The 56404-nt window shown below is 66.7% G+C and carries 53 protein-coding genes (2 of these 53 only partly in view); 31 read left to right on the top strand and 22 right to left on the bottom strand.

From position 1 onward, the window contains the following. Window positions 1–1303 carry the 3' portion of a dihydrolipoyl dehydrogenase gene (gene lpdA, locus LZ586_RS14155; protein WP_235076924.1) on the top strand. 92 nt of this gene lie to the left of the window's left edge, so only the last 1303 of its 1395 coding nucleotides appear in the window; its start codon lies beyond the left edge, outside the window; it ends in the stop codon at window positions 1301–1303. Between the two features lie 129 nt (window positions 1304–1432). On the opposite strand, the gene LZ586_RS14150 is transcribed toward lpdA, so the two are convergent. Continuing rightward, window positions 1433–2077, bottom strand: coding sequence for a YoaK family protein (locus LZ586_RS14150; protein WP_235076923.1), 645 nt, complete (start codon window positions 2075–2077; stop codon window positions 1433–1435). A 103-nt stretch (window positions 2078–2180) separates the two neighbouring features. On the opposite strand from LZ586_RS14150, the gene LZ586_RS14145 reads away from it, so the two are divergent. From LZ586_RS14145 to LZ586_RS14135, 3 genes are all read left to right on the top strand, one after another. Continuing rightward, complete coding sequence (locus LZ586_RS14145) at window positions 2181–2813, top strand: trimeric intracellular cation channel family protein (RefSeq protein WP_235076922.1); 633 nt, start codon at window positions 2181–2183, stop codon at window positions 2811–2813. 158 nt (window positions 2814–2971) lie between these two features. Beyond that, on the top strand, window positions 2972–3964 hold the full coding sequence (locus LZ586_RS14140) for a sigma factor-like helix-turn-helix DNA-binding protein (RefSeq protein ID WP_235076921.1): 993 nt from the start codon (window positions 2972–2974) through the stop codon (window positions 3962–3964). A gap of 146 nt (window positions 3965–4110) precedes the next feature. Beyond that, the gene (locus LZ586_RS14135) at window positions 4111–4305 is read left to right on the top strand and encodes a hypothetical protein (protein WP_235076920.1); all 195 of its coding nucleotides are present in this window, start codon (window positions 4111–4113) and stop codon (window positions 4303–4305) included. 435 nt (window positions 4306–4740) lie between these two features. On the opposite strand, the gene LZ586_RS14130 is transcribed toward LZ586_RS14135, so the two are convergent. Both LZ586_RS14130 and sppA read right to left on the bottom strand, forming a co-directional pair. Beyond that, a complete protein-coding gene (locus tag LZ586_RS14130) occupies window positions 4741–5301 on the bottom strand; it encodes a GNAT family N-acetyltransferase (protein WP_235076919.1) in 561 nt (186 codons plus the stop codon). Beyond that, window positions 5298–7187, bottom strand: coding sequence for a signal peptide peptidase SppA (gene sppA / locus LZ586_RS14125; RefSeq protein WP_235076918.1), 1890 nt, complete (start codon window positions 7185–7187; stop codon window positions 5298–5300). The genes LZ586_RS14130 and sppA overlap by 4 nt, the downstream gene beginning before the upstream one ends. Window positions 7188–7395: 208 nt before the next feature. Here sppA and groES point away from each other — a divergent pair, with 208 nt between their 5' ends. The 3 genes from groES (at window position 7396) to pepF (ending at window position 11426) form a co-directional block, all read left to right on the top strand. Next, on the top strand, window positions 7396–7683 hold the full coding sequence (gene groES / locus LZ586_RS14120; protein WP_235076917.1) for a co-chaperone GroES: 288 nt from the start codon (window positions 7396–7398) through the stop codon (window positions 7681–7683). Window positions 7684–7762: 79 nt separating this feature from the next. Then, on the top strand, window positions 7763–9400 hold the full coding sequence (gene groL, locus LZ586_RS14115) for a chaperonin GroEL (RefSeq protein ID WP_235076916.1): 1638 nt from the start codon (window positions 7763–7765) through the stop codon (window positions 9398–9400). A gap of 163 nt (window positions 9401–9563) precedes the next feature. Beyond that, window positions 9564–11426 (top strand): oligoendopeptidase F, encoded by a 1863-nt coding sequence (pepF, locus tag LZ586_RS14110; RefSeq protein ID WP_235076915.1) that lies wholly within the window; start codon window positions 9564–9566, stop codon window positions 11424–11426. A gap of 8 nt (window positions 11427–11434) precedes the next feature. Here pepF and LZ586_RS14105 read toward each other — a convergent pair whose 3' ends face one another. Together LZ586_RS14105 and LZ586_RS14100 are read right to left on the bottom strand one after the other, a co-directional pair. After that, a complete protein-coding gene (locus tag LZ586_RS14105) occupies window positions 11435–11728 on the bottom strand; it encodes an HNH endonuclease (RefSeq protein WP_235076914.1) in 294 nt (97 codons plus the stop codon). Window positions 11729–11769: 41 nt separating this feature from the next. Further along, window positions 11770–12828 (bottom strand): mannose-1-phosphate guanylyltransferase/mannose-6-phosphate isomerase, encoded by a 1059-nt coding sequence (locus LZ586_RS14100; RefSeq protein ID WP_261346006.1) that lies wholly within the window; start codon window positions 12826–12828, stop codon window positions 11770–11772. A gap of 149 nt (window positions 12829–12977) precedes the next feature. Here LZ586_RS14100 and LZ586_RS14095 point away from each other — a divergent pair, with 149 nt between their 5' ends. The 6 genes from LZ586_RS14095 to LZ586_RS14070 all read left to right on the top strand — a co-directional run bounded on the left by LZ586_RS14095 (window position 12978) and on the right by LZ586_RS14070 (window position 21779). Further along, window positions 12978–14366 carry a TIGR03013 family XrtA/PEP-CTERM system glycosyltransferase gene (locus tag LZ586_RS14095; protein ID WP_235076913.1) on the top strand — a complete coding sequence of 463 codons (1389 nt, stop codon included), beginning with the start codon at window positions 12978–12980 and terminating at the stop codon, window positions 14364–14366. Beyond that, window positions 14366–16417 carry an XrtA/PEP-CTERM system histidine kinase PrsK gene (gene prsK / locus LZ586_RS14090; RefSeq protein WP_235076912.1) on the top strand — a complete coding sequence of 684 codons (2052 nt, stop codon included), beginning with the start codon at window positions 14366–14368 and terminating at the stop codon, window positions 16415–16417. Before LZ586_RS14095 ends, prsK begins: the two co-directional genes overlap by 1 nt. Continuing rightward, entirely contained in the window at window positions 16414–17763 is a 1350-nt protein-coding gene (gene prsR, locus LZ586_RS14085) for a PEP-CTERM-box response regulator transcription factor (protein WP_235076911.1), read from the top strand. Before prsK ends, prsR begins: the two co-directional genes overlap by 4 nt. A 16-nt stretch (window positions 17764–17779) precedes the next feature. Next, entirely contained in the window at window positions 17780–19825 is a 2046-nt protein-coding gene (locus LZ586_RS14080) for a tetratricopeptide repeat protein (RefSeq protein ID WP_235076910.1), read from the top strand. Between the two features lie 46 nt (window positions 19826–19871). Continuing rightward, the gene (locus tag LZ586_RS14075; protein WP_235076909.1) at window positions 19872–20684 is read left to right on the top strand and encodes a DUF815 domain-containing protein; all 813 of its coding nucleotides are present in this window, start codon (window positions 19872–19874) and stop codon (window positions 20682–20684) included. 78 nt (window positions 20685–20762) lie between these two features. Further along, window positions 20763–21779 carry a sensor histidine kinase gene (locus LZ586_RS14070; RefSeq protein WP_235076908.1) on the top strand — a complete coding sequence of 339 codons (1017 nt, stop codon included), beginning with the start codon at window positions 20763–20765 and terminating at the stop codon, window positions 21777–21779. Window positions 21780–21942: 163 nt separating this feature from the next. Here the strand turns inward: LZ586_RS14070 and LZ586_RS14065 are convergent, their stop codons facing one another. Further along, window positions 21943–23724 carry an ABC-F family ATP-binding cassette domain-containing protein gene (locus tag LZ586_RS14065; RefSeq protein ID WP_235076907.1) on the bottom strand — a complete coding sequence of 594 codons (1782 nt, stop codon included), beginning with the start codon at window positions 23722–23724 and terminating at the stop codon, window positions 21943–21945. 149 nt (window positions 23725–23873) lie between these two features. After that, window positions 23874–24413, bottom strand: a complete 540-nt coding sequence (locus tag LZ586_RS14060) for a hypothetical protein (protein ID WP_235076906.1) — start codon at window positions 24411–24413, stop codon at window positions 23874–23876. A gap of 251 nt (window positions 24414–24664) precedes the next feature. Here LZ586_RS14060 and LZ586_RS14055 point away from each other — a divergent pair, with 251 nt between their 5' ends. Beyond that, entirely contained in the window at window positions 24665–25186 is a 522-nt protein-coding gene (locus LZ586_RS14055) for a general stress protein (RefSeq protein WP_235076905.1), read from the top strand. A 49-nt stretch (window positions 25187–25235) separates the two neighbouring features. On the opposite strand, the gene LZ586_RS14050 is transcribed toward LZ586_RS14055, so the two are convergent. Continuing rightward, entirely contained in the window at window positions 25236–25409 is a 174-nt protein-coding gene (locus LZ586_RS14050; protein WP_235076904.1) for a hypothetical protein, read from the bottom strand. 132 nt (window positions 25410–25541) lie between these two features. Then, window positions 25542–25907 (bottom strand): nuclear transport factor 2 family protein, encoded by a 366-nt coding sequence (locus tag LZ586_RS14045; protein WP_235076903.1) that lies wholly within the window; start codon window positions 25905–25907, stop codon window positions 25542–25544. A 186-nt stretch (window positions 25908–26093) separates the two neighbouring features. On the opposite strand from LZ586_RS14045, the gene LZ586_RS14040 reads away from it, so the two are divergent. From LZ586_RS14040 to LZ586_RS14030, 3 genes are all read left to right on the top strand, one after another. Beyond that, entirely contained in the window at window positions 26094–26438 is a 345-nt protein-coding gene (locus LZ586_RS14040; RefSeq protein WP_235076902.1) for a hypothetical protein, read from the top strand. A 30-nt stretch (window positions 26439–26468) separates the two neighbouring features. After that, complete coding sequence (locus LZ586_RS14035) at window positions 26469–27131, top strand: response regulator transcription factor (protein WP_231029348.1); 663 nt, start codon at window positions 26469–26471, stop codon at window positions 27129–27131. A gap of 121 nt (window positions 27132–27252) precedes the next feature. Further along, on the top strand, window positions 27253–28563 hold the full coding sequence (locus LZ586_RS14030) for a sensor histidine kinase (protein WP_235079818.1): 1311 nt from the start codon (window positions 27253–27255) through the stop codon (window positions 28561–28563). Here the strand turns inward: LZ586_RS14030 and LZ586_RS14025 are convergent. Next, window positions 28560–29546, bottom strand: a complete 987-nt coding sequence (locus LZ586_RS14025) for an LLM class flavin-dependent oxidoreductase (protein ID WP_235076901.1) — start codon at window positions 29544–29546, stop codon at window positions 28560–28562. The genes LZ586_RS14030 and LZ586_RS14025 overlap by 4 nt on opposite strands. Window positions 29547–29686: 140 nt before the next feature. Here LZ586_RS14025 and LZ586_RS14020 point away from each other — a divergent pair, with 140 nt between their 5' ends. Genes LZ586_RS14020 through LZ586_RS14000 form a run of 5 tightly spaced genes read left to right on the top strand, consistent with a single transcriptional unit; the run spans window position 29687 to window position 33782 of the window. Beyond that, window positions 29687–30349, top strand: a complete 663-nt coding sequence (locus LZ586_RS14020; protein ID WP_235076900.1) for a pyrimidine 5'-nucleotidase — start codon at window positions 29687–29689, stop codon at window positions 30347–30349. A 1-nt stretch (window position 30350) separates the two neighbouring features. After that, window positions 30351–31157 (top strand): 2,3,4,5-tetrahydropyridine-2,6-dicarboxylate N-succinyltransferase, encoded by an 807-nt coding sequence (dapD, locus tag LZ586_RS14015; RefSeq protein ID WP_235076899.1) that lies wholly within the window; start codon window positions 30351–30353, stop codon window positions 31155–31157. Between the two features lie 28 nt (window positions 31158–31185). After that, window positions 31186–31863: a DUF6891 domain-containing protein gene (locus tag LZ586_RS14010; RefSeq protein ID WP_235076898.1), complete on the top strand. Its 678-nt coding sequence runs from the start codon at window positions 31186–31188 to the stop codon at window positions 31861–31863. Between the two features lie 42 nt (window positions 31864–31905). Beyond that, window positions 31906–32670, top strand: coding sequence for a tryptophan 2,3-dioxygenase (locus LZ586_RS14005; protein ID WP_235076897.1), 765 nt, complete (start codon window positions 31906–31908; stop codon window positions 32668–32670). Beyond that, the gene (locus LZ586_RS14000) at window positions 32667–33782 is read left to right on the top strand and encodes an aminotransferase class V-fold PLP-dependent enzyme (RefSeq protein ID WP_235076896.1); all 1116 of its coding nucleotides are present in this window, start codon (window positions 32667–32669) and stop codon (window positions 33780–33782) included. Before LZ586_RS14005 ends, LZ586_RS14000 begins: the two co-directional genes overlap by 4 nt. 105 nt (window positions 33783–33887) lie before the next feature. Here LZ586_RS14000 and LZ586_RS13995 read toward each other — a convergent pair whose 3' ends face one another. The 3 genes from LZ586_RS13995 to LZ586_RS13985 all read right to left on the bottom strand — a co-directional run bounded on the left by LZ586_RS13995 (window position 33888) and on the right by LZ586_RS13985 (window position 35737). Continuing rightward, window positions 33888–34181, bottom strand: a complete 294-nt coding sequence (locus tag LZ586_RS13995; RefSeq protein WP_235076895.1) for a GIY-YIG nuclease family protein — start codon at window positions 34179–34181, stop codon at window positions 33888–33890. Between the two features lie 154 nt (window positions 34182–34335). Then, window positions 34336–34767, bottom strand: coding sequence for a CoA-binding protein (locus LZ586_RS13990; RefSeq protein ID WP_235076894.1), 432 nt, complete (start codon window positions 34765–34767; stop codon window positions 34336–34338). A gap of 13 nt (window positions 34768–34780) precedes the next feature. Next, window positions 34781–35737 carry an Mrp/NBP35 family ATP-binding protein gene (locus tag LZ586_RS13985; RefSeq protein ID WP_235076893.1) on the bottom strand — a complete coding sequence of 319 codons (957 nt, stop codon included), beginning with the start codon at window positions 35735–35737 and terminating at the stop codon, window positions 34781–34783. A gap of 71 nt (window positions 35738–35808) precedes the next feature. Between LZ586_RS13985 and hflK the strand changes: the two genes are divergently transcribed. From hflK to LZ586_RS13960, 5 genes are all read left to right on the top strand, one after another. Beyond that, window positions 35809–36933, top strand: coding sequence for a protease modulator HflK (gene hflK, locus LZ586_RS13980; protein ID WP_235076892.1), 1125 nt, complete (start codon window positions 35809–35811; stop codon window positions 36931–36933). Window positions 36934–36944: 11 nt separating this feature from the next. Further along, window positions 36945–37787 carry a protease modulator HflC gene (gene hflC, locus LZ586_RS13975; protein ID WP_413777344.1) on the top strand — a complete coding sequence of 281 codons (843 nt, stop codon included), beginning with the start codon at window positions 36945–36947 and terminating at the stop codon, window positions 37785–37787. A gap of 94 nt (window positions 37788–37881) precedes the next feature. Further along, on the top strand, window positions 37882–39411 hold the full coding sequence (locus LZ586_RS13970; protein ID WP_235076890.1) for a Do family serine endopeptidase: 1530 nt from the start codon (window positions 37882–37884) through the stop codon (window positions 39409–39411). A gap of 74 nt (window positions 39412–39485) precedes the next feature. Further along, window positions 39486–41084: a helicase HerA-like domain-containing protein gene (locus LZ586_RS13965; RefSeq protein WP_235076889.1), complete on the top strand. Its 1599-nt coding sequence runs from the start codon at window positions 39486–39488 to the stop codon at window positions 41082–41084. Window positions 41085–41126: 42 nt separating this feature from the next. Continuing rightward, a complete protein-coding gene (locus tag LZ586_RS13960; protein WP_413777293.1) occupies window positions 41127–43079 on the top strand; it encodes an OPT family oligopeptide transporter in 1953 nt (650 codons plus the stop codon). Window positions 43080–43082: 3 nt separating this feature from the next. Here the strand turns inward: LZ586_RS13960 and LZ586_RS13955 are convergent, their stop codons facing one another. The 6 genes from LZ586_RS13955 to queF form a co-directional block, all read right to left on the bottom strand. After that, window positions 43083–43529, bottom strand: a complete 447-nt coding sequence (locus LZ586_RS13955; protein WP_235076887.1) for a hypothetical protein — start codon at window positions 43527–43529, stop codon at window positions 43083–43085. Window positions 43530–43607: 78 nt separating this feature from the next. Continuing rightward, window positions 43608–43781, bottom strand: a complete 174-nt coding sequence (locus LZ586_RS13950; RefSeq protein WP_235076886.1) for a DUF465 domain-containing protein — start codon at window positions 43779–43781, stop codon at window positions 43608–43610. A 226-nt stretch (window positions 43782–44007) separates the two neighbouring features. Then, window positions 44008–44823, bottom strand: a complete 816-nt coding sequence (locus tag LZ586_RS13945) for an APH(3') family aminoglycoside O-phosphotransferase (protein ID WP_235076885.1) — start codon at window positions 44821–44823, stop codon at window positions 44008–44010. Then, a complete protein-coding gene (locus LZ586_RS13940; RefSeq protein WP_235076884.1) occupies window positions 44823–46109 on the bottom strand; it encodes a glycoside hydrolase family 130 protein in 1287 nt (428 codons plus the stop codon). Before LZ586_RS13940 ends, LZ586_RS13945 begins: the two co-directional genes overlap by 1 nt. Window positions 46110–46156: 47 nt before the next feature. Then, window positions 46157–48430: a glycosyltransferase family 4 protein gene (locus LZ586_RS13935; RefSeq protein ID WP_235076883.1), complete on the bottom strand. Its 2274-nt coding sequence runs from the start codon at window positions 48428–48430 to the stop codon at window positions 46157–46159. Between the two features lie 112 nt (window positions 48431–48542). Next, entirely contained in the window at window positions 48543–48989 is a 447-nt protein-coding gene (gene queF / locus LZ586_RS13930; RefSeq protein WP_235076882.1) for a preQ(1) synthase, read from the bottom strand. Window positions 48990–49042: 53 nt separating this feature from the next. Between queF and LZ586_RS13925 the strand changes: the two genes are divergently transcribed. The 3 genes from LZ586_RS13925 to LZ586_RS13915 are packed head-to-tail and all read left to right on the top strand — an operon-like array spanning window position 49043 to window position 52334. Then, the gene (locus LZ586_RS13925; RefSeq protein ID WP_235076881.1) at window positions 49043–49888 is read left to right on the top strand and encodes a sulfurtransferase; all 846 of its coding nucleotides are present in this window, start codon (window positions 49043–49045) and stop codon (window positions 49886–49888) included. After that, window positions 49885–51063: a cystathionine beta-lyase gene (gene metC, locus LZ586_RS13920; RefSeq protein ID WP_235076880.1), complete on the top strand. Its 1179-nt coding sequence runs from the start codon at window positions 49885–49887 to the stop codon at window positions 51061–51063. Before LZ586_RS13925 ends, metC begins: the two co-directional genes overlap by 4 nt. Beyond that, the gene (locus LZ586_RS13915) at window positions 51063–52334 is read left to right on the top strand and encodes a mechanosensitive ion channel family protein (protein WP_235076879.1); all 1272 of its coding nucleotides are present in this window, start codon (window positions 51063–51065) and stop codon (window positions 52332–52334) included. Before metC ends, LZ586_RS13915 begins: the two co-directional genes overlap by 1 nt. A gap of 15 nt (window positions 52335–52349) precedes the next feature. On the opposite strand, the gene LZ586_RS13910 is transcribed toward LZ586_RS13915, so the two are convergent. Continuing rightward, on the bottom strand, window positions 52350–53840 hold the full coding sequence (locus tag LZ586_RS13910) for an ABC transporter permease (RefSeq protein WP_235076878.1): 1491 nt from the start codon (window positions 53838–53840) through the stop codon (window positions 52350–52352). Further along, window positions 53837–54754 (bottom strand): ABC transporter ATP-binding protein, encoded by a 918-nt coding sequence (locus tag LZ586_RS13905; RefSeq protein ID WP_235076877.1) that lies wholly within the window; start codon window positions 54752–54754, stop codon window positions 53837–53839. The genes LZ586_RS13910 and LZ586_RS13905 overlap by 4 nt, the downstream gene beginning before the upstream one ends. A 109-nt stretch (window positions 54755–54863) precedes the next feature. Between LZ586_RS13905 and LZ586_RS13900 the strand changes: the two genes are divergently transcribed. Continuing rightward, window positions 54864–56003 (top strand): GNAT family N-acetyltransferase, encoded by a 1140-nt coding sequence (locus LZ586_RS13900; RefSeq protein WP_235076876.1) that lies wholly within the window; start codon window positions 54864–54866, stop codon window positions 56001–56003. On the opposite strand, the gene LZ586_RS13895 is transcribed toward LZ586_RS13900, so the two are convergent. Then, a protein-coding gene (locus tag LZ586_RS13895; protein WP_235076875.1) for a hypothetical protein crosses the window boundary here: on the bottom strand, window positions 56000–56404 show its end. Its footprint extends 1260 nt past the window's final position; only the last 405 of its 1665 coding nucleotides appear in the window; its start codon lies off the right edge, out of view; the stop codon is at window positions 56000–56002. The genes LZ586_RS13900 and LZ586_RS13895 overlap by 4 nt on opposite strands.

The following is a 56404-nucleotide window of genomic DNA, read 5'->3' as shown; positions in this document are numbered from 1 at the left end:
CGCCTGCGCCGAATCGCGCGAAACGTTGGGCGGCACCTGCCTCAATGTCGGCTGCATCCCGTCCAAGGCGCTGCTGCACGCTTCCGAGCTGTTCGAGGAAGCGCATGACGGCACGCTCGCCAAATGGGGCGTCAAGACCCAGGGGGTCGAGCTCGACCTCGAGGCGATGCACGGCGGCCGCCGCGAAGCGGTCAGGGGCCTGACGGGCGGCATCGAGTTCCTGTTCAAGAAGAACAAGGTCGAATGGCTCAAGGGCCGCGCGAGCTTCCAGGACGCGCACAGCGTCGTGGTCGGCGAGCGCGCCGTCACCGCCAAGAACATCGTCATCGCCACCGGCTCGTCGGTCACGCCGCTGCCCGGCGTCACCGTCGACCAGCAGCGCATCGTCGATTCGACCGGCGCGCTCGAGCTGAGCGAAGTCCCCAGCCACCTCGTCGTCATCGGCGGCGGCGTGATCGGCCTCGAGCTCGGCTCGGTGTGGAAGCGCCTCGGCGCCAGGGTCACCGTGGTCGAATATCTCGACCAGATCCTGCCCGGCATGGACGGCGAGATCCGCAAGGACGCCCAGCGCATCTTCAAGAAGCAGGGCTTCGAGTTCAAGCTCGGCACCAAGGTGACCGGCGCGCAGGCGACCGCCACCGGCGTCACCCTGACCGTCGAGCCCGCCGCCGGCGGCGCGGCCGAGACGATCGAGGCGAGCCACGTCCTGGTCTCGATCGGCCGCCGTCCCAACACCGAAGGGCTGGGCCTCGACAAGATCGGCCTGCAGCTCAACCAGCGCCACCAGATCGAAACCGACCATGACTTCCGCACCGCGGTCGACGGCGTCTGGGCGATCGGCGACGTGATCCCCGGCCCGATGCTCGCGCACAAGGCCGAGGATGAGGGCATCGCGGTCGCCGAGAACATCGCCGGCCTGACCGGCATCGTGAACCACGACGTCATTCCCAGCGTCGTCTACACCATGCCGGAGATGTCGGGCGTCGGCCTCACCGAGGAGCAGGCGCGCGAACAGGGCGAGGTCAAGGTCGGCAAGTTCCCGATGGCCGGCAACAGCCGTGCCAAGACCAACCGCGAGGCCGATGGCTGGGTCAAGGTCATCGCCGATGCGAAGACCGACCGCGTGCTCGGCGTGTGGATGATCAACGCCGTCGCCGGCACCATGATCGCCCAGGCCGCGCAGGCAATGGAATTCGGCGCCACCTCCGAAGACATCGCCTACACCTGCCACGCCCATCCGACGCATTCGGAAGCGCTCAAGGAAGCCGCGATGGGCGTGCTGGGCAAGCCGATCCACGTCTGAGCCCGCTCAAACCGTTCCTCTGTCACCCCGGCCTTGAGCCGGGGTCCCGCTACCTGGATCCGGGAGAAGAAGCGGGATCCCGGCTCAAGGCCGGGATGACATGGTGTAACTGGCCGCGAAGACCCCCCGCTACGCCCGCCGCTCGAGCCGCACCAGCACGATGGTGATTGCCGCCGCCAGCAGAACGGCGAGCCACAAGGCATCCCATTCCCAGCGCCACTGGCTCGCAGCGCCCGAGACCGCTCCGGCCACGAAGCCGATCCACAGCGTCAGATAGGGCACCCAGCCCCAACGGTCGGCATCGCCCATCAGCGCGCCGCCCAGCTTCTGCCCCATCCGCACCAGCGATCCGGTCATGTAGGTCAGCCCGATCGACACCTCGCCGTCGCGCGTGAACACGCCGTTTTCCACGCCCATCGCGCAGGCGAGCAGCAACAGCACCGCCGGGCCGGGGATCACCGCCGCCACGATGGCCGCCGCCAACAGCAGCAGCGTCACCGCCGCCATCACCGCGCCGCGCGCCCGCGCGCCGGTTGCCCGCGCGATCACGCTCGCCGCGATCACGCCGCTCACGAAGCTCAGGATCAGCCCGCCCGCCATCTTCGCGGCATAGGCATCGCCGCTGCCCAAACCGATGCCGAGCCGAGTCGAATTGCCGCTCATGAACGACGCGAAGAACCCGCCCAGGCTGGTGAAGGCGATCGCGTCGACATAGCCGGCCAGCGCCGCCAGCAGCACGGCAACGACGATCAGCGGAGGTTCGGTGCGTTGCATAAGCACATAATGTCCAGTGAGTGGGCGGCTCCTAATGCCGCAGCGGCCCCGCCATCGCCAGTACCGGTTTGACCTGTCCGCGCGCACACGGGAAAAGCGGCGCATGCAAGTCGAAGTCACCACCCAGATCGGCCCCATCCTCCCCTGGCTCGACCTGTTCGGCATCGCCGTGTTCGCCGCCACCGGCGCCCTGTCGGCGACCCGGCGCGCGCAGACCTTCGTCACCGCCGCCTTTTTCGCGCTGATAACCGGCGTCGGCGGCGGCACGGTGCGCGATCTGTTGATCGGCGCGCCGGTATTCTGGGTGCATGATGCCAGCGTCGCGACGATCTGCCTGTCGGTCGCCGTGCTGATCTGGCTCACGCCGGAACATTGGTGGAGCGACCGCAGCTTCGCCTGGCTCGATGCCTTCGGGCTCGCCGCCTATGCCGCGTTCGGCGCGGCCAAGTCGCTCGGCTATGGCATTCCGCCCGTGCCCGCGGCGTTCATGGGGGTGGTCACCGCCTGTGTCGGCGGCATCATCCGCGACATACTGGTCGGCGAGCCGTCGATTTTGATGCGTCCGGAGCTGTACGTAACCGCCGCCGCGCTCACTTCCGCTCTATATGTAACTATGAGCCTGGCCGGGCTGCCGTCGCTTCCCGCCGGGCTGATCGCCGCAGCTGCGGGCTTCGGCCTGCGTGCCGCCGCGATCAAATGGAAGCTTGGCCTGCCTGCCTATCGCGGGCGGCGCTGAGGGCGAAAGCTTTAACGAAACCTTGCCGGGCCCATCCCGGGAATCCCCCGTAGGGAGAGTCCCCGTAAGGAGTTGCAGCGAATAGGCCGGCTCCCGGCGAGCGTTCATAGGTCCTCCATCAGCGCGGCTCGCCGCACGATGAAACAGGGGATCACATCATGTCGAAGACCACGATCGCGCTCGAGGCCGCTGTTGCCGTCGTTCTCGAGAACACGCCCAAGGATGCGCCGCGCACCAACCGCCAGCGCGTCACCGTCGACCGTGCCTTCGCCCAGATCCTCAAGCTGATCGCCCCGCGCATCCGCCACTTCGTCCGCCAGTACGGCCTGGTCGCGCATTTCGACGATGCCGAGCAGTGCTGCGCCATCGCCGTCCACCGCGCGATCGAAGCCTATGACCCCGCCAAGGCGCAGTTCACCACTTTCGTGAACTGGCAGATCCGCGGCGAGCTCCAGAGCCTGCGCTTCCGCCTGATGACCGATCAGCGACCTTCCGCCAAGAAGGTCGAGGCGACCACTGTGTCGCTCAGCGCGCTCGCCACCGGCCCCGACGGCGAGGAAATCTCGCCCGAATCGATGATCGCCGACGACTATGCCCTCGAGCGCACCGAAGCCGCCGCCTCGGACTATCTCGCCGACGGCGCCATCTCGTCGCTGATCGACGCCTATGTCGATCATCTGCGCAAGGTCGGCATCGAAGCGCTCGCCCGCCGTCCCCGTCCCAAGCGCCAGGAAGCCGCGCTGCGCCGCGAAGGCCCGCGCCTCAAGACCGCCACCCACGGCATCGACCCCGCCGAACTCGACAAGCTCGAAGCCAAGCTCGAGCGCGACCGCGAGATCGTCGCCCGCCGCGTGTTCCAGGCTTCCACCCTCGACGATCTGTCGCTGGAAACCGGCGTCACCAAGGAGCGCGTGCGCCAGATCACCAAGCGCGCCGCCAAGACCATCGCCGAGATCGCCGCCGCCGACCCCCGCTTTGCCGTGATGGCCGGGTCCAACCGTTCCGCCGCCAAGTCCCGGCCGGTGGCTGCCACGCTGCTCCCCAATGCCGACCTGCCGCACAACCGTATGGCTACCGTGCGCGCCGTTGAAGCAGCCCAGGCACCCGCAACCCGCATGGTCACCGTGCAGCCCAGCCTGACCCTCAACTAACCGACCCTCCCAAATCCTCCCCGGCACGGGGAGGGGGACCATGCGAAGCATGGTGGAGGGGTTTCACCACGGGCGATGTCCTTAGAGGCAAGCCCCCTCCACCACTCGCTCGCGCGAGCGGTCCCCCTCCCCGTTCCGGGGAGGATTTGCTGGGCCTCTGGCCGCGTTCAAACTGGCAAGCGCCGCGCCATGCCACCCACGGCATCAATCCCGCCGAGCTCGACAAGCTCGAAGCCAAGCTCGAGCGCGACCGCGAGACCGTCGCCCGCCGCGTGTTCCAGGCTTCCACCCTCGACGACCTGTCGCTGGAAACGCCGCCGCCGACCCGCGCTTCGCCGTGATGGCCGGGTCCAACCGTCCCGCCGCCAAGTCCCGGCCGGTGGCTGCCACGCTGCTCCCCAATGCCGACCTGCCGCATAACCGCATGGCTACCGTGCGCGCCGTCGAAGCAGCCCAGGCACCCGCAACCCGCATGGTCACCGTGCAAGCCCAGCCTGACCCTGAACTAACCCGACCCTCCCAAATCCTCCCCGGCACGGGGAAGGGGGACCATGCGAAGCATGGTGGAGGGGGATCACCACGAGCGATGTCGTTTGCGGCAAGCACCGCAGGCGGAAAAATCCTCCCCTGCAAGGGGAGGTGGCACGCGCAGCGTGACGGAGGGGTATCCCGCTACCGGAAAGGGGACACCCCTCCACCACCAGCTACGCTGGCGGTCCCCCTCCCCTTGCAGGGGAGGATTGAGGCAAGCATCGCCGATCAGCGCGGCATCGGAGTCAGCCCCGCACCACCCCCACATCGGCGAACCGCTTCGGCTCCACCGGCGGCACGCGCGGTTCGTTGAGCTCACACTGCCAGATCCCGACATCGATCCACTGGCCATGCTTGTACCCGACCTCGCGGTACACCCCGGCGCGCCTGAACCCGACCGCTTCGTGCAGCTTGATCGAATGGTCGTTGGGCAGCGCGATCGCGCCGATCGCCTGGACGAACCCTTGCGCCCGCAGCGTGTCGATCAACGCCTCGTACAGCAGCCGCCCCGCGCCCTGTCCGCGCGACGCATCGGTCATGTAGATCGAAGTCTCGACCACATAGTGATATGCCGGCCGGTCGCGAAAACGCGTGGCATAGGCATAGCCGATCACGCCGCCTTCCGGGTCGCCGTTGGTCACCACCAGCCAGGGATACAGCCCGTCGCTGGCCGCCATCCGCGCCCGCATCGCGCGCGCGTCGGGCGGATCGGTCTCGAACGACACGGTGCCGGTCAGCACATGCGGGGCGTAGATCGCGGCGATCGAGGCAGCATCCTGGGGCTGCGCGGGCCGGATCGCGATCACAGGCCGAACCGCGCCATGACCAGGTCGAACAGGTTCTGGTCGCCAGCCCGTCCGCCCGCGGGGCCGAAGCCTCCGCATTCCAGGCAGCGCGCCTGCACCGATCCGCCTGCGCTCAGCCGGCGTGCGTCGCCCAGCGCCTGGCCGACCAGCCCGCGCCGCTCCAGCGCGATGCGGGCGTACAGATCGGCGCCGGCGGGCTGCTCGGCCCAATCATCGTCCGAATCGTCCTCGGCGAATGCGTTGGCGAACGCGATCCAGCTGCTCGGTTCCTTCTCCAGATAGGTGGCATGCACCTTGGCCGGGTCCAGATTCGCCCGCTTGGCGGCTTCGTCGATCGCCGCCTGCAGCCCGCCGAACCGGTCGACCAGCCGCAGCTGGTGCGCCACGCCGCCGATCCACACCCGGCCTTGGCCGATCTCGTCCACTCGCTGCGGCGGCAGCTTGCGCGATTCCGACACGCGCTGGATGAAGCGCGCATAGCCGTTGGAGATCCCCGCCTGCAGCACGCGGTCGGTCACTTCGTTGGTGCCGCCGGTCACGTCGGGCTGCCCGGTCATCGGCGTGGTCTGTACCCCATCGGTGGTCACGCCGATCTTGGCGAGCGTGTTCTCGAAGGTCGGGATGATCCCGAAGATGCCGATCGACCCGGTAATGGTGTTCGGCTCGGCAAAGATCACATCGCCTGCGGTCGCCACCCAATAGCCGCCGCTCGCCGCCAGGCTGCCCATCGACACCACCACCGGCAGCCCTTGCGCCTTGGCCTGGAGGACCGCCTGGCGGATCTGCTCGGACGCGAGCGCGGAGCCGCCCGGCGAATCGATCCGCACCACCAGCGCCTTCAGCTTCTTCTCGGCCAGTCCCTTGAGCAGCAGCCCGCTCACGGTGTCGCCGCCCGCGCTTCCCGGGCCCGCCTCGCCATCGACGATCTCGCCGGCCACGGTGATCACGCCGATCGCCTCGCCGCCGGTCGGCAGCGGGTTCGCGGCGAGCCAGTTGCTCAGCTTGATCGCATTGAAATTGCCCGCAGGCTTGCCCGTGGGCTTGCCCGCGATCTCCGCCACGCGCTTGCCGAACGCCAAACGGTCGCCCAGCTTGTCGACCAGGCCGTAGTTCAGATTGGCGAGCGCGATGTCGCCGCCGGTGGTCGCCACCACCTGGTCGGGCTTGGTGAGATAGTCGGCGATCCGCGCCTTGGGACGCGCCGTCGCGACGTTTTGCTGCCACTGCGCCAGGATGCCGCCGTACAGCGCCTGATTGGCTTCGCGCGCCTCGGGCGACATGTCGGCGCGGATATAGGGCTCGACCGCCGACTTGAACTTGCCGACCTTGTAGACGTGCGCGGTAACGCCGAGCTTGTCGAGCAGCCCCTTATAATAAAGCTGGCGGCCGCCCGGGCCGGCGAACAGCGTGCCGCCCATCGGGTTGAGCCAGACCTCGCTGGCGTTGGCGGCGATCAGATAGCCGGCATCGGTATAGCCGGTGGCATAAGCGAGCACCGGCTTGCCGGTCGCGCGAACCCGCCGCACCGCTTCGCCGACTTCCGCGACCGCCGCGGGATAGCCGCCCATGAAGCTGTCCAGGTCGAGCACCACGGCCTTCACGCGCGCATCGCTCTTTGCGCTGTCGAGTGCGCGCAGCACGTCGCGCAGGCGAAGCTGCTTCAGCGCCCGCCGGCCGGTCACGCTCGCCAGCGGATCATTGTCCTCGGGCTGCTCGCTCAGCGTCCCGTTGAACGCGATCACCAGCGCGCCGTCGCGGAGCCCCGCCTTGTTGGGCCGGTGCGACAGCGCCGCGAACAACGCCGTGAAGAACAGCAGCATGAAGACCAGGACCAGGAAGTCCTTGATCCCGACGAGAATTTTCCACGCACCTCGAACGAGCTTCACTTGGCCGTGCTCCACTTGCAATTTCTCCGGTGCTACCGGAGGACACGGGCGGAGTAAACGGCTGTATTAGACAGCCAATACGCGTACGAGATTTTTGCGGGCTGGCCCTTGACGAAGCGACCCGTCGGCAGCATCTCCAGCAGCGTTAGCACTCGAGTAGCTTGAGTGCTAAAACCCTATCAGACCCTAGTTTAAGGATCGCAGCGCAATGAACTTCCGTCCGTTGCATGACCGCGTGCTCGTTCGCCGCGTCGAAGCCGAGGCAAAGACCGCCGGCGGCATCATCATCCCAGACACCGCCCAGGAAAAGCCGCAGGAAGGCGAAGTCGTCGCCGCCGGCGCTGGCGCCAAGGACGAGAACGGCAAGGTTTCGCCGCTCGACGTCAAGGCCGGCGACCGCATCCTGTTCGGCAAGTGGTCGGGCACCGAGGTGAAGGTCAACGGCGAAGACCTGTTGATCATGAAGGAAAGCGATATTCTCGGGATTGTTGGCTAACGCCAACTGGCTCGGGTTCATCGGCTGAACCTCGTTTCCGCACAACTTTCGCAAACTTCCAAACTGAAAGGGCAGTCACATGGCAGCCAAGGACGTAAAATTCGGCCGCGACGCGCGTGAGCGCATTCTCCGCGGCGTCGACATTCTCGCCGACACCGTCAAGGTGACCCTGGGGCCGAAGGGCCGCAACGTGGTCATCGAAAAGAGCTTCGGCGCGCCCCGCATCACCAAGGACGGTGTGTCGGTCGCCAAGGAAATCGAGCTCAAGGACAAGTACGAGAACATGGGCGCCCAGATGGTGCGCGAAGTGGCCTCGAAGACCAACGACATCGCCGGTGACGGCACCACCACGGCCACCGTGCTCGCTCAGGCGATCGTGCGCGAAGGCATGAAGTCGGTTGCCGCCGGCATGAACCCGATGGACCTCAAGCGCGGCATCGATCTCGCCGTCGCCAACGTCGTCGCGGACCTCAAGTCGCGCTCCAAGCCGGTTTCGGGCTCGCAGGAAGTCGCCCAGGTCGGCATCATCTCCGCGAACGGCGACAAGGAAGTCGGCGAGAAGATCGCGGAAGCGATGGAGAAGGTCGGCAAGGAAGGCGTGATCACCGTCGAGGAAGCCAAGGGTCTCGAGTTCGAGCTCGACGTCGTCGAAGGCATGCAGTTCGACCGCGGCTACCTGAGCCCGTACTTCATCACCAACCCGGAAAAGATGCAGGTCGAACTCGCCGATCCGTACATCCTGATCCACGAGAAGAAGCTGTCGTCGCTCCAGGCGATGCTGCCGATCCTCGAGGCGGTTGTGCAGTCGGGGCGTCCCCTGCTGATCATCGCCGAGGACATCGAAGGCGAAGCGCTGGCGACCCTGGTCGTCAACAAGCTGCGCGGCGGCCTGAAGGTCGCAGCCGTCAAGGCACCGGGCTTCGGCGATCGTCGCAAGGCGATGCTGGAAGACATCGCCGTCCTGACCAAGGGCGAAGTGATCTCGGAAGACCTCGGCATCAAGCTTGAGTCCGTCACGCTCGGCATGCTCGGCACCGCAAAGCGCGTCACGATCGACAAGGACAACACCATCATCGTCGATGGTGCCGGTGAAGCCGATGCGATCAAGGGCCGCACCGACGCGATCCGCCAGCAGATCGAAATCACCACCAGCGATTACGACCGTGAGAAGCTCCAGGAGCGTCTCGCCAAGCTCGCCGGCGGCGTTGCCGTGATCAAGGTCGGCGGTGCTTCGGAAGTCGAAGTCAAGGAGCGCAAGGACCGCGTCGACGACGCGCTGCACGCAACCCGCGCAGCTGTCGAAGAAGGCATCGTCCCCGGCGGCGGCACCGCGCTGCTGTACGCGACCAAGGCTCTCGAAGGCACCAAGGGCGCCAACGAAGACCAGACCCGCGGCATCGACATTGTTCGCAAGTCGCTGACCTCGCTGGTTCGCCAGATCGCACAGAATGCCGGCCATGACGGCGCGGTCGTCTCGGGCAAGCTGCTCGATCAGACCGACACGTCGTTCGGCTTCAACGCTGCGACCGACACCTATGAGAACCTGGTGACCGCCGGCGTGATCGACCCGACCAAGGTCGTCCGCACCGCGCTCCAGAACGCGGCCTCGGTCGCCGGCCTGCTCATCACCACGGAAGCAACCGTGGCCGAGCTGCCCGACGACAAGCCCGCAATGCCGGCAATGCCGGGCGGCGGCATGGGCGGCATGGACTTCTAAGTCCAAGCTGTTTGCTGAACCGGAAGGGCTGGGGAGAGATCCCCAGCCCTTTCTTTTTGGCTGCAACGAGGTGCTCTACCAGAACAAAGCACTTCCCTTGCCGGGGAACACGAGACACATTGGCTGCCAATACGCACCGCTTCGCGTGCGCCGCCGAGGAACCATGATGCCCGAACTCTCCCGCCGCGAAGCGTTGACCGCCGCCGCGCTCGCCACTCTCGCCTCCGCCGCGCCTGCCTGGGCGCAGTCCGGCGCAACGCCTGGGGCAGCCTGGGACCTGAGCGAGCTCTATCCCAGCGATGCAGCCTGGGATCAGGCGCGCAAGCAGGCGCTGGCGGCCCTGCCCGGCCTTGCCAAGTATAAAGGCCGTCTGAGCGAAAGCGCCGATACCCTAGCGCAGGCGCTCGTCCTGCAATCCGATCTCGGCCGCACGATCGCGCGGATATACACCTATGTCAGCCTGAAGGGCGACGAGGATGTCCGCGTCGCCGCCTATCAGGAGAAGCAGGCACAGGCGACGGATCTCTACACTGCATTCGGCGAGTCCACCGCCTGGTTCTCGCCCGAACTGCTCACCATCGGCAAGCCCAAGCTCGACGGCTTCATCGCCGCAAATCAGACGCTGAAGACACGCTTCGACTTCTATCTCGCCAACACCATCCGCCAGGCCGAACACACCCTGTCACCCGAGGGCGAGGCGATCCTCGCCAGTGCGGGCTCGGCGCTGCAGACGCCCGACGAAGTGTCAGGCCAGCTGCGCTCCTCGGATATCCCGTGGCCGACGATCACTCTGTCGACCGGGCAGGAAGTTCGTCTCGACAGCCAAGGTTACACCCTTAATCGCGATGCTCCGAACCGCGCCGACAGGAAGGCCGTGTTTGACGCATTCTGGGCCGCTCATGGCAAGTTCCAGAACTCCTTCGGCGCCACCTATAACGGCCAGATAAAGGGTGACATCTTCCACGCCAAAGCGCGAAAGTACCCGAGCGCGCTGGCGGCGGCGCTGTCAGGCAACAATGTGCCCGAGGGCGTATATCGGACGCTTGTAGCCGAGGCGAACAAGGGCCTGCCGCAGCTCCACCGCTATTTCGACTTGCGCCGGCGCATGCTCAAGCTTTCCGACCTCGGCTATTGGGACATCTATCCCCCGCTCGTGTCGCTCGACCGCCCGTTCACGCTGGATCAGATGCGCGCCACCACGCTTGAAGCGGTGAAGCCACTCGGCCCCGACTATCAGGCGCGCATCGCCAAAGCGACGGCGGCCAAATGGATGGATCCGTTCCCCCGCCCCGGCAAGCGCCCGGGCGCTTACATGAACCCCGGCGCGTTCGACGTGCACCCGTATCTTCTGCTCAATCTGTCGGAGAAATATGACGGGCTGAGCACCTATGCGCACGAATGGGGCCACGCGCTCCACTCGCTGCTCTCGAACACCGCGCAGCCGTTCGAAAAAGCCGACTACCCGATCTTCCTTGCCGAGATCGCCTCCACTCTCAATGAGCAGCTGCTGGTCGCCCATATGCTCAAGCAAGCCAAGAGCAAGGAAGAGAAACTCTTCTACCTCGGCCAGCAGATGGAGAATTTCCGCGGCACCTTCTTCCGCCAAACCATGTTCGCCGAATTCGAATTGAAAGCCCATGACATGGCCGAAGCCGGCGAAGGCCTGTCGGGCGCCAAGTTCACCAGCATCTATGGCGACCTCTTGAAGCGCTATCATGGGCCCGCCATGAAGTTCGAGCCGTCCTATGCCAACGAATGGGCGTTCATCCCGCACTTCTACAACGCGTTCTACGTCTTTCAATATGCCACCTGCATTTCGGCGGCGACCTACTTCGCGCAGGCGATCCTGAAGGGCGGCACGCGCGAGCGCGACAATTACCTGTCGGTGCTGAAGGCCGGCGGATCGGATTACCCGGTCGACATCCTCAAGCGCGCCGGTCTCAATATGACCAGCCCCGCGCCATATCAGGCACTGGTAGCCAGCTTCAAGGATACGCTCGACCAGGCGGAAGCGCTGCTCGCCTGAGGCCGGGATCAGCCCGACTTCCGCCGCGTCGGCGCGTGGAAATCGGGTGGCTTGTCATCAACCCAGCTGAGGAAGCGCCGGATATCCTCCCGCTCCAGCAGCGCCTCGATGGTCGGGTACACCCGCGCCAGGTCGACGTTCGAAACGGTCGCATGGATCGTGCGGTGACAGATCGGATGCACCGGAACGGTCGCGCGTCCGCCTTCACTCTTCGGCACGACGTGGTGCCATTCTACGCGCCGGCCAAGCATCCGCTGGCAAAGGGCACAGCGTTCCTCCGCCGGCGGAGGCGGAACATGCATGAGCGCCGCGAGCGCAGCCTTTCGCCGCACACGCCCGTGCATCAACTGTCCTTCATCGCCTCGATGAGCTTCTTCACTTCCTGGCTCCGCCCGCGCGGCAGCACCAGCACGTCGGCTCCCGACACCACGACGATGAGGTCCTTCACGCCTACCAAGGCGACGCGCTTGCCGGGTTCGCTCTGCACCAGGCAGTTATGCGCATCGATCGCGACCACATCGCCGCGCACTACGTTGCCGCCGGCGTCGGGGTTGCTGACCGCGTGCAGCGCGTCCCAGCTGCCGACATCGCTCCACCCCATCGACACCGGAACCACCGCAACGCGCGGCGCCTTTTCCATCACTGCATAGTCGATCGAGTCGGACGGGCACGCGGCAAAGGACTCGGCATCGGGCCAGATCCTCGGCCCTTCCCGCCTGGCGCGGTCCATGGACTGCTGCGCCGCGACCAGCATCTCCGGTGCGTACACGCTGAGTGCGCCCAGATACATGTCGGCCCGGAACAGGAAGATGCCGCCGTTCCAGGCGTGATCGCCCGAGGCCAGCATCGCCTCCGCCTTGTCGCGGGGCGGTTTCTCCACGAACCGCGCCACACGGTGCACGCCCTCTGCCAGCTTCTCGCCGACCTTGATCCACCCATAGCCCGTCTCCGGGGCATCCGGGGCGATGCCGAAGGTGACCAGCCATCCGTCGTTTACCAGTGGCAAGGCCGCCTGGATCGCAGCATGGAAGCTCTCGACATCGGCGATGACGTGGTCGGATGGCATGATCAGCACCGGATCGCTGCCACCACCCGCCGCAATCGCAGCCAGGGCGATGGCTGGCGCGGTATTGCGCCCGATGGGCTCGAGGATCAGCGCCTGTGCCGCCGATTCCACTTCGCCCAGCTGTTCTTCGACCAGGTCGGCATGAAAGGCATTGGCGACGACGATCGGCTTGGCGAACTGCTCGCCCGAAGCACGCTGCGCCGTCAGCTGGAGCATGGTCAATTCGTCGGTCAGCGAGAGCAACTGCTTCGGCTTCTCGGGCCGCGACATCGGCCACAGGCGCGTGCCCGATCCACCCGACAGAATGACGGGAATGATGGGCTTCGATTCCGGCATGACGCTAAGGCTCCTTTTCAGCCGTCGATATAGGCTGATCCGCGGATCAAACGATGCGGAAACGAAACGGTTGCTGAGGAGGCGACAGATTTCACCTGCTTTCGGTGATGTCGGTTTTGTTTACACTTCGCCGCTATCCCCAAGCTGTCATGATCCGCCTATTCAAGCATTACGTGCCCAATGCCGTGCTGCTGCTCGGCTTGATGGACCTTGTCCTTCTGCTGGCGGCGGGCGAAATCGGCTGGCTGATGCGCGCCCACCAGGCCGGCCTTGTTCCAGGACCGATGGTCGAGCGGCTCCCGCAACTCGTCGCCTTCGCGCTGTTCATCGAACTCGCGATGATCGCAGTCGGCGTTTATGGCGCCGAAAGCCTCCAGTCGATCCGCTATGCGACGGCGCGGCTGCTCGTAGCGGTTTCGCTCGGCGTGATCGGGTTGAGCGCGATTTACTTCGCGATCCCCCAGCTGAGCTTTTGGCGCTCCAACCTTCTCTACGCGATGGCAACCACGCTGGTGCTGTTGCTGCTCATCCGGTTGCTGCTCGGCAAGACGCTTGGTGGCCAAGTGTTCAAACGCAGGATCGTAGTCTTGGGTGCAGGTCCTCGCGCGGCACGGCTGAAGGCATTGTCCAAGCTTCCCGGAGCGGGCTTTGCGGTGGTCGGCTATGTCGCGATGAGCGAAGCCAATCGTGTGATCCCCGAGGCGATTGCCAGAGACGCGATCTACAATCTCGCGGACCATGTCGTGCTTCTCAACGCCAGCGAAGTCGTATTGGCGCTCGAGGAACGCCGCAATGCGCTGCCGCTCAAGGACTTGCTGCGGGTCAAGACAACCGGCGTTCACGTCAACGAGATTTCGACCTTCCTGGAGCGGGAGACTGGACGAGTCGATCTGGACAGCGTCAGTCCGAGCTGGCTGATCTTCTCGGACGGGTTCTCCTCGGGCCGGATGGTGTCGAGCGCTTTCAAGCGGCTCTTCGACATCGGCGCGAGCGTAATCCTTCTCGCAATCACGCTGCCGTTGATCCTGGTTACCGCCATCCTGGTAAAGCTCGAAAGCCGGGGCCCGGCCTTCTACCGGCAGCGCCGGGTAGGCCTTTACGGCCAGGGGTTCGACGTCGTGAAGCTCCGCTCCATGCGGCAGGACGCCGAAGTGCCGGGGATCGCTGTGTGGGCTGAAAAGGACGATCCGCGGGTCACTCGGATAGGGCGCCTCATCCGGAAGCTCCGCATCGACGAACTCCCGCAATGCTGGAGCGTGCTGAAGGGTGAGATGAGCTTCGTCGGGCCCCGTCCGGAGCGTCCCCAATTCGTCGACGACCTGGATCAAAGGCTGCCCTTTTATGCCGAACGTCACATGGTGAAGCCGGGGATCACCGGCTGGGCACAAATCAATTATCCCTATGGCGCTTCGATCGACGATGCGCGGCAGAAGCTTGAATACGACCTGTTCTATGCGAAGAACTACTCGCCTTTTCTCGACATTTTGATCCTGCTGCAGACGATCCGCGTGATCCTATTTCCCGAGGGCGCGCGCTGATGACACTGACCATCATCGTCTGGACGCACGCGCTCACTGCGCTGTTGTTCGGAGGTCTGGCCTTCTGGACCATACGCTCCAAGGAGCATGGGCTTCCTCGGGCTCCACTTGCCGCCGCCTTTGCGATCACTGCACTTTGGGCGCTGGCGGTTGCCGGGATCGGCAGCGGCGATTTCGTGACTCAGATGGTCGAAGCGTTGCGGAACCTGGCGTGGCTGTTCGCGATGCTGATCATTCACCGCCGCGACGGCAACGTCCGTCCGCCGGTAGCGCTCGGCACTGTCTACGGAGTCGTGGGATTGGTGATCCTGGCCAATCTGGGTGCCCGCGTCGCGAATGAGGTCGCCGGGGGCGTTGCCGACGGGAAGTTCGAGAACACCGCCATCCTGCTCCAGTTGCTTGCTGCGGTCGCTGCGCTCGTGCTTCTCAATGCATTGTTCGCCGCGCTGCTGCCCCGCGCCGGCAAGCGCATGATCGTTCTCGCGATCGGCGGGATTTGGGCGGCCGACACGATCCTGTTCGGCACCGCGTATCTTGGCGGCACCTGGCGGATGGAGCCGGTTGCGGTGCGGGGCGTCGCTATGATGGCGGTGGCAGCGGCTATGGGCACCGGGCTGCAGCGAAAGGGAGAATGGGGCGTGCAAGTGTCGCGCACCGTTGCCTATCAGTCGCTCTCATTGGTCGCCATCGGCGGATATCTGCTGTTCCTGGCGCTGGCGACGAGTGCGATCGCAACGGTAGGCGGAAGTCACGCGCGCATCCTTCAAACTGCATTCGTATTGGGCTCGACCGCCGCCATCCTGACGCTGGTATCGAACAGCTGGCTGCGTGCCTGGATCAAGGTGAAGCTGGCAAAGCACTTCTTCCGCCATCGTTATGATTATCGCAGCGAGTGGATGCGCTTTACCGACACGCTCGGCTCCTCCGAAGCCGCACCCCTTGAGGAACGCATCGTCAAGGCGCTGGCGGATCTGACCGATTCGCCGGCAGGGCTGCTTCTCGTTCCGGATGGCGGCACGCTTGTACCAGCGTCTTCGTGGAACTGGGATCAAGACGTGATCCCCGGGGACGACGACGGGACGCTTGTTCACCATCTCCAGCATACCGGTCGTATCGTGGATCTGGATGCGCTGCGGATCAGCGGCGAGGGCAGCGCAGATGCACAAGCCGTCCCGCATTGGCTGCTCGCTTCGGCCAATGCCTGGGTGCTCGTGCCCCTGCCGCACCTGGGGCAGCTCGCTGGCGCCATCCTTCTCGCCCGTCCGCCCCTTCCCCGCGCCTTGGACTGGGAAGACCTTGATCTGCTGAAAGTCGCGGGGCGCCAGGTAGCGAGCTATTTGGCTGAAGCACGTGCGCAGGAAGCGTTGGCAGAAGCGCAACGCTTCGACGAGTTCAATCGGCGATTCGCGTTCATCCTGCACGACATCAAGAATCTGGTCAGCCAGTTGACGCTAACCGCGCGCAACGCCGAGCGGCACGCCGACAAACCCGAGTTCCGCGCGGACATGATTGCGACGCTTCAGGAGTCGGCGGAGCGCATGAACGCTTTGCTGGCGCGGCTCTCCCAGCATCATCGCAGCAGGACGGAGCCGCCGCAGCCGGTGGACGTCGTGCCTCTGGTCGAGCGCGTAGCAAGCCGTCGCAAGGGCCAGCACCCCGTTGCGATCGTCGCGGCACCTGCTGCAGTGGCTATCGCGGACCCGATGAGCCTTGAACAGGTGCTGGCCCATTTGCTTCAGAATGCCATCGAAGCCAGCGCCCCGACCGATCCGGTGACGCTCGCCATCGGCACGGAGAGCGGCAGCGTCGTCATCGATGTCATCGATGAAGGCTGTGGAATGTCGCAAGGCTTCATTCGCGACCGGCTCTTCAAACCGTTCGTATCGTCGAAATCCGGCGGCTTCGGCATCGGCGCCTTCGAGGCTAGGCAACTTGCGGCGGCGATGGGGGCAACATTGGAAGTGACGTCGCGCGAGGGTGTGGGGAGTCGATTTCGAGTGAAACTCAGGGGCGCGCAGACATCGGCTGCACAGATGGAACAGGCAGCATGAGCCAGGATAAGCGACTGCTGATCGTGGAGGACGATCTCGGCCTGCAGCGCCAGCTACGCTGGGCGTATGAAGGCTATGACATCAGCTGTGCGGCCACGCGCGAGGAAGCCATCACGCGCATTCGCGCGGAAGAGCCTCAGGTCGTCACGCTGGACCTTGGTCTTCCGCCGGATCCCGATGGCACGGAAGAGGGCTTTGCGACGCTGGAAGCGATCTTGCAGCTCCGCCCCGACACCAAGGTCATCGTCGCTTCGGGTCACGGTGCGCACGAGTCGATGCTCAAGGCGATCGCGCTGGGCGCCTGGGACTTCTACCAGAAGCCGATCGATATCGATGCGCTGGGCCTGATCGTCGCGCGCGCCTTCCACGTCCATGGGCTCGAACAGGAGAACCGGCGCCTCTCGGAATGGGCGGGGCTCGGCGCCGGGCTTGGCGGCATCGTCACCGGTGCGCCGGAGATGCTGAAGGTCATGCGCACAGTCGAGCGCGTGGCGAATGCGGACGTATCGGTGATGCTGCTAGGCGCCAGCGGCACGGGCAAGGAACTGCTGGCCCGTGGGCTGCATGACGCCAGCCGCCGCAAGGGTAACTTCGTAGCGATCAACTGCGCTGCCATTCCCGAAACGCTCCTCGAATCCGAACTGTTCGGCCATGAAAAGGGCGCCTTCACCGGCGCAGTAAAAACGACCGAAGGCAAGATCGAGCTGGCAGACAGAGGCACCCTGTTTCTCGACGAGGTCGGGGACATCCCGCTGCCGCTCCAGGTGAAACTTCTGCGCTTCTTGCAGGAGCGCGTCGTTGAGCGTGTCGGCGGCCGCAAGCCGATCCCGGTCGATACCCGCATCGTCTGCGCGACGCATCAGAACCTTGAAGACATGATCGCCAACGGCCGGTTCCGCGAAGACCTCTACTATCGTCTGGCGGAGATCGTGGTCCGCATACCCGCCCTTCATGAGCGCGCGGGAGACCCTGGGTTGCTCGCCCGTCATTTCCTCCAGAAGCATGCCCAGACGATGAACCCTGGTGTTCGTGGCTTCGCACCCGACGCGCTCGCTGCAATAGACGCGTGGCAGTGGCCGGGAAATGTGCGCGAGTTGGAAAATCGGGTTAAGCGCGCGGTGATCATGGCCGATGGCAAGATGGTATCTGCCCTCGACCTTGATCTCGCCGCCCCGGATCATGGCCAGCCTATCAATCTCAAGGCAGCACGCGAACACGCGGACCGCAAGGCGATCAGACACGCCTTGGCACGCGCCGATGGCAATATTTCGGGCACGGCACGGCTCTTAGGGATCAGCCGCCCGACCTTGTATGATTTGATGAAGGCTTATGATCTCCAGCCCTAGACGCAGCAGAGCCGACATGAGCTTCTTGCGCCGCTTGATCGTCGTGCTTCTGACGATCGGCGCGCTTGTGGCCGCGTTTGCCATCTGGACGCAGTTCGGCCCGAGCAAAAGTGGCACGGAGGCACGTCAAGCGACCGCACGCAGCGCAGCCGCGTTGAAAGAGCACAACGCCAGCGATGCTCGCGAGTGGGCACTGACTGCCATCCGTGGCGGCGCAGGAAACGCCGAAGCACATCTAGCGCTGGCGAAAGCGATGCTGGCATTGGGCGACGGCATTGGCGCCGAGGCGGAACTTAGGCGCTCGATCGAGGCTGGCGGTGACGCCAAGCTGATGCCCCAGCTACGCGCGCATGCCTTTCTGCTGCAAGGCGATGAGGGTAAGGCGTTCACCGAAGCCGCACGCACTGCACCACCGTTTCGCGCCTATGCGCTGCGCATCCAGGCGCACGCGCTGAGTGCCCGTGGCGAGTGGGCGAAAGCCGCCTCCCTGTTCGACCAGTCTGCACGCCTCGCTCCGCTAGACCCCGACACCTGGTCCGAAATCGGCAGGTTCAGACTCAGCGCCGGCGACGTAGCGGGTGCGAACCTAGCGGCACAACGCGCACTTGCGCTCGATCGTGGCCACTTGGAAGCGCTCAGGTTGCGCGGCGAATTGATCCGAAACCAGTACGGCCTCCTCGCCGCGCTTCCCTGGTTCGAGGCGGCGCTCAAACGCGATCCACGCGATCATGCGACGCTGATCGAGTACGCAGCGACACTTGGCGACGCCGGCCGGTCTATCGATGCCCTCGCCATAACCCGCCGGGCCCTCGCAGTACGCCCTGCGAGTCCTCAGGCCTTCTATCTTCAGTCGGTAGTGGCAGCACGCGCAGGCAATCTCGAGCTTGCCCGCAGCTTGCTGGCGAAAACCGGCGGCGCGATCGACAGCGTGCCCGGCATGCTGCTCATGAAAGGCGTGCTCGATCTGCAGGCCGGAGACTATGAACAGGCGATCGCAAAGCTGAAGGCGCTGGTCGACGTCCAACCTATGAACATCGCCGGACGTCGACTATTGGCTGGCGCAATGTTGCGCCGCGACCTTGCTCCGGCGGCTATGGATCTGCTTCAAGGAACGGTGACGCGCAGCGATGCAGACAGCTACACGCTGCTTCTCGCGGCGCGGGGCATTGAACGGCTTGGCGACCGAGATAAGGCGGCAGGCCTGATCGACCGCAGCACGCAGTCAATCTCGCGCGATGATGCCGTGTTCAGCCCGATGGACAGCATCGACACGCTTACAGCGCAAGCCGATGAGCATCCAGATGACCCTGGTGCCCAGCTACCGCTGCTTCGTGGGCTGTACGCAAAAGGCGACTTCGCTGCGGGCCTGCGCAGGGCGCAGGGTATCGCGGCGCGGAACGCGAACGTGCCCACTGCGCAGATGCTCTTGGGCGATGCGCTGATGCTGGGGGGGAGCGCGGCAGACGCCGTGCCGGTCTACAAGCACGCCGCGGATCTGCGTTTCGATGGACCGACCATGCTGCGACTTGTCGAAGCGCTTGAGGCTACCGGCAAGAACGAGGAAGCAGCGAACGTGCTGGCACTGTTCTTGTCGCAAAATCCGATGGATGCGACGGCGTTGCGCCTGTCGGCGCGCGCCCAACTCGCCGCTGGAGAATTTGATGCAGCGATCGATAGCTTGGAGCAAGTACGCTTCCAGATCGGCGATGGCGACGCGGCGCTCAACGCAGATCTTGCGCTCGCTTATTCCGGCGCCGGGGCGTCGGACACCGCAGAGGAGTTCGCAGAAGCCGCTTATGCACTCGCGCCCGCCAGCCCGATGACGGCGAATGCATATGGTTGGGTCTTGTACCAGAACGGCGACCTGCCGCACGCCGCGGAGATGATGCGGAAGGCGATCCGCCTCGCGCCTGATCAACCGGAGCCGCGTTGGCGGCTTGCGCAGGTTTATGCGGAACTCGGAAATCGCCCAGGCGCAGCGAGCCTCGCAACGGCTGCGCTAGCCGATCCGCGCTTCACGCAGCGTGCGGAGGCGACTGCACTGCTTGCGCGCCTGCGCTGATCGAGTCTGCATTTCCGCCTGTGATCGCTTGCGGTAAGCGCACCGGATGAATTTCGATAGTCTGACTCGCATTGCCGAAGCACTGGAGCGGCTTGCACCGGCGCCGCAGGCCGACGCCGATGCCCGCATCCACCCGGCCTATGTCTGGAAGGGTGCGACGCTGCTCGCTACGCGTGCGTTTCGCCCGCTGCCGCTGGACATGCTGCGCGGACTGGAGCGCCAGCGCGACGCGTTGCGTGCGAGTCTCGCACGGCTGGACGTGGGTGCTGCGGCACATGACGTGCTGCTGTGGGGTGCGCGAGGGACGGGTAAGTCGGCGCTGGTGAAGAGCGTTGTGGCGAGCATCCAAGCAGGCGGCGGGTCGCTAGCGCTTGTGGAGGTCTCTGCGGCGGAGCTCGAGACATTGCCCGCGCTGTTCGCGAGGCTGGAAAGCATTGAGCGGCGGTTCGCGGTCTTCCTGGACGATCTTGGGTTCGAAGGCGCGGGCGAGGCGCGGCTGTTGCGGTCGATGCTGGATGGCGGCGCGGAGGCTCGGCCGGAAAACAGCCGGCTGATCGTCACGTCGAACCGCCGGCACCTGATGCCGCGCGATCTGGCGGAGCAGGCGAGTGCGATAAATCCGCGCGATTCGGTGGACGACAGCCTGGCATTGGCGGATCGGTTCGGGCTGAGTTTGGGATTTCACGCGATGAATCAGGAGACGTATCTGGAAGTTGTCGAAAGTTACGCGCAGCGGCATGCTATTCCCTTCGATCCGCAGGAGGCCGTGGAGTGGGCGACGCGGCGGGGGAGCCGTTCGGGGCGCGTGGCGTGGCAATATGTCGTCGAAGTTGCCGGAAGGTGCGGCAAGTCGCTGTGAAACCGGCTGATCAAGATCAACTGCGCCATGGTTCCGCTTGACTAACGCTGTAGTGAAGCGCCTGCTTTTTCTGAGAAAATGGGGCGAATAGGCGAACTCGATCTGCCCGAAAGGCTGGCGCCGTACGCGCCGGCCTGGGTGACGCAACTTGCGTTCGCGCTGCTGTGCGTGGCAGCGGCGATGCTGCTGCGCACCGGCATCGACCAGTTCGCGCCGGGCGCCGGCCCGTTCGCGCTGGGCTATCCCGCCGTACTGGTCGCGACGCTGTTCGCACGCTGGGGATCGGGCATGCTGTGCGCGCTCATCTCGCTCACCCACACCTGGTACTTCGTGCTGGCGCCCCATGGCAGCTTTTTCCTGAAGCGGCCGGAGGATACGCCGCGGCTGATGGTGCTGGCGCTCGCCTACGCCATCATGATCCTGATCGCCGACCTGTTCCGCCGAGCAGTGCGGCGCGCCACCGCCGAGCGCGACCGCGAGATCGCCGAGCGCGACCTGTTCCTCGAAGAGTTCGACCACCGCGTGAAGAACAACTTCACGCTGGTGACGGCGATGCTCGACCTCCAGCGCCGGCGCGCGGCGAGCAGCGAAACCGCCGAGGCGCTGGGCACCGCGCTGGCCCGGGTCCAGAGCATCGCCCGCGCACACCGGCATTTGTATCGCGGCGGCACCAGCTCGGGCGAGCTCGACATGGCCGCCTATCTGGAGGAGCTGTGCGCGGCGCTGTCCGAAGCGCTGTTCCTGCAGGGCGCGGTCGTGCTCGACTGCAAGTTCGACTCCGCCACCCTGCCGCGCGACCGCGCGGTGTCGATCGGGTTGATCGTCAACGAACTCGTGACCAACGCCGCCAAGCACGCCTTTACCGACCGCGACACTGGGATGATCAGCGTGCGGTTCGAGGCGGTGGCCAACGGCGGCTGGAGGCTGACCGTGGCCGACAATGGGCAAGGTACGTCGCCCGAACTGCTGGCCAAGGGGCGCGAGGGCGGGCTGGGCCAGCGGCTGACCGAAAGCTTCGCGCGCCAGGCCGGCGGCGTGTTGCGGGCGGAGAGCGGGCCGGAGGGCACGCGAATCACGGTGGAGCTGGCGGGGTAAGGGTGCGCGCGTCTGTCCCGTCGTCACCCCGGCCTTGAGCCGGGGTCCCGCTGCCTTGCCCCACAGAAGAAGAAGAAGCGGGATCCCGGCTCAAGGCCGGGATGACGTAGGGTGTGGCGAAGGTCGGAATTCCGGCCCGAGGCCGAATGACGGCGTGTCCGCGTCAGCCCAGCGCCTCGACCTGTTCGGCGAGTTCGAGCCAGCGTAGTTCGGCGGCGTCCTTTTCCGCGCGGAGCTTGGCGATGCCTTCGTTCAGCTTGGCGAACTTGGCCGGCTCCCTAGTGTAGAGCGCGGGATCGGCCATCGCGGCTTCGTCGCGGGCGATCTGGGCCTCGATCTCTTCGATGCGCTTGGGCAGCAGGTCGTAGTCGCGCTGGTCCTTGTAGGTCAGCTTGACTGCCTTTTTGGGTGGCGCGGCCTGGGCCGCCGGCGCGGTGCGGGGCGCCTTGCGGCCTTCGGTCTTGGGGCGGCGCTTGGCTTCCCAATCGGCATAGCCGCCGACCACCACGTCGACGAGCCCCGAGCCGTCCAGGCCGAGCGTCACCGTGACGGTGCGATCGAGAAAGTCGCGGTCGTGGCTGACGATCAGCACCGTGCCTTCATAGTCGGCGATCACTTCCTGGAGCAGATCGAGCGTTTCCAGATCGAGATCATTGGTCGGCTCGTCGAGCACCAGCAGGTTGGAGGGGCGCGCGAATTCACGCGCCAGCAGCAGCCGCGAGCGCTCGCCGCCCGAGAGCGTGCCGACCTTCGCCTCGGTCAGGCTGGGATCGAACAGGAACTCCTTGAGATAGCCGTGGATGTGTTTCCGGGCGCCGAGCACGTCGATCCAGTCGCCGCCATCGGCGAGCACGTCGCGCACGGTCTTTTCCGGCGACATCAGGCTGCGCTGCTGGTCGATGATGACGCTGTCTAGCGTCTGCGACAGGCGGACGCTGCCTTCGTCGGGAGTGACTTCGCCGGTCAGCAGCTTGAGCAGCGTCGACTTGCCCGCGCCGTTCGACCCGACCAGGCCGATGCGGTCGCCCTTGGTCACGCGGAAGGTGAAGTCCTTGATGATGGTCCGGTCGCCGTAAGACTTGGTGACGTGCTTGGCGTCGATCACCACCTTGGTGTTGGTGTCGTCGGCGGAGGTCACGAGCTTTGCGGCGCCCTGCGGCCCGGTCATCGCCGCGCGGGTGGCGCGCATCTCCTTGAGCTTTTCGAGCCGTCCCTGGTTGCGGCGGCGGCGGCCGGTGACGCCGCGCTGGAGCCAATGCTCCTCGAGCTTGAGCTTGGCGTCGAGCCGGGCGGCGTTGCGTTCCTCTTCCGCATAGACCTGTTCGGTCCACGCCTCGAACCCGCCGAAGCCGACATCGGCGCGGCGGATCGTGCCGCGGTCGAGCCACAAGGTCGCGCGGGTCAGCCGAGTGAGGAAGGTACGGTCGTGGCTGATGACGATGAACGCGCCGTTGAAGCGCTTGAGCCAATCCTCGAGCCACTCGATCGCGGCGAGATCGAGATGGTTGGTGGGCTCGTCGAGCAGCAGCACGTCGGGGTTCTGCGCCAGCGCGCGGGCGATCGCGGCGCGGCGCCGCTCGCCGCCGCTGGCGGTCGCCGCCTCGCGGTCCAGGTCGATCCCGAGCTGGTCGGCAATCGCCTCGGCCTCATAATGCTCGGGCGCGTCGTCGCCGGACAGGACATAGTCGCGCAGCGTGGTGCAGCCGGCCATGCGCGGCTCCTGCTCCAGCAGCACCACCTGGGTGCCCGGCTGGATGGTGCGGCGGCCCTCGTCCCCCTCGATCGATCCGGCGATCAGCTTGAGCAAGGTGGTCTTGCCCGCGCCGTTGCGGCCGATCAGCGCCAGCCGGTCACGCTCGCCCACCGCAAGGTTGAGCCCGCGGAAGAGCCAGCGGACACCCTGGTTGAGGCCGAGATTTTCGAAGGCGAGAAGCGGTGCAGCCATGGGACCTTGCTGGTGCTGGAAAGCCGAGTGCGGCGTCGTGCGGTGGGAACCGGCATCACGGTTTACCCGAGACGCACAGCGCGAACGCGACACCTAGGGTCCGCAGGCGGCAACCACAATGGCCATGCCGCCGCTGGTGGTGCTGCCGGTCAGGTTAGATCATATTTCGGCGTGCAGCGCGCTTCCTTGTGTTTCCACACCGGGATCAACCGCAGGCGGCGCTTGCCCCAATAGCTGAGGTCCATCGAGAGGATCACCGGCATGTCGGGGCGCGAATAGATGGCCTGGTCGCCCATATGCGCGCTGCCGGTGAAGCAGTACCGCCAGCCCTTGCCCTTCAGCGCGTCGCGGATCTTGTAGACCGCATAGGGATCGCGGTCGTGCCAAAGGGTGATCTCGTCGAAGCCCCCGGCCCCACCGCTTCCGAGCAGATCGACCGCGGCTTCATACGGCCCCTGCCCCGCCAGCATCACGCCATGCCGCCGGCAGCGTATCCGCGTCGCGTCGGGATTGAAGCAGTTGGTGAAGCCGGCGCGCCGCGCATCGGCGAAGCTGCCGCTGACCGGCAGGCCGCCGACCGAGGATGTTGGTGGCGGCGTGCGGTCGGCCTCGCATCCGGTGCACAGCATCGCGGCGGCGAGGCCGAGGGTGCGGGTGTGTCGTCGCGGTTCGAGCCTGCGCTGCGTCATCGTTCGGCCTCCGGATCACAGCGAAGCGTGGCAGCGAAAGCGCATGGCCGCAACTGGCCGCTGTTGGGCGCGCAGGTGCCTGTGGTTGCGAGGGGAAGTCGGCCCGCACCCAATTGTCGCCACGCAGAGCGACGCGCCTGCGTTTCGCCCATCCACTCCGCCCGAAGTCACAATGCCGGGGAACGAAGGGCGTCTCCGCATTGTTCGGGCCGCAGCAGTCACAGACGTGACGCACCGAGAGGATTTATCTTATGGTTCATGCATCAGCGATTTTTGATTCGCACGCAGAGGCGGAGCGCGCGGTTTCCGAGCTTCGCACTGCCGGCGTAAGCGACACCGACCTGTCGATCATCGCGCACCATGGCGGCACTACCACTGCGACATCGGGCGAAGGCGAGATCACCGACGAGCACCATCGCAACGTCCTGCGTGGCATCCTGGGCGGCGGCGCGCTTGGCGCGGGTCTTGGCGTGGCGGCACTCGCGATCCCGGGCGTGGGCCCGCTCGCAGCGGCAGGCGCGATCGCGGCATCCGCAGTGCCCGAAGCCATGGCGATCGGCGCCGGTCTGGGCGCCCTGACCGGCACGTTCAACGAAGTGCTGACCAAGCACGGCGTGAGCGAGGACGATGCGTCCTATTATGGCGGCCGTATGAAGGATGGCGGCGTCGTGGTGACCGTTGGCGGTTCGGGCATCGACGCAGAGCGTGCCCGCGATATCCTGTACCGCAACGGCGGACACAACTCGACACAGGCTCAGGCTTCCGCATATTGATCCGAAGCGGCCGGGGCTTGAAGGCCCCGGCCGTTTTCGCAACCGAATACTAAGGGGTGTGATCGAGCCCCTTGCTTTGAAGTTCCTCGATCTCGCCGATCAGGCGTTCCGCCTCGCCGATCCGCGCAAGCGAATCAGCGAGGTCGTGCTTCGCTCTTTCGGCCGCAGCCTTCGAGCCTGCGATAAGGGCCCTCAGCCCCGCCAATCGTTCAGCATAGTCCATAGCCAGCCAAGGTACCGCGGAGACAGTGTTCCAAAAACAACATGGATCACTTGCTAGAAAGCCTACACGCCTCGGTGGTCGGTCTTGGTCAATGGCCGCAGCGGCTCGCGGTCTTCCGGCCGTGCGTCGGCCTCAGGTCGCGGGATCGAAGAAGAACCAGTGCTCGTGGATCTTTCCGTCGACGATGCGCGCGGCATCCGCGCCGGTGACCGTGGTTTCTCCCGGAGGTCCGCCACGCCACCGGGCGACGGCGACGCCGTGGTGGCCAAGCGCGTGGCCGACCACTTCGAACCGGAAGCCCGGCGGCATGTCGGCGAGCACATGCGCGACCACGTCCGATATTTCCGCGTGCCCGGTGATCGCACGTTCCGGCTCGTAGATGCGCGCGTCGCGGTGGTAGAGTTCGTCAATCGCCGCCAGCCTGCTTTGATCGTCGCGCTCGTTCCAGACGCGGGCGATGGCGGCTTCGAGGAGGTCGATCGGGGTCGGCTCGGCCATGGTTGCGCTCCTCCGTCGTGCGGGCGATGCCCGCCTGTGCGGAGCGAAGAATGCCCGATCGGGCGTGCGCACGCCAGTATGCACGGGGACCAGCGCGCGCGCGTCGGCGCGCGGCGCAGTGGCGCGGGAACACCAGTGTTGCCCGCAGGTTACGCCCGCTCCCCAATGTCGTTCAGGGGCTATTCAATGGCCGACCCCCATGCGATGCCGATGCGAATGCTGGTCCATCCCGTCCTGTGCGCGTGCCTGGCGGCTGCTGTGCTTTCGGGCGCCGCGGCCCTGGGCGGCGTTGCCGAGGCGCAGGACCGCGGCCAGAGCGCGGCGAGCCAGCGCCGGCAGATGGGGCAGAACCTGCCCGCGCGCGAGATCGAGCGGCGCGTCATTCCCCGTATGCCCGGGGCGCAGTATCTGGGATTTGATTATGAACCCGGAACGGAGATTTACACGCTCAAGTTCCTGCGCAATGGATCGGTGATCTGGGTGGACGTGGATGGCCGCAGCGGCCGCATCCTGCGCACGGCGGGCAACTGAGCCGGCACGGCCCAACGAACTGGAGACACTATGCGCCTGTTGATCGTCGAGGATGAACCCAATCTGGGCCAGCAGCTGAAGAACGCGCTGGAGGGCGCGGGCTATGCGGTCGACCTGGCGACGGATGGCGAGGAGGGGCATTTCCTCGGCTCCACCGAGGAATATGACGCGATCATCCTCGATCTTGGCCTGCCCGAGATCGACGGGCTCACCGTGCTCGACCGCTGGCGCAAGGAAGGCAAGACCATGCCGGTGCTGGTGCTGACCGCGCGCGACAGCTGGTCGGACAAGGTGGCCGGGCTCGACGCCGGCGCCGACGATTACGTCGCCAAGCCGTTCCAGACCGAGGAACTGATCGCCCGGCTACGCGCGCTGATCCGGCGCGCGTCGGGCAATGCCTCGGCCGAGCTGATCGCGGGCGACATCCGCCTAGACACCCGATCGGGCAAGGTCACCAAGGCCGGCGAGCCGGTGAAGCTGACCGCGCAGGAATACAAGCTGCTGAGCTACCTGCTGCACCACAAGGGCAAGGTGGTGAGCCGCACCGAGCTGATCGAGCATATCTACGACCAGGATTTCGATCGCGATTCGAACACGATCGAAGTGTTCGTGACGCGGATCCGCAAGAAGCTGGGCCCCGACGTGATCACCACCATTCGCGGCCTGGGCTACAGCCTCGAGGAGCCGGCTTGAGCCGATGCTGACGCGGTGGTTCGGCGGGAGGCAGGAGACGGCGCCCGCCGAGGCGGAGGACGCGCAGGACGCGCTCACGTCGCGCGGCTATGTGCGCACCACCGGATCGGTGAGCCGGCGGATGATCCTGGTGGCGACCGCCTGGATCATGCTGCTGCTGGTGGGCGGCGGGATCGCGCTAGACCGGGTGCTGACCGGCGCGGTGACGCAGAATGTCGACGACCAGCTCGATTTCCTGCTGACCTCGATGATCGTGTCGGCGGAAGTGGGGCCGAACGGCGAGGTGATGTTCAGCCGCGACCTGGCCGACCAGCGCTTCCTGGAGCCCAATTCGGGCGCGTATTGGCAGATCAGCGGCAAGGGGTTCGATCCGTTCCCCTCGCGCTCGCTGTGGGACCGCAAGCTGAAGGTCAATGCCGAGGTCCATGACGACCGCGACCTGCACATCTATGAGAGCGACGAGTTTCCCGAGACGACGCTGCGGATCGCCGAGCGCGACCTGAAGCTGCCGGGATCGCCGGTGCGGTGGAAGTTCCAGGTGGCGCAGTCGCGCGATCCGCTGGACGCGCAGATCTCGGTGCTGCGGCGGACGCTGATCCGCAGCTTCCTGCTGCTCGGGCTGGGGCTGGTGATGATGGTGGCGCTGCAGACCTGGTACGGGCTGTTGCCGCTGCGAAAATTGCGGAGCGAGATCGCGCGGCTGCGCGCGGGCAAGTCGCGGCGGATCCAGGGGGCGATGCCCGCCGAGGTCGCGCCGATGGTCGAGGAGCTGAACGCGCTGGTCGAGCATAACGACCGCCAGGCCGAGGAGGCGCGGCGGCATGCCGGCAATCTGGCGCATGCGCTCAAGACGCCGCTGAGCGTCATCATGAACGCCGCGGCGGCGGGGCAGGACGACCTGGCGCCTACCGTCATTCGGGAAGCGCGGACGATGCGGCGGCAGATCGACCACCATCTGGCGCGCGCCCGCGCGGTGGGGCGGCGGGGGAGCGCGCACAGCCGCGCGCCGGTCTGGCCCTCGGTCGAGGCGGTGGAGCGGGCGGTGTCGCGGCTCTATCCCAACGTTCGGATCGACGTGGACGGGCAGAAGGACCTGGTCGCGCATATCGAGCGGCAGGATTTGGACGATCTGCTCGGCAACTTGGTCGAGAACGCGGCCAAATACGGCGGCGGCAGCGTGTTCATGACCGTGAGCGCGCAGGCCGGCTTCGTGGAGATCATGGTCGAGGACGACGGGATGGGCATCCCCGAGGCGGACCGCATCCGCATCTTCGACCGTGGGGTGCGGCTGGATACCGGCAAGCCCGGAACCGGGCTGGGGCTGGCGATCGTGCGCGACGTCGCCGAGATCTATGACGGAACAGTGGCGCTGGAGGAGAGCGAGGACCTTGGCGGGCTGCTGGTGCGCCTGCGGCTGCCCGCGGCGTCCTAGAGCGCCCGCATCGCCTGCGCCGCGATTTCCAGGCTGCGGCGGCGGGCCTGGTGGTCGAACATCGCGCTGGTGAGCATCAGTTCGTCCGCGCCGGTCCGCGCGATGAACGCGGCGAGTTCGCCGGCGACCTTTTCCGGACCGCCGATCGCCGAGGCGGACAGGACCTGGTCGAGCATCGCATTGCCCTGCGCACCGAGGTTCTCGCGGTAGCCGCGCACCGGCGGCGGAAGCTGGATGCCCTTCCCCGTGCGGATCGCGACGAACGCCTGTTGCTGCGAGGTGGCGAGATATTCGGCCTCCTCATCGGTGTCGGCGGCGAAGACGTTGAAGCCCAGCATCAGGTGCGGCTTGTCGAGCGTGCTCGATGGACGGAAGTTGCGGCGATAGGTGTCCGCCGCCTCATCCATCAGCCCCGGCGCGAAGTGCGAGGCGAAGGCATAAGGCAGCCCGAGCATCGCCGCGAGCTGCGCGCCGAACAGGCTGGAGCCGAGGATCCAGATCTTCACGTCGGCGCCGGCACCTGGCGTAGCGCGGATGCCAAGCTTGGGATCGTCGGCGAAATAGCCCTGGAGCTCGAGCACGTCCTGGGGAAACTCCTCGCCATTGCCGCCCATGCCGCGGCGGATCGCACGGCTGACCCGCTGGTCGGACCCGGGCGCGCGGCCGAGGCCCAGATCGATGCGGCCGGGGAACAGCGCGTCGAGCGTGCCGAACTGCTCGGCAACCTGGAGCGGCGAATGGTTGGGCAGCATGATGCCGCCGGCGCCGACGCGGATGCGGCTGGTCGCCTGGGCGACATGGCCGATCACCACCGCGGTGGCGGCGCTGGCAATGCCCTCCATGCCGTGATGCTCGGCCGTCCAGTAGCGGCTGAAGCCCAGATCCTCGGCATGTCGGGCCAGATCGGCGGCGTTGGCGAATGCCTGGGCGGCGGTCCCGCCCTGAACGATGGGGACGAGGTCGAGCAACGAGTATGCGGTCATGGCCGTGAGATGGGAAGCGTGGCTGCGCTCCGCTAGATAGTTCTGTTCGGCTGCGGACAAGCGAAACTCGTCCGCTTCGCGCTGCCTTGGGGCGCAAAGACGTGCTTGATAGCCCGGGCCCGCGCGCCTAACCCCGCGCCATGATCCCGGCCCTGTCGCACGTCCGCAACTGGATATTCGACCTCGACAACACGCTGTATCCGGTCAGCGCGAACCTGTTCGCGATGATCGATGCGCGGATCGGGGAGTATGTCCGAACGCTGCTCAATTGCTCTCCCGAAGAGGCGCATCGCGTGCAGAAAGGCTATTTCCACGCGCACGGCACCACATTGGCCGGGCTGATGGCCGAGCATGCAGTGGACCCATATCATTATCTCGACTTCGTCCACGACGTGGACATGAGCGTGCTGGAGCAGAACGAGGCGCTGATCCAGGCGCTGGCGCGGCTGCCAGGGCGCAAGCTGGTGTTCACCAATGGCGACGCGCCTTATGCCGAGAAGGTGCTCGACCGGCTCGGCCTGGGCCGCACCTTCGAGGCGGTGCACGACGTCCACGCCACCGACTATCGGCCCAAGCCGCATCCCGATGCCTATCAGAGCATGTGCCAGGCATATGGTATCGACCCCAGGGAGTCGCTGTTCGTCGAGGACATGGCGCGCAACCTGAAGCCGGCCAAGGAGATCGGCATGGTCACCGTGTGGATCGACAATGGATCGGAGCAAGCGCCGGGCGAGGATCGCAGCTTCATCGACTACACCGTCAGCGACCTGGGGTCCTGGCTGCACGACATATTGGAGGACTGAGTTGAGCGACCTGCAAACCACCATCGACGCCGCGTGGGAAAACCGCACCGAGCTGGGGCTGACCACGAAAGGGCCGGTGCGCGACGCAGTGAACGAGGCGCTGGGACTGCTCGACCGCGGCGAAGCGCGGGTGGCGGAGCCGGTGGACGGCGGCTGGCGAGTCAATCAGTGGCTCAAAAAGGCAGTCCTGCTCAGCTTCCGCCTGAACGACAACGCGCCGATGCAGGGCGGCTGGTTCGACAAGGTGCCGTTGAAGTTCGCCGACTGGGACGATGCCGCGTTCCGCACCGCCGGCTTCCGCGCGGTGCCGGGCAGCGTCGTGCGCCGCGGATCGTTCATCGGCAAGGGCGCAGTGCTGATGCCGAGCTTCGTCAACATCGGCGCCTATGTCGGTGAAGGCACGATGGTCGATACCTGGGCGACGGTGGGCAGCTGCGCGCAGATCGGGCGGAACGTCCACATCTCGGGCGGCGCGGGCATCGGCGGCGTGCTCGAGCCGCTCCAGGCCGACCCAGTGATCATCGGCGACGGCGCCTTCATCGGCGCGCGCTCGGAAGTGGCCGAGGGCGTCCGCGTCGGCGAAGGCGCGGTGCTGTCGATGGGCGTGTATCTGGGCGCATCGACCAAGATCGTCGATCGCGCGACCGGCCAGGTCCATCGCGGCGAAGTCCCGCCCTATGCCGTGGTGGTGCCGGGATCACTGCCGGGCGCCGAGGGCGGGCCGTCGCTATACTGCGCGGTGATCGTCAAGACGGTGGACGCGCAGACGCGCAGCAAGACCGGGATCAACGAGCTGCTGCGCGACTGAGCGGCCGCGCGATCGGTTGGAGATCGAGATGAAGGCCTTGTTTGACCGACTGTTCGGCCGGACTCGCGAAAGCGAGTCCGCGCCGCCGCCTGCGCCAGAAGCGCCTTCGGAAGCAGCGGCCGATCCGGTCGAGGAACTGCGCGACAAGATCCGCCGGGACGTCGCGGCGGGCTTTGACGACGAGGATGTGATCCTCACCAACGTGGCGGACTATTTCGAAGAAGAGATCGATCCCGCGCTCGTCCGCCGCGAAGCGCCACGCATCCTGCGCGAGGTACTTGCCGACCACGCCGAGGCCGAGAAAAGCTGGCCGGCGGTCACCGATTGCGACCGGCTCGACGCCGCCTTTGCCGCTTTGGAGCATGACGGGATCATCGCCCGACAGAACTTCACCTGCTGCATGACCTGCGGATCGAACGAGATTTGGGAAGAGGTCCAGGCTGCGCGGGACGCGGGGCTGCCCGCCCATGGCTACGCCTTCTACCATTTCCAGGACACCGATGCCGCGGTGGAGGGGCACGGCGTCTACCTCGCCTATGGCGCGTGCGAGGAGGGCGAGGCTCCCGCATTGCAGGTCGCGAACGACATCGTCGCGGCATTGCAGGCACAGGGACTTTCCCCGGCATGGGGAGGACGCTGGGACCAGCGCATCCCCGTACCGCTCGATTGGAAGCGCCGCCGGGGCGTGCCGGGCCCGCTCGGCTGATCGTCGTGGCGCCCGAGGCCTGGAGCGCCTAGGATCGCGGCCATGACCGAACCCATGACCTATGGGCGCTACCTCGCCCTCGACCAGCTGCTCGACGCGCAGCATCCGCTGTCGGACCGGCATGACGAGCTGCTGTTCATCATCATCCACCAGACCAAGGAATTGTGGCTCAAGCAGATCATCGCCGAGCTGCTGCTGGCCAAGGATCTGGTGCGGGCCGGCAAGCTGATCGAGGCGTATAAGAACCTGGCGCGGGTCAGCCGCATCCAGGCGGTGATGACGCTGAGCTGGGACGTGCTCGCGACGATGACGCCGAGCGATTATACGCGGTTCCGTGAAGTGTTGGGGCCGAGCTCGGGCTTCCAGTCCGACCAGTTCCGCGCGGTAGAGGTGCTGCTCGGCCTGCGCGGCGGCGGCGTGCCGGGGCCGCTGAGCAGCGAATATGCGCGGGCGCCGAGCCTGTGGGACGATGCCAATGCGGCGCTTGCCCGCGCGGGGTTCGCGGTGCCCGAGGCGGCACTTCTCCGCGATTGGGCCCAGCCCTACCAGCCGAGCGACGGCGTGCAGGCCGCCTGGACGCAGGTCTATCGCGACACCGCCACGCACTGGGACCTGTACCAGCTGGCCGAGAAGCTGGTCGATATTGACGATGCGATGGCGACGTGGCGGCACAAGCATGTGGTGACCGTCAGCCGGGTGATCGGCATGAAGATGGGCACCGGCGGCACCGCTGGCGTGTCCTATCTGGAATCGACGCTGACCAAGCGCGCCTTTCCCGAACTCTGGTCGCTGCGGACCGACCTGTGAGCGCCAGCTACAAGCACCTGTTCCAACGCGCGATCGCCGCCGCGCCCGACCGCACCCACTTCGCCGCGCACAGCCATCATCTGTGGCCCGACGCGTCCTATCTTGGCCAGCTTGCCGCCTGGGAGGACGCCGCCCGGCTTGCCGACCGCAAATGGGGGCGAGTGATGGACGAGATCTGGCCCGGCGCGCAGGACCATGTCGCCGCCGAGCTGAACCTGCCCTCGCCCGACACCGTGGTGTTCGCGCCGAACACGCATGCATTGCTGTTGCGCATTGCCTCCGCTTTGCCCCGCCGGCCGCTACGCATCCTGGCGAGCGACGGCGAGTTCCACAGCTTCCGCCGTCAGAGCGAACGCTGGGAAGAGAGCGGCGCGGCGAGGGTCGAGCGGGTGCCGATGGCGCAGCTGGCCGAGCGTGCGAGCCGCGGCAAGCACGACCTGATCTTCGCCAGCCATGTCCAGTTCGGCACCGGGCGGGTGTTCGAGGACATCGAAGCGCTGGCGGCGCTCGCCCGGCCCGAGGGTCCTTGGGTGGTGATTGACGGCTATCACGGCTTCATGGCGGTGCCGACCGACCTGTCGGCGGTGGCCGATAGCGTGTTCTACATGGCCGGCGGGTACAAATACGCGATGGCGGGCGAGGGCTGCGCCTTTATGCACGCGCCGCCGGGCTTCGGGCCGCGGCCGGAGATCACCGGCTGGTATGCCGAGTTCGACGACCTGGCGCTGCCGCCCGGGCAGGTGGGCTATGCACCCGACGCGCGGCGCTTCCTGGGGGCGACGTTCGATCCCTCGGGCATCTACCGCTTCGTGGCGGTGCGCGACATGCTGGCGCACGAAGGGCTGACCACTGCGGCGATCAGCGCGCATACCGACGATCTGCGTGCGCGGTTGCTGGCGGCGTTGCCGGTCGAGGCGGAGCTGTTGAACCCGGGATCGCCGGCACGCTTCGTGGCGCTGCGCGCGCCGCGCGCGGCGGCGTGGAAAGACGCGCTGGATGCGCAGGACGTGATCGTCGACGTGCGTGGCGACGTGCTGCGGATCGGCTTCGGGCTGTACCAGGATGCGCGCGATGTCGAGCGGCTGGTGGAGGCGATGGAGGGGCTGGCGTGAAGCGGGACCCCGAGTCGAGCCCGGGGTGACGAGGTTTGGGGGGATGGAGGGGCTCTGCATCCTCTGTCACCCCGGGCTTGACCCGGGGTCCCGCTTTCTTCGGGTTCAGACTAGCGTATCGAAGAGATCGCGCCATTCGGGATTGCCGCGCTCGATCAGCGCGAACTTCCACTCACGTTGCCACCGCTTCAGCCGTTTCTCGTGCGAGATCGCGTCGGTAATCGCGGGTGCGTGCTCAGCCCACACCAGCCGGTGCAATCCGTAACGCTTGCAGAAGTCCGAGCCGTCGCCGTTGCGATGCTGGTTCACCCGTGCGGCGAGATCGGACGTGACGCCGACGTACATCGTCCCGCGGTAGCGGTCCGCCATGATGTAAACGTAGCCGCCACCGTGGCCCATCCGCACAGGAAGGAAGAAGCGGGACCCCGGGTCAAGCCCGGGGTGACAGGGGGTTGGATGAAGGGTCTTCGTCATCCCGGCCTTGAGCCGGGATCCCGCTTCTTCTGCCGGCAACGAGGGAGCGGACCCCGGGTCAAGCCCGGGGTGACGAGGATTATTCGCCCACCCGCTCCACGCCCAACCGCGGAATGTCGATCTTGGGGCAGCGGTCCATCACCACTTTCAGCCCGGCAGCTTCGGCGCGGGCGGCTGCTTCTTCGTTGATCACGCCGATCTGAAGCCATACCGACTTGGCGCCGGCCGCGATCGCCTCGTCCACTGCCTCTCCGGCGGCCTGGGGGCGGCGGAAGATGTCGACCATGTCGATCGGCTCGCCGATCTGGCTGAGTTCGCGGAAGACGAATTCGCCGTGGACATGCTCGCCGGTGATCTGCGGATTGACCGGGATCACGCGGTAGCCGCGGCTCTGGAGGTACGCCATGACGCCGTAGCTCGGCCGGTCGGGGCGGTCGGACGCGCCGATCATCGCGATGGTGCGGGTTTCCTCCAGCAGGGCGCGGATATCGTCGTCGCGGGTCAACGGCATGGCTCGGCTCTCCTTATGCGGCGAGCCATTCGTCCAGCCTGGCCGCCAGAGCGGCGAACGTCTCCGCCTCCGGCCCGTTCCCCGCCGCCGGCGGCTGCCCTGTGTCCGAGGCTGTCCGGATCGCCATCTCCAGCGGGATGCGGCCGAGGAAGGGCAGGTCCATCTTCGCCGCCGCGCGCTCGGCACCCCCTTCGCCGAACGGGTGCGAGACCTCGCCGCAATGCGGGCAGGCATAGCCCGACATGTTCTCGATCAACCCGATCACCGGGACGCCGACCTTGGTGAACAAGTCGATGGCGCGCGTCGCATCGATCAGCGCCAGGTCCTGGGGCGTGGAGACGATCACCGCGCCGGCCGGCTTGTGCTTCTGGATCATGGTAAGCTGCACGTCGCCGGTGCCGGGCGGCAGGTCGAGGATCAGGATCTCGGCATCGCCCCAGTCGGCGTCGATCATCTGGGTCAGCGCACTGCCGGCCATCGGCCCGCGCCACGCGACCGCCTGCCCTTCGGCGACGAGGCCGCCCATCGACAGCATCGGCACGCCGAAGCGCGTGGGGATCGGGATCATCGTCTTGTCGCGCGCCTCGGGCCGTATGCCTTCGACCGAGAGCAATTTGGGCTGCGACGGGCCGTAGATGTCCGCATCGACCAGCCCGACGCGGCGGCCCCGGCGGGCCAGCGCGATGGCGAGGTTGGCGGCGACGGTGGACTTGCCCACCCCACCCTTGCCGCTGGCGACTGCGATCAGCCGGCGCACGCGGCGCTCGCTGGTCTGGAGCACGCGCACTTCGGTGACGCCCGCGACCGACGCGGCAGCGGCGCGGACATCGGCTTCCAGCGCCTCGCGCGTGGCGGGGGCGAGGCCGGTGACGTCGAGGACGATGTCGGCGCGGCCGGCGTCGAAGCGGGCGGTTGCACGGCCCGCCGCCACTGGGGCGAGCAGCGCCTGGATTTCTGCTGCGATGGTCATGGCAGGGGGACATAAGCGCACAATCGCGTCACGCCACTGTAAATCCGTGGCCGGGTACTTATAAAGGCTCCATGGTGAACTCACTGCGCTGGCGCGCGCTTGCCGCCATTTTGAAGAACGAGGCTCCCCGCGGCCCCTGGGGCAGCGGCGGAAGCGGCGGCGGTTCGGGCAATGGCGACGGCGGGAACGGCGGCGGCAACGGCCCGCGCAATCCCTGGTCCTTTCCGCCCGAGGGACGGCGTCCCAAGCCGGGCGGCGGCGGGTCGCTCGACGAGCTGTGGCAGCGCGCGCGGCGCGGCGGCGGGCCTAGCCTGCCCGGGATCCCGAGCGGCAGCCGGCTGTGGCTGATGGTGATCGGCGCGCTGCTGGCGGTGTGGGTGCTCTATACCAGCATTCATCCGATCGGCCCGCGCGAGCGCGGCGTGGTGACGTCGCTCGGCAGCTATGCCGGCACGCTCACCCCCGGCGTGCGGCTGACATTGCCGGCACCGCTGCAGATGGTCGAGATCGTCGACGTCGCGAACATCCGGACCGAAAACTTCCCGACCGGCGGCGAGAATTTGATGCTGACCGGCGACCAGAACATCGTCGATCTGGCCTATTCGGTACGCTGGGACATCCGCAGCGCACCCGATTACGTCTTCCAGATCGCCAAGCCGACCGACACGGTGCGCGCGACGGCCGAGAGCGCGATGCGCGCGGTGATCGCCACCACCAGCCTGAACGACGCGATCGGCGAAGGCCGCGCGCGGATCGAGGGCCAGGTCCAGGTGATGATCCAGCAAATCCTGGACGAGTACAATTCCGGCATCCGCATCCAGGGCGTGGCGATCCAGAAGGCCGCGGCACCCCAGGCAGTCGACGAGGACTTCAAGCAGGTCACCGCCGCCCAGCAGGAGGCGCAGACCAACAAGAACAACGCCAACGCCTATGCCCAGCAGATCATCGCCGGGGCACAGGGCGAGGCGGCCGAGTTCGACAAGATCTACGAACAATACAAGCTCGCGCCCGAAGTGACGCGGCGGCGGATGTATTACGAGACGATGGAGCAGGTTCTGGCGCGTACCAACAAGACGATCGTCGAGGCGCCGGGCGTGACCCCGTACCTGCCGCTGCCGGCGATGCGCGGCAATGGCGGCGCCAACGCGCAGCAGGTGGCGCCACAGGCCGAGCCCCAGGCAGGAGCGACCAAGTGAACCGGACCTGGATGCGCAACCCGATCGCGCTGGCGGTCCTGGCGCTCGCCGCGGTGTTCGTGGTGCTGAGCACCGTCGCGATCGTGCCCGAAACCAAGCAGGTCGTCGTGTTGCGGCTCGAGCAGCCGCTTCGCACCATCAACGCCTATCGTCCCGGCGAGCAGTTCGGCCGCACCCAGGCGGGGCCGTTCTTCCGCATCCCGTTCGTCGACCGCGTCGTGTGGGTCGACAAGCGCGTGCTCGATGTCGACCTACCCAACGAGCCGGTACTTTCGACCGACCAGCTCCGCCTCGAGATCGACGCCTATGCCCGCTTCCGGGTCGTCGATCCGCTGCGCATGGTGGTGACGGTGGGCAGCGAGGAGCGGGTACGCGACCAGCTCCAGCCGCTGCTGCGCTCGTCGCTGCGCAACGAACTGGGCACGCGCCGCTCCGAAATCCTGCTGAGCCCCGAGCGTGGCGAAGTGATGGACAACATCCAGGCCTCGCTCCAGCGGCTCGCAAGCCAATATGGCGTCGAGATCGTCGACGTCCGGATCAAGCAGACCGAGCTTCCCGACGGTTCGCCGCTCAACAGCGCGCTGGAACGCATGGCGACTTCACGCCGGCAGGAGGCCGCGACGATCAAGGCGCAAGGCCTGAAGGAAGCGCAGATCATCCGCGCCACCGCCCAGGCACAGGCCGCGCAGATCTATGCCCAGGCGTTCAACAAGGATCCCGCCTTCTACGACTTCTACCGCGCCATGCAGTCCTATCGGAACACGTTCCTGGCGCAGGGCGAAGGCAAGGGCGACACCCAGATCATCTTGTCCCCGCAGAACAGCTACCTACGTGAGTTCATGGGGCAACGATGAGCTTTTCCGTTCGTTCATATTCAAACGCCGTTCAGCAATCCGGCGCAAGAGTCTGCTTCGAACGCTTCTTCATCCTTTGAGAGGATTTCCGCACGTGCGTTATGCATACGCTATTACCACTGCCCTTGCACTGAGCGGCGCCGCCGCCGTCATGACTCTCGAGCATCCGGCCGGCGCGCAGACCGCGCAGAACGAACCGGGTGCGATCCAGGCCAGCGCACCGCGCGGCGGCGCGCCGATGAGCTTCGCCGATCTGGTCGCGCGGCTTCAGCCCGCGGTGGTCAACATCTCGACCACCCAGCGCATCACCGTGCCGCAGCAGCAGAACCCGTTCCAGGGCACGCCGTTCGAGCAGTTCTTCGGCGGCCCGCGCGGCGGCAGCGGCGGCGGCGCGCGCACCCAGGAAGCACAATCGCTCGGCTCGGGCTTTCTGATCTCCAACGACGGCTACATCGTCACCAACAACCATGTGGTCTCGGCCGGCACCCAGGGCGCGACAGTCGAATCGATCACCGTCACGCTGCCCGACCGGCGCGAATTCACCGCCAAGCTGGTCGGCCGGGACGTCGCTTCGGACCTCGCGGTCCTCAAGATCCAGGGCAGCAACTTCCCCTTCGTCCGCTTCGGCGACTCGCGCCAGGCGCGCGTCGGCGACTGGGTGGTGGCGATCGGCAATCCGTTCGGCCTGTCGGGCACGGTGTCGGCCGGTATCGTCTCGGCGGTGAACCGCGTCGGCGTCGGTCCGTATGACCGCTTCATCCAGACCGATGCCTCGATCAACCGGGGCAATTCGGGCGGCCCGATGTTCGACCTTCAGGGCAATGTCATCGGCATCAACTCGCAGATCCTGTCGCCCACCGGCGGCAATGTCGGCATCGGCTTCGCGATTCCCGCCGAGCAGGCCAAGCCCATCGTCGACACGCTGATGAAGGGCGAGACGGTCACCCGCGGCTATCTGGGGATCCAGATCCAGCCGGTCACCGACGACATCGCCGGCGCGCTTGGCGTAAACAAGGGCAAGGGCGAAATCGTCGGCCGGGTCGAGCCTGGCCAGCCTGGTGAGCGGGCTGGTCTGCGCGCCGGGGACGTGGTGCTGGCGCTGAACGGCCAGGAAATCACGCCGGAGCAGACGCTGACCTATCTGATCGCACGCCAGAAGCCGGGCACGCGCGTCAACCTGGACGTGCTGCGCGACGGTCGCCGCCAGCAGCTGAGCGCCACCGTCGGCACGCGTCCTTCGGAAGAGGAAATGGCGGCGATCTCGGGTCCTGGCTTCGACCCCGACGCCGAGGATAACGGGCCGCAGGCGCCGCAGTCCTCGTCGTCGTCGCTTGGCCTCGCCGTGCAGCCGCTGACCCCGCAGATCGCCCGCTCGCTCGGACTGGATCAGTCCGTTCGCGGCGTCGTGGTGCTCAGCGTCGATCCGAACAGCGATGCAGCGACCAAGGGTCTGCGCCGTGGCGCCGTCATCACCCGGGTGAACGCCACCCCGGTCGCATCGGCAGCCGACATCACCCGGGCAGTGCAGGAAGCGCGCACCGCAGGCCGGACGCAGGTGCTGCTCTATGTCAACATCCGCGGCAATTCGGCGTTCGTCGGCGTCAATATCGACCCGCGCCGCTGATCCGATGTGCGGCGGCGGCTGGTAACCCGGCCGCCGCCCGCGCTATTCTCCCGTCATCCTGCTATGGGGTGGCAATGACCGACATCTTTATCGGCGCCAGCACCGACGGTGCGCGCCAGACGCTTCTTCTCCACCGCGCCAACCGCCATGGGCTGATCGCGGGTGCCACTGGCACCGGCAAGACGGTCACCCTGCAAAGCCTGGCCGAGGGTTTCTCCGCCGCAGGCGTCCCGGTGTTCGTCGCCGATGTGAAGGGCGACCTTGCCGGGCTGGGCATGACCGGCTCCCCCACCGCAAAGACCCACGCCGCCTTTGCCGCGCGCGCCGCCGAGATCGGCGACGCCGATTGGCGCTACGATGCCGCGCCGGTGCAGTTCTGGGACCTGTTCGGCGAGCAAGGCCATCCGGTGCGCACCACCGTTTCCGAGATGGGGCCGCTGCTGCTCGCCCGGCTGATGGGCCTGAACGAGACTCAGGAAGGCGTGCTGACCATCGCCTTCCATGTCGCCGACCAGGAAGAGCTGCTCCTGCTCGACCTGGACGATCTCCAGGCGATGCTCGCTCACTGCGCCGAGCGCTCGGCGGAGCTTTCCACCCAGTTCGGCAATGTCGGCAAGGCGAGCGTCGGTGCGATCCAGCGCCAGTTGCTGCAATTACGCACCCAGGGTGGCGACAAGTTCTTCGGCGAACCCGCGCTCGACATCGCCGAGTTCCTGCGCACCGACGAAAGCGGACGCGGCATCGTCAATGTCCTAGCCGCCGACAAGCTGATGGCCTCCCCCAGGCTCTATGCCAGCTTCCTGCTATGGCTGCTGTCCGAGCTGTTCGAGACGCTGCCCGAGATCGGCGACCCCGACAAACCGACCCTGGTGTTCTTCTTCGACGAGGCGCACCTGCTGTTCGACGACGCGCCCAAGGCGCTGCTCGACAAGATCGAACAGGTCGTGCGGCTGATCCGCTCCAAGGGCGTCGGCGTCTATTTCGTCACCCAGAACCCGATCGATATTCCCGAGGATGTCGCCGGCCAGCTCGGCAACCGGATCCAGCACGCGCTGCGCGCCTTCACGCCCAAGGATGCCAAGGCGGTGCGCGCCGCCGCCGAGACCTTCCGGCCCAACCCCCGGCTCGACGTCGCGCAGGCGATCACCGAATTGAAGGTTGGAGAGGCCTTGGTCTCGCTTCTCCAGGCCGATGGATCACCCGCCCCGGTCGAACGGGCGCTGATCCGGGCACCAGGCTCGCGCGTCGGCCCGGTGTCGGCGGAGGAACGCCGCGTGCTCATCGATACCGATGGCGTGGGCGACCGCTATGACACCGCGATCGACCGCGAGTCCGCCGAGGAGATCCTCAGCGCGAAGGCCGACGAAGCGGCGGCCGCCGCGCTGGAAGCCGAGACGCACGAGGAAACGCTCAAGACCCAGGCGCGGATCGACAAGGAGAATGCCCGGATCGCCAAGGAAACCGAGCGTAGCCGCATCGCCACCAGCCGGGCGCAGCAGACATCGCCGTGGAACGACATGGCCCGCTCCGCCACCAGGGCGGCGGGATCGTCGCTCGGCCGCCAGGTCGCCAACGAGCTTGGCCGCGAGGTCCTCGGCGGACGCGGGCGGCGCTCGCAGTCGCTCGGCGCACGGCTGGTGCGGGGGGTGCTCGGCGGGCTGTTCAGGGGCTGAGAACCGCGCCATAACGCCCGCTTGAATTTGGGGAGCATGGATTTGGCGACGGTATCCGGGGCGCGTGCGCCGCTTGAACTCACGCTGCGCGGCGTGCTGCTGGGCGGCGCGATCACGCTGCTGTTCACTGCGGCCAATGTCTATCTCGGGCTCAAGATCGGCCTGACCTTCGCCACGTCGATCCCGGCAGCGGTGATCTCGATGGCGATCCTGCGCTTCTTCCCCAATTCGACGATCCTCGAGAACAACATCGTCCAGACGGTGGCGAGCGCGGCGGGCACGCTCGCTGCGATCATCTTCGTGCTGCCCGGCCTGGTCATGATCGGCTGGTGGAACGGCTTTCCCTATGTGACCACTGCCGCGATCACGATGACCGGTGGCATATTGGGGGTGATGTTCTCGGTGCCGCTGCGCCGCGCGCTCGTCGTCGATTCGCCCGAACTCCCCTATCCCGAGGGCCGCGCCGCCGCCGAAGTGCTCAAGGTCGGCGCCGAAAGCCGCGAGGGCGGTGAGGAAAGCGCCAAGGGGCTCAAGGTCATCCTGGTCAATTCGCTGGCCGCCGCCGGCTTCGCGGTGCTCACGCGGATGCGCCTCGCTGCCGAAGAGGGCGCCGCCTTCTTCAAGGCCGGCTCCGGCGCCACCGGCGTGATCGGCGGTCTTCAGTTCGCGCTGATCGGTGCCGGGCATCTGGTCGGCCTCACCGTCGGCCTCGCCATCCTGGCGGGCGTCGTGATCGGCTGGTGGATCGCGCTGCCGATCCTGAGCGCCGGCCTTCCCGGCACCGCCGAGGAAGTGGCCAATGCCGTCTTCCGCAGCGACGTGCGCTTCCTGGGTGCCGGCACCATCGGCATCGCCGCGATCTGGACGCTGTTCAAGATCATCGGCCCGGTCGCCGGCGGGATCCGTTCCTCGCTGGCCGCGTCGCGTGCGGCACGCGGCGGCGCGATCGTCGAAGTCGGCGAGCGCGACTTGCCGATCGGCGTGATTGGGCTGGTCTGCCTCGGGACGCTGTTCCCGATCGCCTGGCTCCTCTGGGACGTGCTCGCCGGCGGCCCGCTGGAAGGATCGGCCGTCATGCTGATCGCCGGATCTTTGGTCTTCGTGCTGGTGCTCGGGCTCGTGATCGCATCGGTGTGCGGCTACATGGCCGGCCTGATCGGCGCGTCGAACAGCCCGGTGTCGGGCATCGGCATCCTCTCGATCGTCGCCGCCTCGCTGATGCTGGTCGCAATGTTCGGCCGCGAAGTCGATCCGGGCACCACACAGGCGCTGATCGCCTATGCGCTCATCGTCACCGGCATCGTCTTCGGCGTGGCGACGATCTCCAACGACAATCTCCAGGATCTCAAGACCGGCCAGCTTGTCGGCGCGACGCCGTGGAAGCAGCAGGTCGCATTGGTGCTCGGCGTCGTGTTCGGCAGCCTGGTGATCCCGCCGGTGCTCAGCGTGCTCAACGCCTCATTCGGCTTTGCCGGGGTGCCCGGCGCCAGCGCCGACGCGCTCCCCGCCCCGCAGGCCGCGTTGATCTCCAGCCTCGCCAAGGGCGTGCTGGGCGGCGATCTGCGCTGGGACCTGATCGGGATCGGCGCGCTGATCGGCGCGGGCGTGATCCTGGTCGATGAAGTGCTGGCCCGCACCACGACCAGGCTGCGCATGCCGCCGCTTGCCGTGGGCCTGGGCATCTATCTGCCGATGGGCGTGACGCTGACGGTGGTGGTCGGCGCGGTGATTGGCTGGTTCTACGACCGCGCCGCCGATCATGCCCGCGATCCCGAATTCGTCAAGCGGATGGGCGTGCTGATGGCCACGGGCATGATCGTCGGCGACAGCCTGTTCGGTGTGCTCTACGCCGGCATCGTCTATGAGACGGGCAGCGAGGCGCCGCTGGCGGTGACTGGCCCCGGCTTCGCGCCTTATGCGCTGGCTGGCGGCACCCTGGCATTCCTCGCGATCACCGCCGCGCTCTACATCTATACCCGCCGCAAGGCGCGATAAGGGTCAGGCTGGGCCCGCCAGCCGATCGATTTCGGCGAGCAGCACGGGATGATCCGCCCGTGCTGCTGCGGCGAGATGTACATCGGCGTTGGACAGGCGGGAGGCAACCTCGCCGGCGATGGCGGAGCGAGCGGCGCTGCACCATCCCGGCCGGCTCCCGCGCATGATGCCGTCGGTAACGAAGCTGCGCGAAGCGGCTGCTTTGGAAGGGGTGGTCGCCGTCCGGTCGACCGCGAGCCGCGCGGTCCAGGCGCAGCGTAGCGTCGCACCGCGTCCTGGCGGGGCCACCGAGCCGATCTGCTGGTGTTCGACAATCACCCTGCCGCGATAGCGCGCGTCGACCGGCCCGGAGGGATGGTCGACGACCAGGGTGTGGGTGTGCGTGGCGGCCCCGACCGGCGCGGCGGCGAATATGCTCAGGCCGAGCGCGATTGTTGCGATTGCTGTCATGATGGTTCCTGCGGACAAGGCTTCCGCCGCGGCACCTGCGAGCGCCGCGCCGGAAGCTGTTGAGTCAGACGCGTGCGATCACGCCGGCTGGATCTGCGGCATGCGCGCGTGCAGCCGGTCCTTGATGCGCAGCCGCAGCTTCTTGAGCCGGAGCAGCTTGAAGCCGTCGGGCATGCGCTGCTTCAACTCGCGGCGGATCTGCTCGTCGAGTTGCCCGTGCAGGCGGATCAAATTGTAGGTGAAGTGATTCACTGCCTCTCTCCAATCGAAAATGGATCGATCGAGTCAGCCGCGAAGAGACCGGAAACGTATAGGCCTGCACCGAGCTAACTCGATGCGGTCCGACATCACGTCCGTCCGAAGACGAGCGCCAGAGGGGCCCGGCCCGCACCCTCAAACTATGGGGCAGGTCAGGCGATTACAAGAGCAGCGATCCCCGAAAGCGACGAGGCGCACGCGAAGGGCGTGTTCGCCTGGCCTAGAAGCACTCGTCGAGCGCGAGGTGGAAGGCGATCCGGTGCGCGTCGGGTTCGGCGATGCCATAAGCGGCGAAAAGCCGCGCCTGCAGCGCATCGTCGACCGCGCCTAGATTGTCCCACAGGATCGCGAGGTCCTGATATGGATCGGCGATACCGGCCCGGCCGACATCGATGCAGCCGACGATCCGCCCGCCCTCGACCAAGATATTGTCGAGCGAGAAGTCGCCATGCGTCACCACGCGCTCGGTCCGGAGCGGGAGCATGCCGGTGAGCTTCTCCCATAGCCGCTCGGGCGACCAGCCTTGGTGATCGTCGCCGAAATCCTCGGCATCGATCAGGCCGTCACGGAGCCGCTGTTCGGCTTGGGCGAGACGGAGCAAGTGATCGGCATTGAATGGGCATGCGGCGGCGGGAAGCGCATGCAAGTCGCGCAGGAACCCTGCCAGTGCGTCGACCAGCGCCGTCGCTCGTTCAGGCTCGGCTTCGAGGCATTGATAGGCAGTGCGCCCGGGCAGTGCCGAGGTGACCAGCCAGGCCGCGTCGCCATCGAGCAGGAACTGCCGAACCTCCGGCACTGCGATGCGGCCATAAAGCCAGCGAAGCCGCGCCGCTTCATCGGCAAGGTCCTGCGCAACTTGCCCGGTGCCATGCTTGAGATACGAGGCCGATCCGTCGGCACTGGCGATGCGGTACACCGCCGCCCCCGCCTCTCCCACCAGGTTGCGGTAGCAGCGGGCGCCATCCACCAGCGCGGCGAGGGCCGGGGGCACGGACGGCGGCGGGACCGGACGCTCGCGCTCCGCCCCGCCCGTCATCAGGCCATGCTTTCGAGCAGCGAGCGGATGCCGACGAATGCGAAGGCGACCGAACTGTCGGCCACCCCGTACGGGATGAACAGCTTGTCGCCGTGGCGGATCGCGCCGCAGGTATAGACCACGTTGGGCACATAGCCCTCGCGATCCTGATCGGCGGCGGCGAGCAGTGCCTCGGTCGAGCGCGCCAGCACCTTGGACGGGTCGTTCTTGTCGAGCAGCGCCGCGCCGATCGAATATTTGCGCATCGCGCCAACGCCGTGGGTGAGCACCAGCCAGCCCTCGTCGATCTCGATCGGCGGGCCGCAATTGCCCATCTGGACCAGCTCCCAGGGATATTGCGGCTTGATCAGCAGCTCGCCGCCTTCCCAATGGGTGATGTCGTCGGAGGCATGGAGGAAGATGTTCTCGCCGTCCTGACGGCCGATCATCATGTACTTGCCATTCACCTTGCGCGGGAACAGCGCCATCCCCTTGTTGCGCGCCGCGCTGCCGCTCATCGGCACCATGTCGAACGCGCGGAAATCGCGGGTGCGCAGCAGCTCCGACTGGATCACCGAGCCGTTGTAGGCGGTGTAGGTACCGATCCACTCCTCCGCGCCGTCGTCGTGGTGGAAATGGGTGATGCGCAGATCTTCCAGGCCATTCGACTGGGCGCGGGTGATCGGAAAGAGCACGGTGCCCGACAGCGTGGAATCGCGGTGCCGGTAGACGGTCACCGGGCCTTCGGGCACCCGGCTCTCGTCCTCCTCGCGCGCGTCCGCGGAGGTTGCGAAGGGCGGCTCGGGCGCCAGCATCATCTCATTGTCGTCGGTGATGATGCCTTCGCGGAAGGCCACCGACGAGATGTGTCCTTCGCCCACCGAGCGCAGCGACATCAGGATGCGCATGCTGCCCGCCGGCATGCCGGTCTGGTCGTAATGCGGCACCGCGCTCGGGTTCATCAGCGCCGCCGCGGCATAACTGTATTCGTGGCAGAAATAGGCGCCGATCAGCTGGCGCTTCTCGTCGCCGATCTGGCTTCCGTCGAGCTTCAGCAGCTTCTCGATCTCGTCATAGCGAGTCATGAACACGCGGCGCGTCTGCCAATGGCGCGCCTCGAAATCCTTGAGCACGGCCTCGAGCTGCGCACGCGCGACATCGGGCGCCATCGCCAGTACTTCGCGGACCAGCCGCTCGGTGCGGCTTGGGCCCCCGTTGCTCGACTGCCAGGCGATATGAAAGGGGCGGACCACCACGCGCGAAGGATCTGCGCGCAAGCGCAGCGAGTGGTTGAACAATTCCAGCATTGACCCCCCGAAAGGACCTGAACTCTACCGCACCGTCGCCTTGAAACTCAGGCGACGGCGGCTCGGCGGGTTGTTGACACGTTTTGCGCGCGCTTTCCAAGAGCAGAAATCGCGCAATTCGCCAGTTGAAGCGCCAGGATCGACTCCGCGCCCTGATTGCGGTTGAGGCCGCTGGGCATCAGCCCGTCGAAGCAGCCGCCATCCTGGGCAGTGGCCAGCGGCAGCTCCAGGTCGTTCGCACCCAGATACCAGCGATAGGCCTTCAGCGCCTCGTCCATCCAGCGCGCGTCGCCGGTCGCTTCATGCGCCGCGACACAGGCGTCGACAGTCGCCTGCGCTTCCAGTGGCTGCTGGTCGAACTGCAGCGGTTCGGCGTAGGGCCGGCCGAAGCTTTCCGATCCGACGGCGCGGAAACGGCCCTCGGGCGAGGTCTGGCGGCCGACGATCCAGTCGAGCGTTTCCAGCCCGACATCGATAAAGTCCTTGCGGCCGAGCACCTTGCCGGCACGCAGCAGCGCCTCAGGCAGCCGGGCATTGTCATAGGCGAGAACGATCTCGAACCACTGCCATTCGGGCCGGCGGGCCTCGTCGAGCAGCGTGATCAGCTCTTCACCATAGCGGGTCAGGATGTCGCGCGAGAGCGAATGGCCGGGATGCGCCTCGATCATGGCAGCCGCGCCAAGCATCGCGAAGGCATGAGCGCGTGGCGCCTGCAGTTCGAGTGCGATCGATGCGGTGGTGTCGAACAGCATCGACGCCCAATCGCGGTGCTTCTGCGCCCGTGCATCGCGCGCGGTGACACCCAGCGCCCAGATCGCGCGGCCGTTCGAGTCCTCAGATCCCACGTCCTCGCACCAGGTCCGGTCGAAGTTCATGAAGTTGCGGAAACGGCGCGCGTCGGGATTCCAGGCATATTGGACGAACGACGCGTAGATGCTGGTCCACTTGTCGCGGAGCGTCTCGTCGATGTCGTCGATCTTGCACATCAGGATCAACGCGCGGGCGTTGTCGTCGATGCAATATCCGTGGCGGCGGTCCGGCACCGAATAGATCGAGTGCTGGAGCATGCCGGTGGAGTCGCTCATCCGCTCGACCGCAGCGAGGTCAGGCTTCAGCGGCGTCATCTCTGCGGTGGGCCGGCCGAGCTGACGCGGGGCCTTTCCCAGCATCCCGTTAAGCTCGGTCATGGCATTCTCCGCAAGGCGCGACCAGATCATCGTCCGGCCGCGCGCATAGGCCCGCTGGGACAGTGCCGCACGCGCCACCTTATCCGACAGCAGGCGGTCGATTTCGGTGGCGAAGCCGGCGCTGTCGCCGAAATCGACCAGCACGCCGTGATCCTGGTCCAGGATCTCGGTCGCATGGATATAGGGCGTCGAGATCACCGGCTTGCCCACGCCGACGGCGTAGGACAGCGTGCCAGAGGTGATCTGCGCAGGATTGCTGTAGGGCGTGACGTATAGGTCCGACGCCTGAAGATAGTCGATCAGATCGTCATAATCGACGAATGCGTCGATGAACTGGACATGCTCGGCGACGCCGCGCGCCTCGGCCAGCGCCTTCAGCCGGTCACGATAGGCTTCGCCTTCATGCGCCACCAGGTTCGGGTGGGTTGCCCCCAGCACCACATATAGCGCGTCGGGATGCTTGGAGACCACCTGCGGCAGCGCCGAGATCATCGTCTCGATGCCCTTGTTCGGCGCGAGCAGCCCGAACGTCAGGATCACTTCGCGGCCTTCCCAGCCGAACGCCGGCTTCAGCGTGTCGGGATCGGCGAACTGGCGATCCGGCACGCCGTGCGGGATCATCACGATCTTCTTGTCGTCGACGCCGTGGACGCGCTTCAGGATGTCGCGGCCCTTCTCGGCCATGACGATCACCCGCTCGGAGCGGCGCAACAGCGCGTCCATCACGCGGCGCTCGTCGGCGCTGGGCTTTTCCAAAATGGTATGCAGCGTAGTGATCACCGGGATCGACAACCGGTCGGTCAGCGCCAGCAGGAACTCGCCGGCCGCGCCGCCATAGATGCCATATTCGTGCTGGATCCACAGCGCCTGCGCGCCGCTCGCTTCGATCGCGCGCGCGGCGTCGAGATAGGCGCAGCGTTCATCCTGCGGGATCGCCCGGGTAACCGCCGGGGGATAGTCGTAGCGCCCGGGATGGTCGTCCATCGCATAAACGTCGACTTGAAGCTCGGGGAACCGCTGCTTCAGCGCAAGGTACGTATCCGTCGTGTAGGTGGCCAACCCGCACTTGCGCGGAAGGAAGTTTCCGATCAGCGCAAGATGACCGATCTGCGGCCCGTTCATCGACGGCAACATCCCCACTCCTTCGCTGCTGCAAACAAACCAGGCGCGTCGCACCCGTTACAATCTGCTCAACTCAGCAGAGGGAATATGGTTGCAGGGATGTTGCAGCGCAATATGATTCAAGTTAGCCGCGGCCGCGATAGCCCGGCACGTCCTGCGCCGGGATCCACACACCCGCCGGCGCCTCGCCCGATTGCCAAAACACGTCGATCGGGATGCCGCCGCGCGGATACCAATATCCGCCGATCCGCAGCCATAAGGGCTTCATTTCCGCGAACAGCCGCTCGCCGATGCCGACGGTGCAGTCCTCGTGAAAGGCGCCATGGTTGCGGAAGCTTCCCAGGAACAGCTTGAGCGACTTGGACTCGACGATCGTCTCGCCCGGCACATAGTCGATCACCAGGTGCGCGAAGTCGGGCTGGCCGGTGATCGGGCACAGCGAGGTGAACTCCGGCGCGGCGAAGCGGATCATGTAGCGGCTGCCGGGCCGGGGATTGGGTACGTAATCGAGCTCCGCCGCTTCGGGCGAATCAGGGAGAGTCGAGGCCTTGCCGAGATGCTTTGCGTCCATGGCCGGCCATGTAGGGGTTTGCCCGACGCTTTGCATCCTCCTAGACCGCGATCATGGAAGCGCTGGTACCTACCGACTGGCTGGCCGAAAGGCTGGACGCGCCGGATCTCGTCGTGCTCGATGCGAGCTACACCTCCAAGCTGCCGGGCACCCCGGCCAACGATCCGAAGGCGGACTATGCCGCGGGGCATATCCCCGGCGCGCGGTTCCTCGATCTGGACACGCTGGTGGACGCGACCGATCCGCTACCGTCGACGCTGCCCTCGCCCGAGCAGGTCGCCGATCGCCTGCGCGCCCTGGGAGTCAATCGAGGCACGCAAGTCGTCCTCTATGAGAATGGTCCCCATCATAGCGCGTGCCGCGCCTGGGTGGTGCTGCGGACCGCGGGGCTCGACGCCGCGCTGCTCGACGGTGGTCTGGCCACGTGGAAGCGCGAGAGCCGGCCGGTCGACACCGAAGTCCCCGCGGCCGGTCCGGGCGATTTCGCCGCTGGCCCGTCGCTGACCGACACGCGCAGCTTGGCGCAGATGCTGGCCAATCTTGCCGACGGCCAGGAGCAGGTCGCGGACGCGCGCTCCGCCGCGCGCTTCACCGGCGAGGAACTCGATCCACGCCCAGGCTGCGGCTCGGGCCACATTCCGGGATCCAGGAACATCCCGTATGGCAGCTTCTTCCAGCCCGATGACCGCTGGAAGAACCCCCGGGAGATCGCACAGCTGTTCGCCGATGCCGGCATCGACCCCGCGCGGCCACTGGTCGCCACCTGCGGATCGGGCATCACCGCGGCGGTGATCCTGTTCGCCGCACATCTGCTCGGCCATGATGCAGCCCTGTACGACGGCAGCTGGTCGGAATGGGGTGCCGATCCGGCTACGCCAAAGGCTATGGGGCCGGCATGAAGAAGGACGCCACGCGCATCGTTTCCGCCGGCCGCAAGCCGGAATGGACTCAGGGCATCGTCAATCCGCCGGTGTGGCGTGCATCGACCATCCTTTATGACTCGGTCGCCGAGCTGCGCGGACGCGGGGCCGCCGACACGCACCACAAGCTGTTCTACGGCCGGCGTGGCACGCCCACGCAGTGGTCGCTCGCCGACGCGCTCACCGAGCTGGAGCCAGGCGCCGAAGCCACCCTGCTCTACCCCTCGGGCGTCGCCGCGCTGACCACCGCGCTGCTCGCGGTGCTGGAACCCGGCGACCAGCTGCTGATGCCCGACAGCGCCTATGATCCTACCCGCAACTTCGCGACGGGCATGCTCAAGCGCTTCGGAGTCGAGACCATCTTCTACGATCCGTTGATCGGCGCCGGGATCGCCGATCTCTGCACCGATCGTACCAAGGCGATCCTGATGGAAAGCCCGGGCAGCCTGACCTTCGAAGTGCAGGATGTGCCGGCGATCGTCTCCGTCGCCAAGGAACGCGGCATCACCACCCTGATCGACAATACCTGGGCGACGCCGCTGCTGTTCCCGGTGATCGAGCTCGGCGTCGATTATACGATCCTGGCCTGCACCAAATACATCGTCGGCCATTCCGACGTGATGCTCGGCTCGGTCACTGCGGCACCCGGCCAGTACCAGCGGCTGCGCGCCGCGACCTATGAACTGGGCCAGACCGCCAGCCCCGACGATGCCTGGCTCGGCGCGCGCGGGCTGCGCACGATGGCGGTCCGGCTCGACCAGCATGGCCGATCGGCGCTGCGGATCGCACAGTGGCTCAAGACCCGCCCGGAAATCGCCCGCGTGCTGCACCCCGCGCTTCCCGACTGTCCGGGCCACGCCATCTTCGCCCGCGACTTCAAGGGCGCGTCGGGCCTGTTCTCCTTCGTGCTGAACGGCGGCAACGACGCCGCGCGCAGCGCGCTGATCGACGGGCTCGAGCATTTCGGCATCGGATACAGCTGGGGCGGCTTCGAAAGCCTGGCCATCCCGGTCGATCCGCAGCGCCATCGCTCGGTCACCACCTGGCACGCCGAAGGTCCGCTAGTCCGTCTCCAAATCGGCCTCGAGGACCCCGAAGACCTCATCGCCGATCTCCAGGCCGGCCTCGCCCGCTTCGCGGACGCACGCGGCTGATGGACCAGCTCGGCGACTGGCTGGCGGGCCACGACTTGCCGGGAACCACCGAGCTGACCGAGGCGCTGATTGCCGCGGCCTTGGCTGCGCTCGGCCTTGCGCTGGGCTGGCTGGCCGGCCGCCGAATCGGCATCCGAGTCGCCCAGGCTTGGGCAGAGCGAGTCCACCAGCCGATCGAAACGCTGCAACTGCGCGTGTGCGAGATCGTCCGCTGGGGTGCGGCATCGATCCTGCTGTCGCTGGTCGCCGCTGCCTGGCCGTGGAGCGCGCTCGCGGCGCTGGTCGTCGGCCTGGTCCAGGCAACCGCGGTGGCGATGCTGGCGGGCGGCGTGCTGCGCGGGCTGAACTTGCCGCGCTGGGCCGCGTGGAGCCTGGCGGCGCTCGCCTTTGTGGCCATCCTGTCGCACGCGATCGGCGGGCTGATGGTGATCGAAACGACGTTCGACCGCGTCGGCGTGCAGGTCGGCCGCCGCAGGATCACGCTTCTGTCGGTCCTGACCTTCGGCATCACCGTGCTGCTGCTGTTCGCCGCGGTCCGGCTGGTGAACCGGGTGCTGTCGCATTCGATCGCCCAGGCGCGCGGTTTCGACGCCACCCAGAAACTGCTCTTCCAGAAGCTCGCCGCGATCGCGGTGGTGGTGGCCGCCTTCTTCGTCGGCGTGGACCTGCTCCAGATCGACCTCACTGCCTTCACGGTCTTTTCGGGCGCGTTCGGGCTCGCCATCGGCTTCGGCCTGCAAAGGACAGTCGGCAATTTGATCGCGGGCATCATCCTGCTGATGGACCGCTCGATCAAGCCGGGCGACGTGATCGTCGTCGGCGAAAGCTTCGGCTGGGTGAACAAGATCGGCGTGCGCGCGGTCAGCGTCATCACCCGCGACGGCAAGGAGCATCTGATCCCCAACGAGAACCTGATGACGCAGGAAGTGGAGAACTGGTCCTATACCGACCGCAACGTCCGCGTGCGTATCCCGGTGACCGTCGCTTATGGCTGCGACCTCAAGCTGGCGCAGGACTTGATGCTGCGCGCCGCTAAGGAAAGTCCGCGCGTGCTCGGAACGCCGCGCGCCAATGTCTGGCTGACGGCGTTCGGCGAAAAGGGTGTCGAGCACGAGATCCTGTGCTGGATCAGCGATCCCGAAAGCGGCGTCGGCAATGTAAGGAGCGACGTCCTCAACCGGCTATGGGCGCTGTTCAAGGATCACGGCATCGAGATCCCCTATCCGGTGCGCGACATCCGCGTGAAGGAATGGCCGAAGGGCCAGCCCTGATCCGCACCCGAGTAATCAGCCCCGATTGCGCATCAACCCCAGGATTTCGCCCAGACCCGGCCGTCCGCCGCCGTTCAACAGGCTCGCCCGGAACACGCGGCCGAGCAGGAACAGCTCCACGGCGATGAAGACCACCAGCACCGCGCCCGCGCCGATCACTTCCCACGCCGGCATCCCCGTCCCCAGTCGGGCCAGCACCGCGAACGGCGTGTAGAGCGGCAGCCACGTCATCACCTGGATGCCCATACCGGCCCCACCGCGCAGCACGGCCGGCATCATGACCGAGATCGGCATCATCAGCAGCACGATCACCGGCGTGAGATAGCCTTGGGCGTCGCGCATCGATTCGCTCATCACCCCGATCACCAGGAACAGCATCGACACCATCAGATAGCCCGCGATGAAGAAGAACAGGATCGTCGCGATGCTCCCGAGCGACGAGATCGGTTCCAGCGCCGGGCGGATGATGTCGGCGATCGCGCCTTGCGTGAAGAACGCGGCGAACAGCCCGCATGCGACCCAGGTCGCCACCATCGACAGCCCCACCGCCACCGTGCCCAGCAGCTTGCCGTACATCAGTTCGTCGGGGCTGACACAGGCGATCACGGTTTCCAGCAGCTTGTTGCTGCGCTCCTCCACGGTGCTCTGCAACAACCAGCTGCCCGACAGGAGCAGCGACATCAGCAACAGGTACACGCAAGCAAGCGGCAGGATCGATCGGATCATCACGCGCTCGCGCCCGGCGCCTTCGGGTGGCGTGGTCACCTGGATCGCCGGCGCGAGTACGCCGGCGGTGGCGGCGGTCGACGCGGCCACGCCGTTCGCCTGGAGGTAGCGCATGCGCAGCTCCTGGGTCAGCACGCCCTGCAGCTTCTGGACTAGGTCCGCGCGCGGCTGCCCATTGGTCCAGATGCGGATGTTGGGCGAGGGACCGAAGCCGGCCGGGATCAGCACCACATAATCGATCGGCTTGGTCTTGGACTCGGCTGCGGGTCGCAGATGCGGCTCCAGCGCCCTGTCGAGCGCGGCGGGCGACGCCCTCTCGACCTCGGCCGGCGTGGCGACCACTCGGAAGTCCGCGTCCGGAACTTCGAACTCGTCGGCATCCTTCGGCGAAACCGCGCGGATCTTCGCCAGCGCGGCCTGCACCCCGCCCTCGCGCACGAAGCGCTCGACATCGGCGTCGCTGTACCAGCGGCCCTCCTGCGTCCACAGCGCATCCGGCGCGGCGGCTTGCAGGTCATGCCGCCGCACATGGCGGGCGAGCTTGTCCAGGGCCGCGCCTTGTTGGTCCAGCTCTATCCGGTGACGGATCGCGGCCGCCGAACCTCCACCGGCCTGATCCACCAGCATCACCGTCTGCGTCTCGGACTTTTCCATGAAGCGCGAGGCGAGCGGGCCGATGACGAACGCCAGCGGCAGGATCAGCAGCGTCAGCCAAAAGCTGCGCGTCATGGCGATCTGGCGGAACTCCCGTGCCGCCACGAGCAGGATATGCTGGATCATGGCTGAACCTCCGCGCCGCCGACGATGTGGAGAAAGACTTCGTGCAGGCTTGGCCGGCGCTGTTCGAACCGGCGCAGCGCGAACCCGCGCGTGGTGCATTGTTCCAGGATGTCGCCGGGATCGGTGCCGGGCTCCAGCCGCACTTCCCACGCCGTCCAGCCGTCCGCCGGCACTCCAGCTTCCCGCGCGTCCAGCACGCCGCTCAGTTCGCCCGGCCACCGCCTGGCAGTCAGGGTCAGCTGCACCGGCAGCGTCGCGCGTGCCGCATCCTGCGTGCCCTCGAACAGCTTGCGGCCCTTGGCGAGGAGCAGCAGCCGGTCGCACAGCCGCTCGGCATGCTGCATGACATGGGTGGAGAACACCACCGCCGCTCCCCCTTTGGCGGCGCGCAGAATCTCATCCTCCAACAAACCCTGATTGACCGGGTCGAGCCCGGAGAAGGGCTCGTCCAGGATCAGCAGCGCCGGACGGTTCACCACCGCGGTGGCCAGCTGCACCTTCTGCGCCATGCCCTTGGAAAGCTTGTCGACCGTCGTCTTCGCGAACGCGGCGAGCCCGAACCGGTCCAGCAGCGCCAGTCCTTCGCGGCGCGCATCGGCCGCGGACATGCCCTTCAACCGGCCGAAATAGACGATCGTGTCGATCGCGGTCATCTGGCGGTACAGCCCGCGCTCCTCGGGCAGGAAGCCCAGTTGTGCGCTGTTGCCGCGCCCCGGCCGGCGCCCCAGCACCGCGATCGTCCCGGCGTCCGGCCGCAATATGTCGAGCACCATGCGCAGCGACGTGGTCTTGCCCGCGCCGTTTCCGCCCAGGAACCCGAACACCTCCCCAGGGGCGACGCCGAAACTCAGATCCTGCACCGCCACGAAGTCGCCGAAGCGCTTCGCCACCCTGTCCAGCCGCAACGCGTCCATCGAAATACCCCCTGCGGCCAGTCTGCCCAGTGCCGCATCAAACTACAACAGCTCTCGCGGATCAGATTGCCCCTCGCGAACCGCGCGTCCCGCGCCTATCTGGAGGACAGTGAGTGCCCAGCCGATCACCGCCCGCATCGCTCCCGGCGTCCAGTCCCTCTCTGCGGAGGAATGGGACGCCTGCGCCGGCACCGGCAATCCCTTCGTGTCGCACGCCTTCCTGTCCACGCTCGAGCGTTCGGGCTCGGCGAACGCGCGCGCGGGCTGGCAGCCGCTGCCGATCGTGATCGATGGTCCGAACGGCGCCCCCGCTGCGATCGCCCCTGCCTATGTGAAGGCGCATAGCCAGGGCGAATATGTCTTCGACCATGCCTGGGCCGATGCCTGGGAGCGCGCCGGCGGTGAGTATTATCCCAAGCTGCAGATCGCCGCGCCGTTTACCCCGGTTCCCGGCCCGCGCCTGCTGCTGCGCGACGAAAGCCTTGCCGCGCCGTTGATCGCCGCGATCGAGGCGGTAACCGACCAGAACGGACTATCCTCCGCCCATGTCACCTTCCTTGCCGACGGCCAACTGCCGGCATTCGAACGCGCCGGATGGCTGTTGCGTGCCGGTACGCAGTTCCATTGGCAGAACCAGGGCTATACCGGCTTCGACGGTTTCCTCGATGCGCTCTCCAGCCGCAAGCGCAAGGCCATCCGTAAGGAGCGCGCCCAGGCGGTCGAGGGCCTCACCATCCGCCATTTGGCCGGTGCGGAGATCACCGAGCTGTACTGGGACGCATTCTGGGAATTCTACCAGGACACCGGCTCGCGCAAATGGGGCCGTCCCTATCTCACCCGCGCCTTCTTCTCGATGTTGGGCGAGGCGATGGGCGACAAGGTCCTGCTGATCGTCGCCGAGCGCGACGGCACGCCGATCGCGGGCGCACTGAACCTCATCGGCAGCGACGCGCTATACGGCCGCTATTGGGGCGCGACCGAGCACGTCCCCTTTCTCCATTTCGAACTCTGTTACTATCAGGCGATCGATGCCGCCATCGCCCGCGGCCTGGCCCGCGTCGAGGCAGGCGCGCAGGGCGAGCACAAGCTTGCCCGCGGCTATGTGCCGGTCACCACCTGGTCGGCCCACTATATCCCCGACCCGGCCTTTCGCCGCGCGGTCGCCGACTATCTGGAGCGCGAGAAGCAGGCGATCGCGCAGGAACAGGAGTATCTCGGCGAGCTGACGCCGTTCCGGCGCGGCGGCTAGCGCACCGGGCTGGGGGTGGCCACGCCGCTGCCCGGCGCGCGGCCGTCGCTCAGCATGATGTCCCGTTCGGAGCGCGGCACCGGCAGCTCGCCCGGACGCACCACGGGCGCCGGAACGCTATGATCGATCCGGAACAGCGCGCTCGTTCCGTCCCGCCACACCGGCACCAGCCCCTGCTCGAACCGCGGATCATAGGCGGGCGGCCGGATCAGCCAGACATAGTCGAACGCATCGCGCGGGAAGCGCGCCAGCGCCCAGGGTATCGGCCGCCACCATTCGCGCGGGCACTGCACGTCGGTCACCAGCTCCGAGGGGTCATGCGCAAAGCGCTCGGCCGCGGCATAGCGCACCGTAAGTAGCTGCCCGCCCGCCATCGACCATTGGTCGTTAGCATAGGCAAG

It is taken from the genome of Sphingomonas sp. S2-65 (assembly GCF_021513175.1).
Lineage (GTDB): Bacteria > Pseudomonadota > Alphaproteobacteria > Sphingomonadales > Sphingomonadaceae > Sphingomonas.
This window is presented reverse-complemented; position numbering and strand designations above follow the sequence as displayed.

Coding starts and splice junctions, on each gene's coding strand:
- LZ586_RS14150 (WP_235076923.1), bottom strand. CDS start 2,077: ATGCAACGCACCGAACCTCCGCTGATCGTCGTTGCCGTGCTGCTGGCG.
- LZ586_RS14145 (WP_235076922.1), top strand. CDS start 2,181: ATGCAAGTCGAAGTCACCACCCAGATCGGCCCCATCCTCCCCTGGCTC.
- LZ586_RS14140 (WP_235076921.1), top strand. CDS start 2,972: ATGTCGAAGACCACGATCGCGCTCGAGGCCGCTGTTGCCGTCGTTCTC.
- groES (WP_235076917.1), top strand. CDS start 7,396: ATGAACTTCCGTCCGTTGCATGACCGCGTGCTCGTTCGCCGCGTCGAA.
- groL (WP_235076916.1), top strand. CDS start 7,763: ATGGCAGCCAAGGACGTAAAATTCGGCCGCGACGCGCGTGAGCGCATT.
- pepF (WP_235076915.1), top strand. CDS start 9,564: ATGATGCCCGAACTCTCCCGCCGCGAAGCGTTGACCGCCGCCGCGCTC.
- LZ586_RS14105 (WP_235076914.1), bottom strand. CDS start 11,728: ATGCATGTTCCGCCTCCGCCGGCGGAGGAACGCTGTGCCCTTTGCCAG.
- LZ586_RS14100 (WP_261346006.1), bottom strand. CDS start 12,828: ATGCCGGAATCGAAGCCCATCATTCCCGTCATTCTGTCGGGTGGATCG.
- LZ586_RS14095 (WP_235076913.1), top strand. CDS start 12,978: ATGATCCGCCTATTCAAGCATTACGTGCCCAATGCCGTGCTGCTGCTC.
- prsK (WP_235076912.1), top strand. CDS start 14,366: ATGACACTGACCATCATCGTCTGGACGCACGCGCTCACTGCGCTGTTG.
- prsR (WP_235076911.1), top strand. CDS start 16,414: ATGAGCCAGGATAAGCGACTGCTGATCGTGGAGGACGATCTCGGCCTG.
- LZ586_RS14080 (WP_235076910.1), top strand. CDS start 17,780: ATGAGCTTCTTGCGCCGCTTGATCGTCGTGCTTCTGACGATCGGCGCG.
- LZ586_RS14075 (WP_235076909.1), top strand. CDS start 19,872: ATGAATTTCGATAGTCTGACTCGCATTGCCGAAGCACTGGAGCGGCTT.
- LZ586_RS14070 (WP_235076908.1), top strand. CDS start 20,763: ATGGGGCGAATAGGCGAACTCGATCTGCCCGAAAGGCTGGCGCCGTAC.
- LZ586_RS14065 (WP_235076907.1), bottom strand. CDS start 23,724: ATGGCTGCACCGCTTCTCGCCTTCGAAAATCTCGGCCTCAACCAGGGT.
- LZ586_RS14060 (WP_235076906.1), bottom strand. CDS start 24,413: ATGACGCAGCGCAGGCTCGAACCGCGACGACACACCCGCACCCTCGGC.
- LZ586_RS14055 (WP_235076905.1), top strand. CDS start 24,665: ATGGTTCATGCATCAGCGATTTTTGATTCGCACGCAGAGGCGGAGCGC.
- LZ586_RS14050 (WP_235076904.1), bottom strand. CDS start 25,409: ATGGACTATGCTGAACGATTGGCGGGGCTGAGGGCCCTTATCGCAGGC.
- LZ586_RS14045 (WP_235076903.1), bottom strand. CDS start 25,907: ATGGCCGAGCCGACCCCGATCGACCTCCTCGAAGCCGCCATCGCCCGC.
- LZ586_RS14040 (WP_235076902.1), top strand. CDS start 26,094: ATGGCCGACCCCCATGCGATGCCGATGCGAATGCTGGTCCATCCCGTC.
- LZ586_RS14035 (WP_231029348.1), top strand. CDS start 26,469: ATGCGCCTGTTGATCGTCGAGGATGAACCCAATCTGGGCCAGCAGCTG.
- LZ586_RS14030 (WP_235079818.1), top strand. CDS start 27,253: ATGATCCTGGTGGCGACCGCCTGGATCATGCTGCTGCTGGTGGGCGGC.
- LZ586_RS14025 (WP_235076901.1), bottom strand. CDS start 29,546: ATGACCGCATACTCGTTGCTCGACCTCGTCCCCATCGTTCAGGGCGGG.
- LZ586_RS14020 (WP_235076900.1), top strand. CDS start 29,687: ATGATCCCGGCCCTGTCGCACGTCCGCAACTGGATATTCGACCTCGAC.
- LZ586_RS14010 (WP_235076898.1), top strand. CDS start 31,186: ATGAAGGCCTTGTTTGACCGACTGTTCGGCCGGACTCGCGAAAGCGAG.
- LZ586_RS14005 (WP_235076897.1), top strand. CDS start 31,906: ATGACCGAACCCATGACCTATGGGCGCTACCTCGCCCTCGACCAGCTG.
- LZ586_RS13995 (WP_235076895.1), bottom strand. CDS start 34,181: ATGGGCCACGGTGGCGGCTACGTTTACATCATGGCGGACCGCTACCGC.
- LZ586_RS13990 (WP_235076894.1), bottom strand. CDS start 34,767: ATGCCGTTGACCCGCGACGACGATATCCGCGCCCTGCTGGAGGAAACC.
- LZ586_RS13985 (WP_235076893.1), bottom strand. CDS start 35,737: ATGACCATCGCAGCAGAAATCCAGGCGCTGCTCGCCCCAGTGGCGGCG.
- hflK (WP_235076892.1), top strand. CDS start 35,809: ATGGTGAACTCACTGCGCTGGCGCGCGCTTGCCGCCATTTTGAAGAAC.
- hflC (WP_413777344.1), top strand. CDS start 36,945: ATGCGCAACCCGATCGCGCTGGCGGTCCTGGCGCTCGCCGCGGTGTTC.
- LZ586_RS13965 (WP_235076889.1), top strand. CDS start 39,486: ATGACCGACATCTTTATCGGCGCCAGCACCGACGGTGCGCGCCAGACG.
- LZ586_RS13955 (WP_235076887.1), bottom strand. CDS start 43,529: ATGACAGCAATCGCAACAATCGCGCTCGGCCTGAGCATATTCGCCGCC.
- LZ586_RS13945 (WP_235076885.1), bottom strand. CDS start 44,823: ATGACGGGCGGGGCGGAGCGCGAGCGTCCGGTCCCGCCGCCGTCCGTG.
- LZ586_RS13940 (WP_235076884.1), bottom strand. CDS start 46,109: ATGCTGGAATTGTTCAACCACTCGCTGCGCTTGCGCGCAGATCCTTCG.
- LZ586_RS13935 (WP_235076883.1), bottom strand. CDS start 48,430: ATGTTGCCGTCGATGAACGGGCCGCAGATCGGTCATCTTGCGCTGATC.
- queF (WP_235076882.1), bottom strand. CDS start 48,989: ATGGACGCAAAGCATCTCGGCAAGGCCTCGACTCTCCCTGATTCGCCC.
- LZ586_RS13925 (WP_235076881.1), top strand. CDS start 49,043: ATGGAAGCGCTGGTACCTACCGACTGGCTGGCCGAAAGGCTGGACGCG.
- metC (WP_235076880.1), top strand. CDS start 49,885: ATGAAGAAGGACGCCACGCGCATCGTTTCCGCCGGCCGCAAGCCGGAA.
- LZ586_RS13915 (WP_235076879.1), top strand. CDS start 51,063: ATGGACCAGCTCGGCGACTGGCTGGCGGGCCACGACTTGCCGGGAACC.
- LZ586_RS13910 (WP_235076878.1), bottom strand. CDS start 53,840: ATGATCCAGCATATCCTGCTCGTGGCGGCACGGGAGTTCCGCCAGATC.
- LZ586_RS13905 (WP_235076877.1), bottom strand. CDS start 54,754: ATGGACGCGTTGCGGCTGGACAGGGTGGCGAAGCGCTTCGGCGACTTC.